Raw genomic sequence first — 56,415 nt, 5'->3', positions numbered from 1 at the left:
CGTCGACGAGCTGGTCTGGGACACCCCCGAGGGCATCGGCGTCAAGCCGCTGTACACCACGGCGGACCTGGCCGGCCTGGACTTCCTGGAGACCTACCCGGGCATCGCCCCGTACCTGCGCGGGCCGTACCCGACCATGTACGTCAACCAGCCGTGGACCGTCCGCCAGTACGCGGGCTTCTCCACCGCCGAGGAGTCCAACGCCTTCTACCGCCGCAACCTGGCGGCCGGTCAGAAGGGCCTCTCGGTCGCCTTCGACCTGCCGACCCACCGCGGCTACGACAGCGACCACCCGCGCGTCACCGGCGACGTCGGCATGGCGGGCGTGGCGATCGACTCGATCTACGACATGCGCCAACTCTTCGACGGCATCCCGCTGGACAAGATGTCGGTGTCGATGACCATGAACGGCGCCGTCCTGCCCGTCCTGGCCCTGTACATCGTGGCCGCCGAGGAGCAGGGGGTGGCACCCGAGAAGCTGGCGGGGACCATCCAGAACGACATCCTCAAGGAGTTCATGGTCCGCAACACCTACATCTACCCGCCGCAGCCGTCGATGCGGATCATCTCGGACATCTTCGCGTACACCTCGCAGAAGATGCCCCGGTACAACTCCATCTCCATCTCCGGCTACCACATCCAGGAGGCCGGGGCCACCGCCGACCTGGAGCTGGCCTACACCCTGGCCGACGGGGTGGAGTACCTGCGCGCGGGCCTGGACGTGGGCCTGGACGTGGACGCCTTCGCGCCGCGGCTGTCGTTCTTCTGGGCGATCGGCATGAACTTCTTCATGGAGGTCGCCAAGCTGCGCGCGGCCCGGCTGCTGTGGGCGAAGCTGGTCAAGCAGTTCGACCCGAAGAACGCCAAGTCGCTGTCGCTGCGCACCCATTCGCAGACCTCCGGCTGGTCGCTCACCGCCCAGGACGTGTTCAACAACGTGACCCGCACCTGCGTGGAGGCGATGGCCGCCACCCAGGGCCACACCCAGTCGCTGCACACCAACGCGCTCGACGAGGCGCTGGCCCTGCCCACCGACTTCTCCGCCCGGATCGCCCGCAACACCCAGCTGCTGCTCCAGCAGGAGTCCGGCACCTGCCGGGTCATCGACCCGTGGGGCGGCTCCGCCTACGTCGAGAAGCTCACCCACGACCTGGCGCGCCGTGCCTGGCAGCACATCCAGGAGGTCGAGGCGGCCGGCGGCATGGCCAAGGCCATCGACGCGGGCATCCCGAAGATGCGCGTCGAGGAGGCCGCCGCCCGCACCCAGGCCCGGATCGACTCCGGCCGCCAGCCGGTCATCGGCGTCAACAAGTACCGGGTGGACAGCGACGAGCAGATCGACGTGCTCAAGGTCGACAACTCCTCGGTGCGCGCCCGCCAGCTCGAGAAGCTGCGCCGGCTGCGCGAGGAACGCGACGAGGCGGTCTGCCAGGACGCGCTGAACGCGCTCACCCGGGCCGCCGAGGCCGGCCCGCAGCGCGGCGGCTCGCTCGACGGCAACCTGCTGCACCTGGCCGTCGACGCGGCCCGGGCGAAGGCCACCGTCGGCGAGATCTCGGACGCCCTGGAGAAGGTGTACGGCCGGCACAGCGGCCAGATCCGTACCATCTCCGGTGTGTACCGAGACGAAGCGGGCCCCTCGGCCTCCCTCCAGCGCACCCGCGACCTGGTCGAGCGGTTCGAGCGGGCCGAAGGCCGGCGCCCGCGGATCCTGGTCGCCAAGATGGGCCAGGACGGCCACGACCGCGGCCAGAAGGTGATCGCCACCGCCTTCGCCGACCTCGGCTTCACCGTGGACGTCGGCCCGCTCTTCCAGACCCCCGACGAGGTCGCCCGCCAGGCCGTCGAGGCGGACGTGCACATCGTCGGCGTCTCCTCGCTCGCCGCCGGGCACCTCACCCTGGTCCCCGCGCTGCGCACCGCGCTCGCCGAGGCCGGCCGGGAGGACATCACCATCGTGGTCGGCGGGGTGATCCCCCCGCAGGACTTCGACGCGCTGTACGAGGCGGGAGCGGCGGCGGTCTTCCCGCCTGGCACCGTCATCCCGGACGCCGCCTACGACCTGCTCACCTCGCTGGCGGCCGATCTCGGCCACGAGCTGTGAGATTTTGATCGTATGCCTCCGCGGACGATCGACCTCGACAGCTATGTGACGGGTGTCCTCGACGGCTCGCGCGCCTGGATCGCGCGCGCCGTCACCCTCGTCGAGTCCACCCGGCCCGACCACCGCGCGCTCGCGCAGCAGTTGCTCCAACGGCTGCTGCCGCACGCGGGCGGCGCGGTCCGGGTGGGCATCACCGGCGTGCCAGGTGTCGGCAAGTCGACCTTCATCGACTCCTTCGGCACCATGCTCACGGGGCTCGGCCACCGGGTCGCGGTGCTCGCCGTCGACCCCACGTCCAGCCGCACCGGCGGCTCCATCCTCGGCGACAAGACCCGGATGGAACGCCTCGCCGTCGACCCGCACGCCTTCGTCCGCCCCTCGCCCACCTCCGGGACGCTGGGCGGCGTCGCCAAGGCCACCCGGGAGTCCATGGTGGTGATGGAGGCCGCCGGCTACGACGTGGTCCTGATCGAGACAGTGGGAGTCGGCCAGTCCGAGACCGCCGTCGCCGGGATGGTCGACACCTTCCTGCTGCTCAGCCTGGCCCGCACCGGCGACCAGTTGCAGGGCATCAAGAAGGGCGTCCTGGAGCTGGCCGACGTCATCGCCGTCAACAAGGCGGACGGGCCGCACGAGACGGATGCTCGCGCCGCGGCCCGCGAACTAGCGGGCGCCCTAAGGCTGTTGCAGGCGCCCGACGCGGCGTGGACGCCCCCGGTGCTGACCTGTAGCGGCCGGGACGGCGCCGGACTCGACGTGCTGTGGGAACGGTTGCAGCAACACCGCAAGGTCCTCGACGCCACCGGCGCGCTGGCCGCGAAGCGGCGGGACCAGCAGGTCGAATGGACCTGGACGATGGTCCACGACCAGCTCTACGCGCGGCTGCACGAACACCCCGAAGTGCGGCGGCTCTCGGTCGAGTTGGAGGCCCTGGTCCGCGCCGGCACCATGCCGGCGGGGCTCGCCGCGCAGCAGATCCTCGACAGCTTCTTCGGCTTGTTCGGCACGCCCTGACGGGAGGCGCTTCTCGGGTGGCCCCGGGGAGGAACAGGTGCGAGGGCCGTGCCGGTGTGCACGGCCCTCGCACCGGGTGTGGGGCGCCCCGCTCCCGCCCTCGTCGTCCGGATCTGCACGCGGTGGTGAGCTGTGCCGTGTGCTCTGTCACCTGTACGCGATGCTGAGCTGCATTGTTCGGTGAGGAATCGAACCCCTGCGTTGCTCTTCACGCGCCAGGGGCCGGATGAACCGCCGGCCCGCGGTGTGTGCACGCCTCCGTGGCGACTACCTGCTTCCCACACCCAGCTTGTGGGGTCAGCCCTCGATCAGGTCGATCTCCCAGTTGGTGCGCTGGATCAGGGTGTCCACCTCGCGGATCTCCTTCGCCAGGGCGTCCGCCTGGGCATGGAGCTCGGCGACCGGCAGGGCGGAGAGGATCCTGAGTTCGGACCGCAACTGCCGTACGGCTCCCCGCTGGTCGCGCCCGGAGGCGGCGTCGGCGGCCGCGGTGATCACCGAGTGGCGCAGCCGCAGGACGTCCCGGCGGGCGAGGGCGTCGGTCAGCGTGCCGCCGCCCTCGATGAGCGCGGTGGAGTTGGTCCGGTTGATCTGACGGATCAGCCGCTCCAGCTCGTCCAGCACCTCTCCGGCCTGGGCCAGGACCTCCGCCGCGCTCTCGGCCGGTTCCTCGCCCTCCTGGTAGCGGGCACTGCCGACGACGCGCGCCCGCAACTGCTCCACCTGCCGCACCGCAGCCGCGCGCTGCGCGAGCGCTTCAGCCAGTTTCACCGCGTCATCACCTCTACGTCCTGCTGATCGTCCGGCAAGTATGCACGTCGGCGCCTGACGGCACGGTTCGAGGGGTGGGGTCGGTCGGTCCGGCCGGTCGGTCGGTCGGTCGGACCGACCCGGCGGGCGCCGGGCGGGTTCACGCCCCTCGACAGCGTTCGGCCGCTGCCCGTACGTCCGCCAGCGCCCTCGCGCGGTCGACCGGCGGCGGCGAGAAGCGCCCGGGCGCCGCCAGTACGTGCTCCTCCCAGCGGTCCTGCCAGAACTCCACCGTCCAACCGGGCCATCGCTGCGGCATCTCGTACGCCTCCGCCGCCGCCCCGAGCACCCACCAGCCCACCCGCCGGCGCAGCGGATCGACGTGGATGCCGGCATCGGCCGACGCCCGGCAGACCCCGCGCTCGGGGCCACCCGCCAGCCGGTCGAGCAGCGCAGCCCCCTCCCGGACCGGATGGTCGTTGACGTTCGCCAACACGTAGCAGCGCTCCGTCCCGACCGTCACCACCGCGACCATCGGCTCGGGGTCAGCGAGTTCCTCGTCGCCCGGTTCGAGCAGCGGCCCCACCGCAATCCCGTACCCACGGGCACGGACGTGTTCGGGGTCCAGCTCCAGGTACGTCCGCAGCTCGGCCGGGCCGTCGTACATCCACCGGACGTCCCACCCCGCCCACGCCTCCTGCAACAGTTCCAGCGTGGCTGCCCGGTGGCGCATCTCGGCGCTCGGCCCTTCCCAGGCGAACAGCATCAACACCTTCCGCCCGAGGTCGATCAGTGCCGCACCCTGGCAGTGCACATCGTCCAGCCACCAGTCGACCGCTCTCAGGTGCCGGACCATCGAGAGAACCTCCGCCGGCCCGGCCAGGAGGTCGAGGTCGATTCCTACCGCCCCGAACCGCGACAGGTACAGCTCGAACTCACCGCTCTCGCGGACGACGACGAAGTTCGCACGATCACCCATCCGCCCAGAATGACCACCCCCGGCACGGGCCGCCACCACATTTGTGTGGACTGACCACCACCGAACCGAACCCTCCGAGCCATCCGGGCACAACTGCCAGCACAGGGCCAGACGTTGGCGTCTCGGCAGCAGCCGAGACACCAACGCACAAGCCAATTCATCACTGCCAGTCAACAACCCGTCACAGTCATGAGGTCATTGATCATGCGGCGCCCGCAAATAAATATGCAAGGAACGCATCGGATTGCATCATGTGACCTGGCAGGCCTCGTAGCGTTGGGGTGGGCTGTTGAACTGGAACTCGGCAGCGATCCGGGATGCCTCCCGGATGAGGAACTACGGCAAGATCATCGAGCTGACTCGAATGTACCGGCGCATGACGCAGGTGCAGCTGGGCGAGGCATGTGGACTCTCACAATCAGCGATCTCGCGACTGGAGAAGCGAGGCATCGCCCCCTATGCCATGGACGTGCTGCTGCGACTGTCGCAGCACCTGGGAATTCCAGCAGCTCTGCTCGGCCTCGCCGAAACTACGGTTCAGACGCGAATCGGAACTGAGAGCGTGGAAAGACGTCAATTCCTGGGAGCAGCCGCAGCAATCGCGGCATCCCCCGTACTTACAGCCGCCGCGGGACCCACAGACGAGGTCGAGCAGCAAGCTGTCGCACTCCGAGTCGCCACTACCTCCTACCGTCGACTGGACGGATCTACACCCTCACGAGAGCTTGCCGATGTCGCCCACTCCCATCTGCGATTGATCCAAGGGTTGATTGGCGCGGCACGGACCGATGCTCATCGAATCAGGCTCGCCGCCGCCGCGAGTGAGGCGGCGAGCCTGGCCGCTTGGCTGGCGTGGGACATGGGCGACTACGGGTCCGCGCGGTCGTTCTACGGGGCTGCAATCAAAGCCGCGCGGTCAGGAGCACACCCGCTGCTTGCCGCGTACCAAACCGGAAGCCTCGCACAGTTCGAAGCTCACACCGGCAACGCAGTCCAGGCGCTCAGTCTCACCCAGCGGGCCCGCAGCTTCCTGGAGCCTGCGTTTCCCACAGTCGCCGACGCATGGCTTTCATCGGTTGAGGCCCTCGGGCATGCAGCCGCAGGCGACCAGCGCAGTGCCGATCACGCCTTGACACGTAGCCGAGCTGCGCTTCAGGCAGACATCCGGGAAGAACCACCCCCGTGGCCCTGGGTGTTCACCTTCGACGAGTCCAAGGTGGCCGCTGCCAGAGTGACCTGCGGCGCGAAACTCGGACTCTCCAGGTGGGCATCAGAAACGGCGATCCCGGTCCCGGCGACCAGTCATGCGAAGCAACGCGCTCTGCTGTTGCTGGACATTGCAGCAGGCCATCTGGCCGCAGGACGGATCGAGGCGGCATTCGCCCTCGCCACGCAAGCTCTGGAGATCGGTCTCCAGTACCGTTCAGGTCGAATCGTCGAGAGAGCCCGCGCACTTCGACGGTCGTTCAGCACTTCCTCGCCGTCCAGGGCCGTGAGGGAGTTCGACGAACGCCTGCACGGTGTCTATCTCTAGGGAGGGATCGCAGTGCGAATCGGAGTCACCGGGCACCGGGGGCTGGCGGCCGGGGTGGAGGAGCAGGTTCGACGGCTGCTCGAAGACGCTCTCGCGGGAGAGGACCCGACTGGGCTCACGATCGTGTCCTGCATCGCGGACGGGCCGGACGCGTGGATCGCGGAGATCGCGCTCGAACGGGGGGCGCGGCTGGAGGTCGTCATTCCCGCGGATCAGTACCGGGACGGTCTACCAGATTGGCATCACCCCGTCTACGACCGGCTGTTGAGCAGTGCCAACGCCGTTCACCGAACAGGCCGGGTGGAGTCCGACGAAGCCGCGCACATGGCGGGGAGCGAGGTCCTGGTGGCCCAGGTCGACAGGCTCCTCGCCGTCTGGGACGGCCTGCCGGCCCGCGGCTACGGCGGGACGGCGGACGTGGTCGCCTACGCCCGCCAGCGCGGCGTGCCGGTTGAGGTGCTGTGGCCTCAGGGAGCGCGCCGGTGAATGCGGAATGAGGCCTGCCAGTCAGGCAGGTCGCGCCGCCGCGACCGCGTCGGTGTACAGCTCGGTGGTCAAGTCGACTTCGCTGATGCCGAGTTCGGCCAGCACCGCACGCACCAGGGCGAGGGCCGGCGCGAGGTCGGCCTCCGTGGCGGCCGTCGTCTCGACCTCGATGAACGTGGCGTCGTCCAACGCGGGAACGCGAACGAGCGTGGCGAGCAGGTGCCTTCCGTCGCGCTGGAAGCCGTAGTTGCGGCACCGCTTCTCGAACGCGATGCGAGGGGTGAAGCCCAGGCCCCGCATGATCTCGTGCGCGGCATCGGCGTCCTCGACCTTCGTCTCGGACTCCGGCTTCGACCCGGACGCCTCGTCCACCCGGGCCCCCTTGTACGTGAGCACCGTGCGCGTGTCGTCCGGGCCGTGCACGGTACGGATCCGCAACTCGCGATCGGCGCCCATCAGGCTGCCGTCCGGCGCGTCGTAGTACGTGTCGCGGTAGACCTCGGCGCGGCCGGCACCGTGCCGGGCCTCCAGTTGCTTGAGCACGCCTTCCGGGTCGCGCACGACCGCCTTGAGCTCCGCTTCGATCGCCATCCTCGCCCCTCCGTCAGATCACGCGCTCGGCGCCGTCCACCATCACATCGAACTTCCGCTTTGAGACCGACACCTGCGAGGTGCCGCCTTCAAGACGCGATCCACGACCCGCGTCAGCTCGACTTCTCGCCGAGGGCAGCACGGAGCCAGTCGAGGGAGTCGGTTGCCAGGACGGCGTCGGCGAGTGCGTTGGCGGTCTTCGTGGTGAGACGGCCACGGCTGTTGTCGATCCAGCGCTGAGCGTTCGCATAGCCCTGCGCCTTGTACTCGACGCCCTGGATCAGGCACTCCAGCTTGTCGGCATCCCGCGCACAGACCGCCTCCGGAGAGTCCTTCGCTTCGTACTCCGCGACGAGATCCCGGATGGTGGAGGCGAGGATCTCCGGCATGCCGCCGACCTGGTCGGCCGTCACCGCCGCCGGATCGGCGCCGGGCGCGTACTTCTTGCCCAGATGGTTGACGTCCCCGGTGCGCGTCTCCTGGGAGTCGTGCCAGACCGCGAGGAAGGCGGTCTGCGCCGGGTCCGCGCCTTCCAGCTTGGCGATGATCGAAGCGATCAACGCGGTTCGCCAGGAGTGTTCGGCGACCGATTCGGGATCGCGGACGCCGGCCATCCACCAGCCCGTGCGCTTGGTCTGCTTGAGCGTCCCGGCTTCGAACAGGAACCTGGCCACCGGCGTCAGGTCGTCTGTCACTGTCTGGCTCCTCTCACGCCTCGACAAGGCGGATCGCGTAGCGGATGCTGTCGAGCTCGCGTCGCCCTCGCCGCGACAGCTCCCGACCATCCAACAGCACCGGGAGCCGTTCGCGCAGGGCGCGGGCCGCAGTTCCGGAGCGCAGCAGATCCGGCCGGATCTGGAGCAGTGACCACACACTGTGGATGTTCAACTCGGCGTACCCGCACTGCGGGCCGAGCCCCTGAACGAGGTGCGCGAGGAGCTTGTCGCCGGGCCACGGGCCCGGCGACCGGGCAGCGATGAAGTCGTCGGAGAGTTCGAGGTACGGGGCCTCGCCGATCCAGTACGCCCAGTAGTTGAGGTTCGCCAGCGCGCCCGCCTCATCGGCGAGGGCCGTTTCGATGAAGTGGCTGATCCGATCGCGGTCACCGTAGCGGGCGGAGACCATGGCAACGGAACGGGAGTTGAGCCAGTGGCTCAGCCAGTCGCTCGGCTGCTCGGAGCGCTGCTGGTGCGCGAGCCACTCCCGCGTGTCGCCCTGCTCATCGTATCCGGCCAGGTACAGCGCTTGGCGGCGGGCGAGGAACTGGTCCGTTCCACGCGCTTCCTCGGCCGCGCGCCGCAGGTGGGCGTAGAACCGGGTGCGGTCGGGGGCGAGAAGTTCCGGTCCGGTCGGCGCTGGGCCCTTTCGTGGACGCGGCGGGGTCGGGAGGTCGCGAACGGCCTTCGGCGCTGCACCGCTGAGCGGCCACATGAGAATCTCCACGAGGTCGCGCCGGATCACCATCGCCCCGAGGGGGCTCCCGACAGCCGACGACTTCTCCTCAACGATGCCGGCGAGCAGAATGTCCGCCTCGAAGGATCGCTCCAGTGTTTGGAGGAGTGCGGGCGCTGTGCCCATCTGCATCAGCCGATGGCGGTAGGTGAGCATCTGCCCGACAGGTACGGCAGTGAGTGGGCGCCGACCACTCTCCCACCCGGCGATCGTGTCGCTTGACACGGCCAGCCGCTCGGCGAACTCGTCCTGGGTGGCACCGTGCTGTTCTCGGATCACCCGAAAGACGTACCCGGAGATGATGCCCACGCGCGGGCGCCGAGGCCTTCCCTGACCGACAGTCAGGGAAGGCTGTTGGCTTGACTGCATGAGAGCCCCCACCTCGGGAGTCCGTGCCGACGTACGTGTACTCGTGGTCACTTCAGGTTCTGACTCCGGGACCCTACCGTCGTAGGCGTCCCCGACCGAGAGCGGTCGGAGACCCGTCGGTGGGTCTCGCTCCCTGCGACGGCGGTCCCGCTCTCATCAAGGAGCGTACCGGCCCGGGGGCACGCCAGTTGGTAACTGTCACGTCCGTACACCTGGGCAAGCGCTCCACGCGACAACCATCGTGAAGAAAACAGGCAGGAGGCACCCATGGGATGGGGAACCGGCAAGGACGGAAGCTCCGGTGGCGGCAGCGGGGGCAACGACGGCGGGCAGGGCAAGCACGCGAACAAGGACCGGAAGGACTTCGGGAAGGACAAGTCGACCCCGGACACCTCGTCCGGGTCGTCTGCCGGCAAGCACCGCAAGGACGGCGACGGGAAGTGAAGAGCCAGCAGAACGACCTGGAGCAGGCCGCCACGAACGGCCTGCTCCGGGCCGTATCCCGCTCTCTCGGCCACGATGTGTCCGATGAGTGGCGAAGGGCCGCACAGGCGACCCCGCGCCATCGTTTCCTCCCGGACCGGATCTGGCTTGCCGACGGTGACGGCTACCAGCTCTGCGACCGTGACCGTGAGCCCGACCGCTGGTTCGCCGCCGCCAGTTCGGACATTCCCGTAGTGACACAGGTCAACGACGGAGACGAGCCGACGGATGTAGGCGATGCGTGGCCTTCGTCCTCGGCCTCCGAGCCGTCGGTCGTCTTCCAGATGCTCGAACTCCTGGACATCGCACCGGGAATGCGGGTTCTTGAGATCGGCGCGGGCACCGGGTACAACGCAGCCATGCTCTCCCACCGCCTCGGTGGGGCGAACGTGACGACGATCGAGATCGACGCCGCCGTGGCCCACCGCGCCCGGACCAACCTCGACGCCACCGGCTACGCACCTACCGTCGTCTGCGGCGACGGAAGTCTCGGCTGGAACGTCGCATCGCCGTTCGACCGGATCATGGCCACCTGCTCCGTGAAGCGCGTTCCGGGCGAATGGATCAGCCAGACCAGGCCCGGCGGGCAAATCCTCACCCCTTGGTACGACGAGTGGAGCTGCGGCGGGCTCCTCCGCCTGACCGTCACCGGCGACGGTACCGCCACCGGGCGGTACACCGCCGACAGTGCCTTCATGCTGATGCGCACCCAGCGCCGCGACCTCCGCCTCTTCCGGGACGTCGTCATGGACGAGCACGTGCCGGACGAGTCCACGACCACGCTCGACCCCTGGGCCGTCGCCGACTCGGAGTTCGAGACCCAGTTCGCCCTCGGGCACCGCCTCGGCGACCTCTGGTACGCCTGGCACCACGACCCCGATCTCGATGACGTCGAGACCCGCCTCTGGGTGGCCACGACCGACGGCGGCTCCTGGGCCGCCGTCGACTGGGACGGCACCGAGAACGCCGAGCGGTACACGGTGTGGCAGCACGGCCCGCGCCGCCTGTGGGACGAAGTCGAGGCCGCCCACCGCTGGTGGCTGGACAATGGCCGCCCCGGGCCGAGCCGCCTCGGCCTCACCATCGGCCCCGGAGGCCATCAGGCCTGGCTGGACGACCCGACGAATACGTGGCCCCTGCCGTAGCGGAGTGGATTGCCCGTCTCATTCGGCACGGCCCCGGACCGCCGGTCCGGGGCTGCTTGCCTGGAACCGATCGGATGTTCCAGGTGGTCAACAAGCCGACAACTGGTCACGCAAGGAGCGGAATTGTCGGTACCGTGGATCGGCTGTCGAGCTGAGCCGGAGGGACGTGGTGGATCGCCGGGGATTCGTGTCCGCCTCCAGCGCGTACGCGCTTGCGGCGTTGGGCCTGTCCGACCTTGATGCCGTCCTGCGGCGGGTACAGGGAAAGACTGGCAGCACAGTGAAGGTCGGCCGGGGCGAGGTCGCAGCGATCCGCCAGATGACGAAGTCGCTGGGCGACGCGGCCGCCGAACTCGGTGGCGGCCATGCCCGCCATCTGGCCGTCCGCTACCTCCACGACGACGTCGCCCCCTGGCTGGACGGGACTTGGAGTGAAGCCGTCGGCCGGGAGCTGTTCGCGGCGACCTCCCAACTCGTCCACCTGGCCGGGTGGATGGCCCAGGACGAGGGGAACCAGGACGCTGCCCAGCAGTACTACGCGCATTCCTTCCGGCTCGCTTCCGAGGCCGGCGACGCCGAGTTGGCCGCCACCGCCCTGCGCGGTCTGGCCGTCCAGGCCATCGACCTGGGGTTCAGGCCCACCGCCGTACGGATAGCGGAAGAGTGCGTCGACCAGGCCAAACACCTCGATGACTCCCGAGCCCTGGCCTACTACCAGGCCACCCTCGCCAACGCCGCAGCCCTCGACGGCGACCGGCGCACCGCGACCAGCTCGCTCGCCGCGTCCCAGAGCGCGATCGAACGGGCCACCGGCACGCCCGGCGAGTCGTGGGCCTCGCACTACAGCATCGGCCGGTGGGCTCACGAGTCCGGCATGATCCTCGCCCGACTCGGCGACTACACCAGCGCGCAGGAACACCTCCACCACGCGCTCGACATCCACGGCCTCGACCGTCGCCGCACCCGTGCGATCGTCCTCGCCGACCTCGGCACCGTCCGTCTCCGGCAGGACGACGTCGACGGTGCCCTCGCGTCCTGGAACGACTTCCTCGACTGCGCGGACGGCATCCGCTCGGTCAAGGTGCAGGACGCCGTCCGCGACCTCCGGGCCCGCCTCTACCGCCTCCGCGACGTGGCCGGTGCCGGGGAACTCGACGAACGAGCCGCGACGTTAGGGTGAATCGTGGCAGACGACCAACCGGGCCCGTCCAACAGTCGGGAGCAGTGGCGACGGGTTCGAATGATCTTGAATGATCACCGCTTCGCGCTAACCAGCCGGCTCCTGACTGAAGTCCCTCCCGAACGGCTGGTCCCGGGGACTCCGCTGCTGGCTCGGCGGCACTGGATTCCGGAGCAGCCGGTGCCGCTGGAGCGCGTCCGGCTGCGGTGGGTGCCGGACGCGCCGGAGGCCGACCTGGACGGCGGTGAGCCGGAGCTCGACCGCATCCGCCCGCGCCGGAGGAGCGGAACGGCCTACCGCCGCTACGCCGACGCGGTGCGGGAGCTTGCCAGGCCCAGGCTGTTCGAGGATCGAAGCTGCTACCGCCTGCTGGATGTCGGGACGTCTGCGGGCGGTCCGACGCTGACCTTCGGCCGCGGCCGGTACTTCGACGTGATCGACATCTGTGAGGCCGTCGCGCACGAGTACGCGGCGGCGGTCCTGGCGGGCGGGGCCGCCACGCCCTTCCGCGCTGCCATCGGCGATCCGACCGACCTCGCGCGCCGGCCGGTCATGGCGGCCATCAGTACGCTGACCATCCGGCACGATCGCAGGACCGGCGAAGCGGAGTTCGTGCTGCACTGGCGTGATCCCGAGAAGGTCGCCAGCGGCGGGGGTCTCTTCCAGGTGATGCCGGTCGGGATGTTCCAGGCCTCGCACGACGCGCCGTGGAACGAGGGGAACGACTTCGACCTCTGGCGGGCGATCCTGCGGGAGCTGAGCGAGGAACTGCTCGGTGACGCCGAGGACTACGGGAGCGACAGGGCGCCGATCGACTACGCCGCCTGGCCACTCAACTGGTCGCTCACCGCAGCACGTGAGGACGGCCGCCTGCGGGTGTTCTGGCTGGGCCTCGGGATGGATCCGCTGACCTTCGTCACCGACATGCTCACCGTGGCCGTGTTCGACGCCGAGCTGTTCGACGAGACGTTCCGGCGCATCGTCTCGACCAACGACGAGGGCCACCGCGTCGGGCTGGACGACGCGACGGGGCGCTCGACCGGCATCCCGTTCACAGCCGAGCAGGTGGATCGCCTCACCGGTGCGGAGCCGATGCAGCCCGCCGGCGCGGCGCTCCTGCGGCTCGCCTGGCGGCACCGGAAGGCGCTGTTGCAGCTCTCCTGACCCGAGGAAGGCCCCGGACCGCCCGACCGGTCCGGGGCCGTTCACCTAGTGCGGGTCAGGCGGTCTTGGCGGCCGCGAAGCGGGACGAGACGTCCTGCCAGTTGACGACGTCCCAGAGCTTCTCGACGTAGTCGGGGCGGACGTTGCGGTACTGCAGGTAGTAGGCGTGCTCCCAGGCGTCGAAGGCGAGCAGCGGGGTGGTGCCCTGGCCGACGTTGCCGTGGTGGTCGTAGACCTGCTCGACGATCAGGCGCTTGGCCAGCGGCTCCCAGGAGAGGATGCCCCAGCCGGAGCCCTGCACGCCGGTGGTGGCGGTGGTGAGCTGCTTGCGGAAGGCCTCGAAGCTGCCGAAGTGCTCGGTGATGGCGTCGGCCAGCTCGCCCTCGGGGCGGTCGCCGCCCTCCGGGGAGAGGTTCTGCCAGAACAGCGAGTGCAGCACGTGGCCGGACAGGTGGAAGGCGAAGGTCTTCTGCAGGCCGACCAGGCCGCCGAACTGCTCCTTGTCGCGCGCCTCGGCCAGCTGGTCCAGGGTGTCGTTCGCACCCTTGACGTAGGCGGCGTGGTGCTTGGAGTGGTGCAGTTCGAGGATCTCGGGGGACATCGCCCGCTCAAGCGCGGAGTAGTCGTACGGCAGGTCGGGAAGCGAGTAGGTGCCCATGCTGGGACACAGCCCCTTTCGATGAACAGTGATGATCGTGCCGGGACAACACTATTGCGTATGAGTTGCAGGAACGAAGCATGGGCTCCTGCTTATTCCTCACGTCTCGTCGGGCACAATGGTCGCGAGTGCATGTAATGAGTGATGAGGGTGAGTGACTGTGACGGGGTCACCGGTGGTGCTGGGGATCGAGTCCTCCTGCGACGAGACCGGCGCGGGTCTGGTCCGGGACGGCGTACTGCTCGGGCAGGCGGTGGCGTCGTCGATGGACGAGCACGCCCGCTTCGGCGGGGTGGTGCCGGAGATCGCCGCCCGGGCGCACGTCCACGCGATGGCGCCGGTGGTCGGCGAGGCGCTGGCGCGGGCCGGGCTGACGCTCGATGACGTCGGCGCCGTCGCGGTGACGACCGGTCCGGGGCTGGCCGGGGCGCTCCAGGTCGGGGTGGCCGCGGCCAAGGGCTACGCGTTCTCGCTCGGCGTCCCGCTGTACGGGGTGCACCACCTGGCCGGGCACGTCGCCGCCGCGACGCTGGACGGCGGGCCGCTGCCGAACCCCTGCGTGGTGCTGATCGTCTCGGGCGGGCACACCTCGCTGCTGCTGGTGCGCGACCTCGCCCGCGATCCGATCGTCCACCTCGGCGACACCCTGGACGACGCGGCCGGCGAGTGCTTCGACAAGGTCGCCCGGATCCTCGGCCTCCCCTACCCCGGCGGGCCGGCGATCGACCGGGCCGCCCGGGACGGCGACCCGACGGCCGTCCGCCTGCCGCGGCCGCTGACCGGACCGCGGGACGACCCGTACGCGTTCTCGTTCTCCGGACTCAAGACGGCCGCCGCCCGCTGGGTGGAGGCGCAGCGCTCGGGCGGCTCGGACCCGTACGTCCCGGACGCGGCGGCCGGGTTGCAGGAGGCGATCGCCGACGTGCTGACCCGCAAGGCGGTGCGGGCCTGCACCGATCACGGGATCGGCACCCTGGTGGTGGTCGGCGGGGTCGCGGCCAACTCCCGGGTGCGGTCGCTGGCCGAGGAGCGCTGTGCGGCGGCCGGGATCGCGCTGCGGGTGCCGCCGCTGAGGCTCTGCACGGACAACGGGGCGATGGTGGCGGCGATCGGCGACCTGCTGGTCCGCTCCGGCGCCGAGCCGGCTCCGGCGGAGCTGTCGGTGGATCCGTCGGCGCCGCTGGAGTTCGCGGCGTTGACGCCGTTGGCGCGGACTGCCGCCGCCTGAGGGTTTCACCGCTTTTGCTCCGGATCGCACCCCCGTCGCCGGCCTGACGGCGTGTTGATCCGGCAACGGTTCGATCTCGCCCGACGCGAATCCGTTCCCAAGCCTTCCCCCGGCCGCAATCGCTGTGCCATTTTACATGTCACACATCAGGAACCCGTGTGCCCCCAACCACACGGCAACCCTCAACGGCCCCGGAGGCCCCCACAGATGCGTCCCTTCCGGATAACCACGGCCCAGGCGCGGAAACTGCCCGCGCTCGGCGCCGCGTTCTTCCTCGCTCTCGGCCTGTTCGCCCCGCAGGCACACGCCGCGACGGCCGACTCCACCACCACCCTCAAGGCCCAGGCCCAGGCCGGCAAGGCGGCGGCGCCGCGCTCCGTCCCGGTGCCCAAGTCCCCCGACACTCCGAAGGACGCCCGCCCGCTGGCCGCGGACCAGCAGGCCAAGGCGACCGCCCCGGCGGCGGGCAGCGCCACCGGTGCGCACGCCGCCAAGGCCGCCAAGCAGCTCTCCGCCGCCCCCGCCGCCGCCTGCAACGTGTCCGCCTTCACCGGCAACACCGGTGCCGCGCTCGTCCAGCAGGTCAAGGCCGCCGACCTCGGCTGCATCAACACCCTGTACAACCTGACCGGCAACGACGCCAAGGGCGCGTTCAACGAGGCGCAGATGGCCACCGTCGCCAACGCCCTGCGCGACGTGTCCGCCGCCTACCCCGGCGACGACTCCACCTCGGCCGGCCAGCTGGTGGTCTACCTCCGCGCCGGCTACTACGTGCAGTGGAACCACTCGGACGTGGTCGGCCCGTACGGCACCACCCTCCAGACCGCCATCCGCGGCGCCCTGGACGGCTTCTTCGCCGCCCCGCACAGCAAGGACGTCACCGAGGCGAACGGCGCGACCCTCGCCGAGGCCGTCACCCTGATCGACAGCGCCCAGGAGAACGCCCGCTACACCGGCGTCGTCAAGGGCCTGCTCAACGACTACACCGGCTCTTGGACCGGCTCGATGGCCGACGCCGTCGGCAACACCAAGACCGTCATCGAGCGCGGCTTCGACCTCCCGGCCTTCACCGCCGCCCTCCAGGCCGACCCCTCGTTCGCCACCGCCATGGCGTCCTTCGTCACCCGCAACAGCTCCCAGCTGAACGGCTCCGACCTGGTCACCTCGATCGGCATCCAGATCGGCAACCTGGTCGCCAACGACGCCACCAAGGCCCAGGGACGGCCGATCGTCAAGGACCTGATCAACCGCTACCCGCTGGTCGGCGCCACCGGTCCGCTCACCATGAACCTGGTCTGGTTCGCGGAGAAGAAGGACACCGGCAACTGCAGCTACTACGGCACCTGCGACCTGCCCGCCCGGCTCGTCCCGCTCGTGCTCACCGTCGACCACACCTGCAACGCCAACCTGCGCATCCGCGCCCAGGACATGACCGCGCAGCAGCTCGCCGACACCTGCACCAGCCTGATCAACGAGGACCAGTTCTTCCACCAGGTGGTCAAGGACAAGGGCCCGGTCGCCAACGACAACAACACCAGTCTTGAGGTCGTCGTCTTCGACGACTACTACGAGTACAGCCTCTACGCCTGGGAGATGTACGGCATCGCCGTCGACAACGGCGGCATGTACGAGGAGGGCGACCCGGCCAAGGCCGGCAACCAGGCCCGCTTCATCGCGCACGAGGCCTCCTGGCTGCGCCCCGCCTTCCAGATCTGGAACCTCAACCACGAGTACACCCACTACCTCGACGGCCGCTACGACTTCTACGGCGACTTCGACGCCGGCATGACCACCCCGACCGTCTGGTGGGTCGAGGGCCTCGCCGAGTACGTCTCGTACAGCTACCGGGGCGTCCACTACGACGACGCCGTCGCGCAGGCCGCCAAGGGCACCTACGCGCTGAGCACCCTCTTCGACAACACCTACGACAACTCCGACTCCACCAAGGTCTACAACTGGGGCTACCTGGCGGTGCGCTACATGCTCCAGTCGCACCCGCAGGACGTCGACGCACTCCTCGCCAAGTACCGCGTCGGCGACTGGAACGGCGCCCGCGCCCTCCTCAAGACCACCATCGGCACCTCGTACGACGCCGACTTCGCCACCTGGCTCAAGGCCTGCGGCGCCGACAACTGCGGCAGCCTGCCCACCAACCAGGCCCCGCTCTGCACCGCCGGTGACACCCGGCAGTACGACAAGAACTGCCGCCGCGACGGCGTCGCCGCCACCACCGGCAACTACAGCTACAGCTTCCTCAACCTGCCCGCCGGCGTGAAGCAGCTGACCATCACCACCAGCGGCGGCACCGGCAACGCCGACCTCTACTACAACGGGGGTGCGTGGGCCACCACCGGGTCGAACCTGGCCAAGTCCACCAACGCCGGCAACGGCGAGACCCTCACCATCACCAACCCGCCGTCCGGCTGGGTGTACTTCAGCCTCTACGCCCAGCAGGGCTTCGGCGGCGTGACCGTCACCACCACGTACAACTGACCTGCGCATACCGAACGTTGAGGAGGGCCCCGCGTGCGGCGGGGCCCTCCTCGCGCGTTCGGACGCCGCGTACTCAGCCCTCCGCCGACCAGGTCACCACGGGCGGGCGGACGGCGGCGCACAACGGGTGGCCCTTGGCGTCCGTCAGGCGCAGCCGGGCCACCAGGACGCCGCGCTCCACCGCCGCCTCGGCGACCTCCCGGTCGACCGCCGCCAGCAGCAGCTTGGCCCGGCGGAACAGCGCCCAGCCGTCGCCGTTCCCGGTCACCCAGTTCAGGTAGACGAACCGGGCGCCGGGACCGCCCTGCACGTACCGGCCGGTGAGGTCCACTCCTCCGGGTGTCGGCCTCCCCTCGCACTCCAGCGACCAGTGGGCGCGCGGCGCGTCACCGGGGAACAGGTCGAGCAACTCGGCCGGGCGACCCCGGCGTTGGACGGCGACGTGCAGGTCCCGGTAGCCCGGGAAGCCCGGCGCGGCGGCACACTCACGCCCCGGCAGGTCGGTGGCCTCAATCCTCAGTTCCATACCGATATGGTCCCCCACCGCGCGCCCCGGGAAGTTATAACGATCGGCCATCTAATGCGACGCACACTCGACCAGGGGCACAGGGAATACTTTGTCAAAAGACCGTCAGGGACCTAGCTTTCGCTTGGGGTCCGGAGTTAGATGAAAGCCAGTTCGACTTCCAGGCCGGAATGTCGGATTTCCGCCAAGCCGCGGGCGCTTGTTCCGTTGTGCCCGCAATCTCGGAAAGGGAGAATACCCATGAAGATGATCAAGGCGATCGTGAAGAAGTTCAAGCGTGACGAGGACCTCGCCAACCACGCGTGGGTCCTGCACGTCATCTGACGCACCGTCGGCGGCGGGGGCCCCGGGCATACCGTGGCCCCCGCCGGCGCGGCGGAGTGCCCCACCCGCTCCCTGTCCGGAGTTCTCCACCGGCTGCGGAGAACTCATTTCATCGCCATTTCATTGGAGGCGGGATTCTCGTGGAAGAAATGGCGCCGACAGCCGGGCGCAGCCATTCCATCGTTTACGCCCCGAAGATCCAGGACCTGCTGACCAGGGAAGAAAAGGTATTCCGGATCGACGCCCGCACGGTCGGCGTCTCCGACTGCGAGCTGATGGCCGAAATCGTCGCGGCGCGCCCCGTGCGGTCGGCGGAGCGCTCGGTCTACAAGCCCGCCGCTGGAGCGGACATCCACCACGACAACGCGACCCGGACGATCCGCGCGCTGGGCCAGGACGTCATGGCGGGCATCAGGACCCCGCCGCCCCCGGCACGCGGGATGTCCGGCGCCTGGCCCTACGCGGCCACCTCCTACCTGCGCCGATGGCTCTTCGCGTCCGACCCCCTGCCGGTCTCCCTCCTGTCGAGACGCGGCGTCACCCGCTCCGACAGGCTCTCCCGGATCGTCGACCGCGCCGTCACCGTCTGGCCGGGATCCGCTGCCGAGGGCAGGAGCACCGCGCTGGCCGGGCAGATCCGCGACGCTTCCGGCGCCCGGGAGCGGAGGCAGGCCATCGCGCTGTACCGGCGATCGACGGCCACCCTCTGCGACGGGGTCGCCGCGCTGGCCGGCAACGCCCTGTGGCTCATGGGGCCGGACCGGGAGCGGGAGGACGCCCGCGCCGACCTCACCGAGGTCCTGTGGGAGACCCTGCGGCTGCTCCCGCCCGCGTGGATGCTGTTCCGCAACGACGGCCGCGCCTACACCGGACTGCACCCCGAGATCCGCCCCGAGGACCGCGTCGCGCTCTTCCCGCTCCTGATGCACCGCGACCCGGAGCACTGGTCCGACCCGCTGGAGTTCCGGCCCGAACGGTGGGCCGGGGTGGCGGACCCGGAGAAGACGCCCGGGTTCATGCCGTTCGGCTTCGACGGAGCCCGCTGCTGGGCCAAGCACCTGGTCGTACCCCTGGCCGAACGCCTGCTGAACGTCGCCTTCGACCACCGGCTCGCCATTCGCGGCCCGCGGCAGGAGACGCACGTCCCCCTGCGTTCCCTGCTCTCCGTGCGGTTCGACGCCGCGGCCAGGGCCTGACCGACGAGCCCCGAACACCCTGACACCACGGGACACACCATGGAATCGCCCACGCTGGCCGACTGGGTCGGCGACGTCCGGAGCTTCACCGGCCACCAGTGGCAGCGCAAGCCCGCGGTCTTCACGCCGGAGGAACTCGCCCCGCCGTTCGACCTGGACGCGTTGGACGCCGCCTTCGACACGGGGCTGCTGCGCACCCCCTACCTGGAGATGGTCCGCTCCACCAAGGTGACCGTCCCGCCCGAGGCCTACACCACGTCACGCGTGGTCAACGGCACCACGTACCACGGCTTCGCCGACCGCACGAAGGTCCTCGCGCTCCTGGGCGCCGGGGCGACGCTGCTGCTGCGCTGCGTCGACCAGTGGCACCGCCCGACGGGCGAGCTGGTGGCGCGGCTGTCCGAAGAACTCGACCGGCGCGTCGAGGCGTTCTTCTTCGTCACGCCCGCCGGCGGCCAGGGTCTCGCGGTGCACCGTGACGACGCCGACGTGTTCGTCCTCCAGGCGGCCGGACGCAAGACCTGGTACGTCCACGACGCGCCGACCGTGGCGCACTGGTCGCCGGGAGAGCTCCCCGACGACGAGCACTCCCCGCGGCTCCTGCACGGCGTCCTCGAACCCGGCAGCGTGCTCTACGTCCCGCGCGGCTTCGCGCACCGCGCGGTCGGCGCCGCCGGCCTCTCCGCCCACCTCTCCCTCACGATCCGCGACATCTCCGTGCCGGACCTGCGGGCCGCTCTGGAGCAGCGGTTGACGGACGGGCTGGACCTCCCGGCGCGCCCGCTGGGCGAGGCCGCGATCGACGGCTCCTGCGCCGCGCTGCTCGACCACGTCCGGGCGAGGCTCGACATGATCGAACCGGAGGACCTTCGGCTCACCGCCCGGGCCGCGCAGGCACGGGCGGCCCGGGCGGCGGCGGAGAACGCGGAGCGCGCGGAGACGTTCGCCGAGGCGGCCCGGGCCTGGGAAGGCGGCGGGACCGCCGCCGGGCGGGCCGGGCTGGCGTCCGTCAGCCGCACCTGGCGCCGGCTGCGCGACGCGGCACGCACCACGCACTGACGCGCTGCCCCACTGACGCACCGGCGCACCGGCGCAGGGCCGGCAACGAGACCCCGCGCGTCCGGCGGGCGCCGCCCGTCCTCCGTACCGCCGTGCCGACGGCGGTACGGAGGACGGTCAGCACCGGCCCTCGACGGCCGAGGACGTCAGGGCGTGTCTGACAATTCGCGGCGGATCAGCGCGCGGCGGTGGGCGCCCGGCCGGGCGTGCCGGCGAAGCGTCCTCGTACTGGGTCGTACTCGGGCGTTTCGGCGGTGCGTCCGGGCGGGATGCCCGGCGTCGCGCGCCCGGCGGGAATTGTCAGACACGCCCTAAACCCGCTGCGCCGGGACCGTCCGGTCCCGCTGGAGGTCCAGCAGCTCACGGAACAGCCCGTCCGGGCGCGCCGCCAGCTCCGCCCAGGTGCCGGTCTGCACGATCCGGCCCCGGTCCATCACGATCACCCGGTCCGCCACCGCCGCGTTGGCGATGTTGTGCGTCACCAGCAGCGTGATCCGCCCCGGGGCGAGGGCGCGCAGCTGTAGGTTCCGCGTTTCGGTGTCCAACGGCATCGCAGTGACCTGCAGGGCTTCTGTGTTCCGCGCTCGTGTCCTCCGAACGCGTTCCGCAGAACTGTGTCCAATCCGCGCCGGTCGGGCCTTATGACGTTGCTGGCCGTGACTGGGGCGGGGGTGACGTCAACCCCGTATTCCGCACATGGCCAACGTCAGTGCTGCCCGGAGGGTTCGGCCCATGGCGGGGTTCATCGGTTCTCCCACCGTGCGATGACGTCGCGGCATGCCTTTGCGTGGCTTTCGGCGACAAGCAGGACGAGGTTGCCGTCGTGGTCGCTGTACTGGACCAGCACGTTGACCCCTGCGTCACCCAGGAGTCTCGCCAGGGCACCGAGTTGCCCGGGCATCTCCTGGTTCAGCCGGGTCATGACGACGTCGCGAACGGCCGCAGGGCCGAGCTCTGCTTCGGTGGCAGCCCGGAGCGCGAGCGGGCCATCGTCGACGAGGTAGTGCGCGATGGCGTGGCCGTTGTGGGTGAACACGCCGCCGCCTTCCAAACTCACTCCGGCACGGCCGAGAGCTTGTCCGAGGACGGCCAGTGCGCCGGGCCGGTCGGGCAAATGGACCTCGAGGTCCTGCAGGTGGGCGCTCACGCGGTCACCGCGGTGGTGGTCACCTCGACGGGAACGGACAGCGAGTTGGCGATGTAGCACTCATGGTGGGCCTGCTCACTCAGCTCCTGGACCTTGGCCTCGTCCGTCCCGGCGGCGACCTTGACCGTGACGACCAGGCGGATCGTGGCGAGGCGGGCGGACTCGGCCGTCAGGTCGAGGTGACTGACGGCCTGGTCGTCGTAGGCCAGCACGTCGATGCCGGCGCGGGCGGCGGCGCCGAGGAAGGACAGCATCTGGCAGGAGGAGGCGGCCATGACCACGAGTTGCTCGGGGTTGAGCCGTTCGGGGCTGCCCCGGAAGGCCGGGTCCGCGCTCAAGGCCACTTCGGCGGCGGCGGGCGGGGCAACAGCGACGTGGTCGCGGGAGTAGGAACGGATCCCGGCGGCGGTGGAGCCGTTCCAGTGCAGGTGGGCGACGTAGGGGTGCGAGTTCATGCCCCGACGGTAGGCCGCGGACGCTTCGGCGCTCACCGCAGCGTCGTCGTCGAAAGATTGAACGCGCTGACCAGCGCTTCCACGCGGCTTGTCCAATTGGTCATCCGCTGGACATGGCGGTCCGGAATTGGACACCGAAACGCGGAACCTACAGCAGCGCGTGCAGGATGCGGTGCTCGGCGCGCGGGTCGGGGGTTATCTATAGCTGTCAAGTGTTGGTCCGAGTCAGATGACACGGGTGTCTCCAGGCACGTAAGGCACGATCCCTGCCTTCGAACGAGTCTGTTGGCCCCACGGGAACGCTCCGATCCACGAAGGCGATGTCACGGGGCGCCCGAACAGTATCCGCACCGAGCGACCCGCGGCCCGGCATGTATGTGCCGGGCCGCGGGTCTGGGAAGTCTTGGCTTCGACCGGGTGGTTCCCCGGCGATCAGCAAGGCAATGGTCGCGCGTCCATATCGCTGTCCGGAGCCACCGGATGGTCCGGAGTCAGGGAGTAAATGCGTGGTATCGGCGAGGGCAGCAGCCAGAGCAGGGACAGCGCTCCCCCGACGGCCCCGATGAGGAGGGTCGCCCGGAGGCCGATGAGGGTGGCTAGGAGGCCGCCGATGACGGCGCCCACAGGGCGTAAGCCGTAATTGATCGTGCTGTAGGCACCGGCGACTCGACTGCGCATGCCATCGGGGATCACGTCCGCTTGAAGGGAGTTGAGGTTGACGTCGAAGAGCATGACGCCGACTCCGGAGAGGAACTCGGCCACGGCCAAGGCTCCAGCGCGAGCCCAGAGAGGGCCGCCCGCAGCAGCGGCGATGGCGATCGGTGCCGGGAACAGCACGGCGCCCACGACGATGCTGCGGCCCACGCCGAGTCTTCGCGAGATCTTCGGGGCGATCACCGCGCCAAGGAGCGAGCCGGTGGCGCCGATCCCGAACGCCATACCGATGACTCCCGCGGTCAGTCCGAGGTTTCGGCTGGCAAACAGCACGAGCAGCCCACTGCCCGCGACAAAAGTGAAGAAGTTGACGGTCGCCGCGCACCCGAGGCTCGCCCGCAGCACCGGGTGACGGACGACGAACACCAGTCCCTCCCTGGCACGCCGCAGCAGCGAGGATGCCGCTTGGTCATGGGCGGCTGGGGGTTCGTCGATCGAAACTCGACCGACCAGAACAGCAGACGCCAGGAACGTCAGGGCGTCGACGACGACGGCGACGGGAGCGGTCAATGCCTGGATCAGAGCACCACCGATCGCCGGTCCGGCGACGTACGACGCGGAACGGCTGGCACTGAGCTTGCTGTTCGCGTCGATGTAGGACGAACGAGGCACCAAGTGGGCGAAGAACGGCGGATAGGCAGTGTTGAACAGCACCCCAGCCGCGCCCGTCAGCAAGGCCACGACATACAACTGGCCGAGTGTCACTGCCCCCAGGAGATAGGCAGCCGGGAGAGAGAGCAGCACTGCCGCCCGCACCAGGTCCGCGAGAACCATCAGGCGCCGCTTGTGGACGCGGTGGTCGACCCAGGCACCGAGGACGATCGCGAGCAGGTTCGGGGTCCAGATGAGCGCGGTCAGCAACGCCACCTGAGTGGCCGAAGCGTGCAGCGCCCCCACTGCGATCAGTGGCAGGGCCAGTTCGGTGATCCGGTCACCGAACTGCGAGATCGACTGGCCGGCCCAGAAACGACGGAACCGCCGATCACGCCACAGCGATACGGGTAAGGACTGGTCTGCCGCGTTCATGGCGTCCCGCCGGTCTGATCCTCGGCACCCTCCGGCAGGGCGTAACGCAGCAGCCTGACGCCACGGGCGTCGTCCGGCCGCGCGGCCTCGTCGCGCATCACGTAGGGGGCGAGAATCCGCTCGATCGCGTCCTCGATGGCGGCGAGTTCGTCGGTGGAGACGACGACACGGGTGTTGGCCAGACCTGCAAGCCGTCGCCACACCGGTTCGAGCTTGGGTTCGACCTCGACAGCCCACCGGTTCGGCAGGTCGCCCGAGCGCAGGAACATCTCCCGGGACAGGACCCGCGCAGCCGACCAGCCCTCCTCATCGTCCGGATCCTCCGGCGCCTCGAACCGGAAGCCCCGAGCCACCGCCTCCCACCGTCTCTGGCGACGGTCCGGGCCGGGCTCGGCGTCGCGGACCAGCCCGAAGCTCGCCAGATGCCGCAGATGCCAGCTGGTCACTGACGGGGTTGCTCCCACATCGGGCGCGAGTTGCGTCGCCGTCGCCGGCCCGTGCCGCTGCAGGCGTTCGAGGATCGCCAGCCGCACCGGGTGCGCCAGCGCCCGCATCGCCTGCGGATCAGTGATCTCGATATCGCCCAGACGATTACCAGAATCCATAACGTGAGAGTTTCCTCTCACGTATTGTGAGAGTCAAGTCTCACGTCTCGCACACCTGATGCGCGTCCCAGCGGAGCAGGTGCAGTCAAGTGCTGGCGGCAGGCTGATCGGCCAGGTCAGGACGCTGGTCATGCGGCAGGTTCCGGATCAGACAGCTGCTACGAGTTCTCGATTCGGATCATGCGCCGGAGGCTCGCTCGGGCGGCGACGAGGTCGTCGTTGGTCTCGGCGAGTCTCCGTTCAAGTTCCCGATTCTCGTGTTGGAGCTGGGCGAGCTGGCTGTACAGCTCTTGATTCTGCGCGGTCAGTTCACCGATCCGGTCCGTAAGGTCGGTCGCCTGCAGTTGGTCGAGTTGTCGGCCGAGTTGACGCTGCAGGGCATCCTTGAGGTCGCCGACTTGGCCGCGGAGTCGTTTGTTGTCGGCGCGTAGAACTTCCAGGTCGGTGCGCGTATTCATGGCACCGCTCGCAGCTCGGGGTTCGTCGCCTCTGGTTGCGGTGCGGGCCTGTTGAGTGCGGGCGGCTTCGATGTGCTCGCGGACGCCGGGGGCGTAGACGAGCCAGTTCGAGACGCCCGCGGCCTTGGCGACCGCGGTGAAGGTGACCGGCTCGCCGCGGGTGGGGAGGTCATCGATGATGTGCAGGACCCGAGCGCGTTTGTCGCGGCTGTCCTTGCAGCGGGCCTCGCGAAGCAACCGGCCGGGGGTTCGTGGACTGGTCACGAGGCCCCCTGGCCGCGGTTGATGACGGTGAGCGGGAGCAGGGTGTGGCCGTCGGCGGCGCGGGCTTTGCGTAGGATCCGTGCGGCTTCCTCGATCTCGGTCTGCTGGTCGGTGGGGAGTTCCGCGAGCTGCTTGTGCATCTTCTCGGCGACTTCGGTGTAGGCGCCGATCTGGTCGGCGAGGTTGCGGGTGACGAAGTCGGCTGCGTCCAGCGCGCTGGCGGTCTCGCGGTCGGTGCGCAGCTGGTGGAGGTGTTCTTCGATGGCGGGCAGGTAGGAGGGGTCGGGGCGGTAGAAGCCGCAGCCGGCGCATTGGAAGCGCAGCGGGCAGCTCTTCCCACCGGCTTTGATGTTGGTCGGCTCGGTGCAGTTGCCGTAGGGCACGGCGACGGAGCGTGCTTGGTAGGCGGTGGTCGAGGCCATGGGCGCGGGTTTCCCGGATCGGTCGACGACCTGCAGGCGCATGGTGGCCACGGCGGCGCGTTTGCGCTCCAGGGAGACCTTTAATGGTGACGTCGGTTATTGGAACTGTCCGAATGCCTCGCCCTGGACGCTCATATGCTGTGTGAGAAGGGGAGCGAGTTCGGTCAGTGTCCTGATGCGTGGGACCGATGTGACGGAGGCGGCGTCGTGCCGGTCGAGCCAGATCCCGTGCAGCCCGGCGGCGATGGCCGCTTCTGCGTCCGTCTGGAGTCGGTCTCCGACGTAGACCACCTGTGAAGGTTGGAGCTGAAGCTTGCCGCATGCGGTCCGGAAGATCTTCGCGTCGGGTTTGGCGGCGCCTGCCTCGCTGGAGATGGTGGCATGCTGCAGCAGGCTGGTGAGACCGACGTGTTTCAGCTTGCGGCGTTGCTGGTCAGCGTCTCCGTTAGTGATCACGCCGAGCCGAAGTTGCTGGCGCGCGGCTGTGAGGGCGTCCAGGGCTGGGGTCACGTCGCGGTAGGTCCGCCAAGCGGCCTCGTAGTGCGTGAGGTACTGGGCGAACCAGGCATTCGCCTGCTCGTCTGACCACGGGCCGAGGCCGACTCGTCGGCAAGACGTGTGATGCGCAGGCAGCGTTGCTCGCGGAAGGTCAGTTCGCCAGCCAGATAACGGTCCATCGCCCATGCTTCCAGCTCTCGCCAGCGGCGGACGACTCGATCTCGTTCGAGAGAGGGCGAATCGATGGGGCCGAGAAAGCTTGTGGTGACCGCTTCTTCGGCAGCGGCATCGTGGTCGATAAGTGTTCCGTCCAGATCGAACAGCACAGCTTCGATGGGGAGAGAGGGCACGTTGCTCATGTCCTTTGTGAGGTGGTGCGGCGGCCGACTTCCGTGGCGTAGGTGGTCCAGTCGCCTGCGGAGAGGCGTTGCCAGGCGACGGCGACATCGGTGTGGATTCCGAGGGTGCGGGCAAGGACCGCGGCGGGGATCTCGGTGGCGAGCTGGAAGAGCGTGGTGCTGCGGGCCTAATTAGGTCGGATCCCGAGCTGGTTGAGAAAGTGTTGGGTAATCGGGTGATCACTCGTTCTTGAGGTCGTCGGCGAGGCGGCGGGCGGCTTCGGTCTCGATGGGGCCGCGCGGTTCGACCTCCTCGCCGGCGAGGCGGGCGGCCATGAGCCGGATCATGGCAACCTTGATCATCGCTTCGGCATGCGCGGTCTTGCGCTCGTAGTCCCGTGCCAACCGTCTGCACCGTCCCAGCCAGGAGAATGTCCGCTCGACCACCCACCTGCGGGGCAGCACCTGGAAGCCTTTCACATCAGCATTGCGCGGCACCGCGACGATCTCCAGGTTCTCGTGCTCCGCCGCCCAGCCGACCAGGCCCGCATCGACGATGTTGACGTAACCGCCGTCGACCCAGACGAGCCCGACCTGCGGGAACAGCTCACGGATGCCGGAGAGGACGAGCTTCGCGCCCGCCCGGTCCTGCACCGAGGCCGAGTGCACCACCGCCCGCAAGACCAGCCCGCAGGTGTCCACGAGCAGGTGGCGCTTGCGGCCCCGCACGCGCTTGCCCGCGTCGTAGCCGATCGCCTCGCCGCCCTGATGGCTGCGGGCCGACTGCGAGTCCAGCACCGCCGCCGAGGGCTGCGGGTCCCGGCCGTCCGCCACCCGGACCCGCTCACGCAGCACGTCGTGGATCCGATTCCACGTGCCGTCGGCCGTCCAGGCGCGAAACCACCGGTAGGCCACGTCCCACGGCGCCAGATCGTGCGGCACCAGCCGCCACGAACACCCGCTGACCAGCACGTACAACACGGTGTCCACGACCAGCCTGCGCGGGAACTTCAGAGGACGGCCACCCCGACGCGGATCCCGCTCCGGCAGCAACGGCTCGATGACCAGCCACTGAGCATCCGTCAACGACGATTCATAGGACGGCTTGCACGAACAGACACACATGGCGGTGATCGTCGCGGATGCCTCGCCCGCGACGATCACCACCAGTGCATCACGCCACGAAGTTGATCAATTACCCAACACTTTCTGAGGTTGTGTCAGCTGTGTAGTACTGATCGGCCGTCCGGGCTGGCCGCCGGGGAAGAGCCATGGAGATGGGGCCAGGGCTCCGATGGTCGCGTGCCCCTTGCGGTTCGCGGCGACAGTGCGGGCCAGTGCGGCGACGGGCTCGGGCAGGTGGATGGGTGCATCGCCGAGGTGGAGACGTACTTTCTGGGCGCCGACCTCGACGTCTTCGGTGGTCAACCGGTGGATCGCCGAGGGCGCTTGGGCGTAGAGGAGGAGAAGCAGTCCAGCGAGGCGGTCTTCGGCCTTGAGGGTGTCGTCATGCAGGAGCCGGCGTGCCACGTTCCAGCGATGTTCGTCGTCGAGTGGTTGAGTTGGGCCGTTCCAGCGGAGGGCGGGGACGTGGACGGTGGTGAGCTTGTTGGTGCGGGCCCAGCGGATGAAGTGCCCGGCCGTCTGGCGGTAGGTGGCGGAGTCGTCCGTGAGCCAATGGTCAAGGTCGGCCTGTCGGCAGGTCTCCAGGCTGAGGTCGTGGGCTGTCAGCCAATTCAGGAAGGCGACGGCCGCGTGGGTACGTTGACGTGCGGATATGAACTGTTGTGGGGTGAGGGGGCGGCCGTTGTTGCGCTGGCGACGCCGCCGGACCAGGTGCCAAATCGCATACCGGTGCAGGACTTTGCGTTTTTCGGGGTCCTGCTGGGATGCGAGGAGGCCCTTGAGGAAGCGTTCGAGGCGGACCGTGTATTCGTCGCGCTCCGGCAGGGCACTGACGCCGATGAGGACTTGGCGGAGGTGGGCGAGGGGCGGGCTGCCGGGCAGTTCGTCGAGGGCCTCGTGGGTGAGGGCTCGTCGGCCGGCCGCGAGGTCGGACAGGACCGGGGCTCGAAGGTGTCGCGGCGGAGCATCCTGGTCTCGTCGGCGGCGAACGCCCGTATGAGTTCCCGGAGTTCGCCCTTGTGGGCGGCGAGCAGCCGGTAGGCCTCGGTGAAGCCGGCTTCGAGCTCGCCGACGTGGTCGGCCAGGCGCAGCGGCCGCCCGGGCGGGACGGGCCGGCTGCCGGGCGCCGCGACGGGCATCCGGTGGTACTCCAGGCGGAGCCGGTCGGTGCCCTGGTCGACCAGGACGGGGGCGGGGCGCGGCGGGAGGCTGCCCGGATCCCAGCCGAGGGCGGAGAGGTCGGTGCCGCCGTTGCCCTCGTCCCACATGCGCTCGGGCAGCAGGCCGGAGCGCAGCACCGAGTGTCGGGCCTGGTGGCGGGCGAGCCGTTCGGACTCGGAGAGGTCCTTGGCGGGTTCGGGCAGGTCGGGGTGGAACAGCGCTTCCAGGTCGATCAGGACCGGCTGGTCGCGGACGGCGATCAGGTTCTGGGCGTGGCAGTCGACCGCGTCGAGGGTGTGGAGCAGCGCGGCGAGGGTGCCGGCGCGGTGGTAGAAGTCGCTCAACTCGACGTCGTCACGGGCTGGTTCGGCGGCGACGTGGGCGACCCAGCCGTAGCCGTCGCGGGCCAGGTGGGCGAGGTCGTGCAGCGGCAGCCGGAGCATGGGGTTGAGCCAGCGCAGGAGGTGCTGGAAGTGCGTCTCGGCGCCGAGCGGGCGCGGCTTGTAGACGATCCGGGTGCCGTGTTCGAAGCGCAGGGCGCTGACGGTGGCGCCGCCCCGGTGCGGGTCGCCGAGGCCGGTGGCGAGTTCGGTGAGGCGGCCGAGCGGGCGGCCGTCGGCGAAGGTGCGGGCGAGGGCGGGGAGGTCGGCGGCGAGGCGGCGGTACAGGGTGAGGCAGGTGGCGTTCCACTGTTCGGCGGCGGTGGCCAGCCGGTACGCCAGCACCGGGTATTCGGCGAGGAGTCGGACGGCACGGCCGGGTTCGGTGAGCCGGTCGAGGAAGTTCCGGTAGCGCTGTTCGGGGGTGTCTCCGGTCAACTCGCCGGAGAGGCGGGCGACGTGGAGTTCGGTGATGACGGTGCGGACGGCCGTGGTGTGCGCGGTCGCGGTGAGTGCGGGCAGGACGAGGGCGGCGAGGTGGTCGGGGGTGCCGAGGGTGGCGGGACCGGGGGAAGCCGTGCCCGGGGTGGCGGGGCCGAGTTCGGCGAGGCCGGTGCGCAGGCGGTCGCGGGCGTCGGCGAGCAGCGGGGCGACGAGCCGGGCGAAGGCGTGCTCCTCGGGGAGGTCGAGGGTGTGCCCGGCCTCGAAGGCGGTGGCGAGGCGTTCGGCCCAGCCGGGGGTGCCGAGGCGGTCCGCGAGGTCGGCCGGGTGTTCGGCGAGCAGGGCGCGCAGCCCGTCCGGGTCGAGACGGTCGGCGGCGAGGCGGCGCTCGAACCAGTCGTCCCGGTCGAAGGGCGGCTGGGCGCGCCAGCGGTCGAGGATCCGCCCGGCACGGTCGGCCCGTTCAGTCCGTTCGGCGCACTGGGCGTCCGGGTCGGGCAGCGGACCGCGGGAGGCGAGCGGGACGGCTCGGGCGGCGGCCCGACGGATTTCGGACGCGTCAACCACGGGCGGCCTCTCCATGCTCGGTTCGTGCACGACGGTTGCGGTGCTGTGCGCTCGACGGTCGCGGTACCGGGCGTACGCGCCCCGGCGGTGCGGCCGGGGCGCGCGCGCTCACCGGCCGTATCACGCGTCCGCGACGCGGGCCCCGGCGGTGCGACCGGGGTCCGCGCCGCGGACGGCGGACTCAGAAGCTGCAGACGTGGGCGCAGCTGCTCCAACCGCCACAGGTGCTGGCCTGCACCGCGGCGGTCACGTAGACCTCGTCCGACAGGTCGCCGGCCGGGTGGACCTGGTGGCCCTGGCCGAGGGTGAGCCGGAAGTCCTCGTCCTTGAGCGCGCGGACCTGCTCTGCCGTGGGCTGCATGGTGCCTCCTTCAGACATTCGGGTCTGGCACGGTCGTGCCGGGTCGGGATCCTGGCACCGCCCCACCCGCCGCACCAGGGGTGTGCCGCGCACCGGGCACAATTTCGGCCAGGGTCGAAATAGGGACGAGGCCTCCCCGCCCGTCCTGCTTCCGCAGGCCGCGCCCGCTCCCCCGGCCGCCCGTCGAACCTCCCGTCGCCCTACACCTGTCCGGAATCCGGGCAGTGACGGGGGCCTGAACCAGGCCCCACGTTTGAACGGCCGGGCCCCGGACAGTCCGCGCCGCCCGTCGCTCCTGTGGCCGGGCCGGGCACCCAAGGTCACGATGGAATCCGGCAACCCCCGCCCCCGGCCCGATCGGAGCGCGATGAGCGAGCAGCACAACGTCGTCCTGCTGACCTTCCCGGACGCCGCCGCGTGGCGGACGGCCTTCGACGAGGCTCAGCACCTGCCGGGCCTGCGGCAGCTGGCGGCGCTGGAGCGCAGCGCCGACGGCCTGTTGGAGATCCAGGACACCTTCACCCGGGGCGCGGGCGTGACCACCGTCAGCTCCGGCGTCCTCGGCGGCCTGGTGGGCCTGGTCGGCGGGCCGATCGGCGTCCTGCTCGGCTTCGCGGCCGGTGCGGCGCTCGGCAACGCCGCCGAGGAGGGCCGGGCGACGGAGGGCGGCGCCGGGCTGATCATGCTCTCGCCGCGCGTCCCGGACGGCGGCGCGCTGCTCGTCCTGGAGCTCCGGGAGTCCTCCCCCGACCGGGCCGACGACCTGGCCTCCCGGCACGGGGCCACGGTCGAGCGGATCGACGCGCAGGCCTTCGCCGAGCAGGTCCGGGCCGCCGAACACAAGGCGGAGCAGGACCCGGCCGCGCGGAACGCGGCGGAGCAGGACACGGCGGAGGAGCCCAAGGCGGAGGGTCACCCGCCCGGCGAGGGCGCCTGACCCGCCGCGCGGCCCCTCACTCGGCCCGCAGCGCCTCGACCGTCCGCGCCCGGGCCGCCCGGACGGCGGGCAGCAGCGCCCCGAGCACCGCGATCAGCACGCCGCCGAACCCGAGCAGCGCCAGCACCGGCGTGCCGAACACGTCGAGGGCCGAGGCGGGCAAGCGGAGCAGGTGGTGGCCACCAGGGCGGCCAGCCCGATCGCGACGGACTGCGTGCGGCGCCGGCGGACACCCGCGCGCACCACCCTGCCCAGCGCGGTCGTGCCGCCACCGCCGAGTCCGAGGCGATCCGGCCGTCCCGCATCCGGACCGTGCGGGTGGCGCAGCCCTCGGCGAGGGCCGCCCGCGCGCCCTCGTAGTGGCGGCTCACACCGCTCAGCTCGATCACCGGTTCGCTGCTCGTTCCCCGCTCCTCGTACGTTCCCGCCTGGTGGACGGCACGAAGGTACGGACGGGCGGCGCGCACCCGCGTCCGTCGCCCGGGGCGGCTCCGGCTCTCCGAGGCGACCGTCAGGACGCACGTGGCCCGGATCCTCGGCAAGCTGAACCTGCGGGACCGGGCCCAGGCGGTGGTCGCCGCCTACGAGACCGGGCTGGTCAGCGTCGGCACGGCGGCGCAACCCCGGTAGCGGTCCGCCATCGGCCCGGAGGCGTACACCTCCGGGCCGATGGCGGATCCTCACCGCCCTCCGGACGGCTGACGCCAACTCCCGTCGGCCGCCCGGGAACCCGGGATCACGGGATCGGGCGGGCGCGGGATCAGGCGACGTCGAACCGGTCCAGGTTCATCACCTTGACCCACGCCGCGACGAAGTCCGCCACGAACTTCTCCTTCGCGTCGTCGCTCGCGTAGACCTCGGCGACGGCGCGCAGTTCGGAGTTGGAGCCGAAGACCAGGTCGGCCCGGGTGCCGGTCCACTTGAGCGCGCCGGTGGCCGCGTCCCGGCCCTCGAAGGTGTGCCCGTCCTCCGAGGTGGCCTTCCACTCCGTGCCCAGGTCCAGCAGGTTGACGAAGAAGTCGTTCGTCAGGGCCTCGGGGGTCTCGGTGAGGACGCCGTGCGGGGACTGCTGGTAGTTGGCGCCCAGCACCCGCAGGCCGCCGACCAGGACGGTCAGTTCGGGCGCGCTCAGGGTCAGCAGGTTCGCCTTGTCGAGCAGCAGGTACTCGGCGCCCAGCTGGCTGCCCTTGCCCACGTAGTTGCGGAAGCCGTCCGAGGTCGGCTCCATCGCCGCGAAGGAGTCGACGTCGGTGAGTTCCTGCGTCGCGTCCACCCGGCCCGGTGTGAACGGCACCACCACGTCGCGGCCGGCCGCCCGGGCGGCCTTCTCCACGCCGACGCCGCCGGCCAGCACCACCACGTCCGCCAGCGAGACCTGCTTGGCGCCGGACCGGGCGTTGAACTCCTGCTGCACGCCCTCCAGGGTGCGCAGCACCGAGGCCAGCCGGTCCGGCTCGTTGACCTCCCAGCCGATCTGCGGCTGGAGCCGGATCCGGCCGCCGTTGGCGCCGCCGCGCTTGTCGCTGCCGCGGAAGGAGGAGGCCGCCGCCCACGCCGTGGACACCAGCTCGGACACCGACAGCCCGGAGGCGGCGATCCGCTCCCGCAGGGCGGCGACGTCCGCGGCGTCGATCTGCTGGTAGTCGACCGCGGGCAGCGGGTCCTGCCACACCAGTTGATCGGCCGGGACCTCCGCGCCGACGTAGCGGGCGACCGGGCCCATGTCGCGGTGGGTCAGCTTGAACCAGGCGCGGGCGAAGGCGTCCGCGAGCTCCTCGGGGTGCTCCAGGAAGCGCCGGGAGATCGGCTCGTAGACCGGGTCCAGGCGCAGCGAGAGGTCGGTGGTCAGCATCGTCGGGGCGTGCCGCTTGGACGGGTCGTGGGCGTCCGGGACGGTGCCCGCTCCGGCGCCGCCCTTCGGCTTCCACTGGAAGGCGCCGGCCGGGCTCTTGGTCAGCTCCCACTCGTAGCCGAACAGCGTCTCGAAGAAGCTGTTGTCCCAGGTCACCGGGGTGGCCGTCCAGGCGCCCTCCAGGCCGCTGGTGATCGCGTCCCCGCCCTTGCCGGTGCGGAAGGTGCTCTTCCAGCCGAGGCCCTGCTGCTCGATCGGGGCGTCCTCGGGGTCGGGGCCGACGTTGTCCGCCGGGCCCGCGCCGTGGGTCTTGCCGAAGGTGTGGCCGCCGGCGATCAGCGCGACGGTCTCCTCGTCGTTCATCGCCATCCGGTAGAAGGTCTCGCGGATGTCGCGGGCGGCGGCGAGCGGGTCCGGGGTGCCGTTGGGGCCCTCGGGGTTGACGTAGATCAGGCCCATCTGGACGGCGGCGAGCGGGCGCTCCAGCCGGCGGTCACCGGTGTAGCGCTCGTCGCCGAGCCAGGTGGTCTCCGGGCCCCAGTAGACGTCCTCGTCCGGCTCCCACTCGTCCACGCGACCGCCGCCGAAGCCGAAGGTCTCGAAGCCCATCGACTCCAGGGCGACGTTCCCGGCCAGGATCATCAGGTCGGCCCAGGAGAGGTTGCGGCCGTACTTCTTCTTCACCGGCCACAGCAGGCGGCGGGCCTTGTCCAGGCTGGCGTTGTCGGGCCAGCTGTTCAGCGGGGCGAAGCGCTGCTGCCCGGCGCCGGCGCCGCCGCGGCCGTCGCTGATCCGGTAGGTGCCCGCGCTGTGCCACGCCATCCGGATGATGAAGGGGCCGTAGTGCCCGTAGTCGGCCGGCCACCACGCGTGCGAGGTGGTGAGGGCCGTCTCGATGTCCCGCTTCACGGTCGGAAGGTCGAGGGATCCGAACGCCGCGGCGTAGTCGAAGTCCGCGCCGAGCGGGTTCGCCACGGCCGGATTCTTCGCGAGGATCTTCAGATTGAGCCGCTCCGGCCACCACTGGCGGTTTCCGCCGCCCTGGGTGGGGTGCGGCGCGCGCCCGTGGGCCACCGGGCAGCCACCCGTGCCCTCCGCCTGCGGCTCGGGTTCGGTAACGATGGGATCGTGGTTCTCAGACATGGAAATCCTTCCCTACAAGGCGGATCACGGTGTCTTGACTGCTACTTCCTGCTACCCAGGCTATCGCCGGAGCCGATCCTACGATGGACTCGATCCACGTCAAGATTGACACCAAACCCATATCCGATCGGGAACCGGAGAGAAGCCGCAATCACTTGGTAAAATCCGGTCCTCCCATTGACCTGAATAGGTGAACCGATATGAGTGACCTGCTGGAGCGACTGCGCGGACGCGGCTGGCGCCTCACCTCCCAGCGGCGTGTCGTGGCGGAGGTCCTGGACGGCGAGCACGTTCACCTCACCGCCGACGAGGTCCACGCCCGAGCCGCCGAACGCCTGCCCGAGATCTCCCGGGCCACCGTCTACAACACCCTCGGCGAACTGGTCACCCTCGGCGAGGTCATCGAGGTCTCCACCGACGGCCGGGCCAAGCGCTACGACCCCAACGCCCACCACCCGCACCAGCACCTCGTCTGCACCCACTGCGGCACCATCCGCGACGTCCACCCCACCGACGACCCCCTCACCGCCCTGCCCACCGACCAGCGCTTCGGCTTCACCGTCACCGACGCCGCCGTCACCTACCGCGGCCTCTGCCCGGCCTGCGCGGGCTGACCACGGGCTGACCACGGGCCCGGACTCACATCCCCGCCCGGACCGAGGACCGGGATTCCCTGCGAAGATCGAGGGATGGAACTGACGATGGTTGACGTCACACCGGGGAGCGCCGCCATGGCGGCCGATGTCGGGCCGCTGATACGGCAGTTGAGGCCGGCCCTGACCGCCGAGGGGTTCGCCGCCTTCGCCGCCGAGGCGCACGCGCAGGGGCTGGCCTTCACCGCCGCGTACGACGGTCGCGGGCGGTGCGTCGGGGTGGCGACCCACCGGGTCCTGGCCACCAGCCGCGGCCGGCTGCTGTTCGTCGACGACCTGGTGACCGACCGCGCGGTGCGGTCGGCGGGGGTCGGCGGGCGGCTGATGGCGGAGCTGGAGGAGCGGGCCCGGCGGGCGGGGTGCGCCCGGATCGAGCTCGACTCGGGGGTGACCAACCACGGCGCGCACCGCTTTTATCACGCGGCCCGGATGTCGATCGTCGCCCTGCACTTCGCCCGCGAGATCCGGGCCGGTTCGTAGCGGTTCGAGGGGACGGCCGGTTCGTAGCGGTTCGAGGGGACGGCCGGTTCGCGGCCCGCGGTGCCGGCCGGTTCGTGGTACGCGATGCCGGTCGGTTCGCGGCCGTTCGCCGCGGCACCGGGGCGGAGTTGACACGGAATCACGGAGTTGACGGACCCGCCGGCCCGCCCTTGACCCCCGCCGGGGCCGGGCTGGGACGATCCCCGGCATGGGCGAAACCATCAACGAGAAGCAGCCGATATTCTCCGCCGACGCCGACATTCGAATTTCCGCGACACCGATCGAGGTCTACGCGGTGATCAGCGACCTGCCGCGCAGCGGCGAATGGAGCCCGGAATGCCTGGGCGGTGAATGGACGGTCGGCGAGCCGGCCGCCGTCGGGTCCGTGTTCCGCGGCGACAACCTCCGCGGCGACGACATCGTCGCCTGGGCGCCGGTGGTCCGCGGCCGGTGGACGACCCAGTCCGAGGTGGTCACCGCGGAGCCGGGCCGGACCTTCCGATGGGCGATACACAACTCGGACGGCCAGAAGCAGGAGAGCATCTGGGGCTTCGACATCGAAGCCGCCGAGGGCGGCGGCAGCCTGCTGACCCACCACTTCCGCATGGACTCGGCCACCCAGGGCATCAAGGGCATCACCGCGGAGATGGACGCGGCCGAGAAGCAGCGCTTCTTCACGGAGTGGGGCGACAAGATCTCCGGCGATCTGGCCGCCACCCTGCAGCGCATCAAGGCCGTCATCGAAGAGGCGTGACGCCGGACGGTATCCGGCCTTTCCGCGATTCGCCCGGAATTCCCGGGCTCGTACCCGGGCACGCGGCCATTCGGACGCCCGGGCACGCCAATTCACCTCGGACGGTGCCCCTTTCACCGCGGGTGGTGTCCATTCCATTCACGTCAGGCGCCGACGGCGCACAGCCGCGGCCCGGGAGGCGTACAGGTGCTTCTTCAACGTATCGGAAACCGGGGAATTCAGCTCGGGATGCTCTTCGAACGCGCCGCGGCCAGACACGGCGCGAACGTCCTCATTCTCGACCACGACCTCGACGCGGCACCGGAGTTGGGCCGCAGGGCGACTGTCGCCGAGGTGTCGGACCTGGTGGACGACCTGGCGTCCCGGCTCTGGGCGGCGGGCGTGCGGCCGAGCCGGCGGGTGGTGGTGTACAAGGCCGACGGCTTCGACATCACGCTGCTCGCGTGCGCGGCGGCGCGGATCGGGGCGGTCCCGGTCCTGCTGTCGCCGGCTCTGGACGGCGCGACCGTCGCCGAGCTGGTCCGCCGTACCGACCGGCCGTTCCTGGTGACCGACCAGGAGAAGCTGGAGAACGTGCTGCCCGAGACGGTCTTCGACCTCGCCGACCGGGTGGTGCTGACCTCCGGCTCGTACCGGGACGCCGTCGAACTGCGGGCGCTGGCCGGGGTGGAGAGGGTCAGACCCGTCATCATGCCGGCCGACCACCCGACACTGATCACCCACACCTCGGGCACCACCGGGACGCCCAAGCTGGCCGTGCACACCGGGTTCAGCCTGCAGTCCCGCTACCGCCCGCAGGCCTCCGTCATCGCCCCGCTGATCCCGGGCCGGGAGACCATCGCCATCCACGTCTCCTTCGTCCACTCCCGGCTGATCACCGCGCTGGCGATCTCGCTCTACCGCGGCTTCCCGCTGGTCGTGCTGCGCGAGTCGGACCCGAAGCACGTCGGCGACCTGTTCGCGCGGCTGAAGCCGGGCATCCTGGAGGCGCACCCCAACTCCTTCATGGAGTGGGAGGAGTTGGCGCAGGACCCGCGCGGCCCGCTGTCCAACGTCAAGCTGTTCAGCAGCACCTTCGACGCGATCCACCCGCGGACCGTGCACCGGTTGCTGCGCGCCACCCGGCGCCGCTCGCCGCTCTTCGGCCAGTTGTACGGGCAGAGCGAGGTCGGCCCGGCCATCGTCCGCGGCTTCACCCGGCGCCGCACCCTGGACGACGACGGCCGCTGCGTCGGCATGCCGTTCCCCGGGATGACCGACGTCCGGGTCGTCAGCCGGAACGGCAACCCGCCGTCCGCACGGAACCCGGGCTTCATCGAGGTGCGCAGCGACGGGCGCATCGTCACCTATCTCGGCGAGCAGGACCGCTACGACGCCCAGGTGTCGGCGGACGGCTGGTGGCGGATGGGCGACGTCGGCTACCGCACCAAGTGGGGCTGCGTGCACCTGCTGGACCGCGAGGTCGACCTGATCGAGGGCTTCGGCAGCACCCTCGCGGCCGAGGACACCCTGTTCGGCCAGCTGCCCGGCCTCGCCGAGGTCATCATCATCCCCGGCCCGGACGGCCGGGCCGTGCCGGTGGTGTGCACCAAGGACGACGAACCACTGGACCTGGCGGCCTGGCGGCGCGCCACGGCGTCGCTGCCGCCGATGGCCGAGCCGGTCCACCGGCGGCTGGACGAGCTGCCGAGGACCGCCACCACCAAGATCAAGCGCCTGGAGCTCGCCCGCCTGCTGCTCGCCGACGCCCCGCAGGGCACCCGGGCGGACGTGGAAGACGTGGAGGACGTGAAGCCATGAGTGAGCGAAGCCATCTCGTCATCGAGAGGTGCGCGCGGGCGAATGCCCCTGCCGAGCGAAGCGAGGCGGGCGCATGAGCGGAGTGGGCGGCAAGGCGGCACTGGAGGTCTGCGTCATCGGGGCCGGCCCGCGCGGCCTGTCCGTTCTGGAGCGGCTCTGCGCCAACGAGCGCGCGGCGCCCTCGCACGGCTCCATCACGGTGCACATGGTCGACCCGGCCGCGCCCGGCGCCGGCGCCGTCTGGCGCCAGGACCAGTCACGGCACCTGCTGATGAACACCGTCGCCTCGCAGATCACCGTGTACACCGACGACAGCTCCCGGATCGACGGCCCGATCGAGCCCGGTCCGAGCCTGTGGGAGTGGGCGGTGGAGGTCGCCGAGGCCGGCGCCGCCTCCGGGCAGGACGAGGAGTGCGTGGCCGAGGCCCGCGCCCTGCAAGCCGACAGCTACCCCACCCGGGCGTTCTACGGGCGCTACCTGAACGCGAGCTTCCGCCGGGTGGTGGGCGGCGCGCCCGCGCACGTCACCGTCCAGGTGCACCGCTCGCGGGCGGTGGCGATGGCGGACACCCACGGTGTCCCCGGCGGCCCGCAGGGCATCCGCCTGGAGAACGGCAGCCGGCTCAACCACCTGGACGCCATCGTGCTCGCCCAGGGCCACGTCGCGGCCCGGCCGACCCCGCACGAGGAGCGGACGGCGAGCCTGTCCCGGATCCACCACCTCACCTACATCACCCCGGCCAACCCGGCGGACCTCGACCTGAGCGGCATCCTGCCGGGCCAGCACGTACTGTTGCGCGGCCTCGGGCTGAACTTCTTCGACCACATGGCCCTGTTCACGGTCGGCCGGGGCGGCGCCTTCGTCCGCGCGGACGGACGGCTGGTGTACCGGCCGTCGGGCCGGGAGCCGAAACTGTTCGCCAGTTCGCGCCGCGGCATCCCGTACCACGCCCGCGGCGAGAACGAGAAGGGCGCGTACGGCCGTTACTTCCCCCGGTTGCTGACCGCCGAGTACATCGCCGGGCTGCGCGAGCAGTCCGCGGCCGGCGAGCCGGTGCAGTTCCGCACCGACCTGTGGCCGCTGATCGCGCGCGAGGTGGAGAGCGTCTACTACGGCACGCTGCTCGACGCGAAGGGCCGCGGCGCCGAGCGCGAGCCCTTCGTCCAGCGGTACCTGACGGTCGCCCACGGCGGCGGCTTCGCGGCCCTGCTCGACGAGTACGGCATCCCCGAGCCGGAGCGGTGGGACTGGGAGCGACTCTTCCGCCCCTACGGGGACCGGGAGTTCAGCGGTCCGGAGGACTTCCGCAACTGGCTGCTCGGGTACCTGGCCGAGGACGTCGAGGCGGCCCGCGCCGGCAACCTCAGCGGCCCGCTCAAGGCCGCCCTGGACATCCTGCGCGACCTGCGCAACGAGATCCGCCTCGCGGTGGACCACGGCGGGCTGGAGGGGAACTCGCACCGGGACGACCTGGAGGGCTGGTACACCCCGCTCAACGCCTTCCTGTCGATCGGCCCGCCGGTCTCCCGGATCGAGGAGCTGATCGCCCTGATCGAGGCCGGGGTGGTCGAACTCACCGGCCCGGGCACCGAGATCCGGATCGACACCGAGGCGGCCGCCTACGTGCTCACCTCCCGGGCGGTGCCCCAGCCGCCGGTGCGCGCCACCGTCCTGATCGAGGCCCGGCTGCCCGAACCCGACCTGCGCCGCACCACCGACCCGCTGCTGCAGCACCTGCTGAGCACCGAGCAGGCCACCGCGTACCGGATCCCGGGCACGGGCGGCACCGACTACGAGACCGGCGGCCTGGCCGTCACCAAACGGCCGTACCGGCTGCTGGACACCCGGGGCCGCGCGCACCCGCGGCGCTACGCCTACGGGGTGCCGACCGAGTCGGTGCACTGGGTGACGGCGGCCGGAATCCGGCCCGGCGTGGACTCGGTGACCCTCGGCGACTCGGACGCGATCGCCCGCTCGCTGCTCGCCCTGCCGCCCACCACCCAGCTGCCCTTCGGCGTCCGGCCGGACGCGGCCGTCACCGACCTGACCGGAGTGCTGATATGACCGACCCTGACGAGCCGGCCGCGCCGGACGAACCCGGCGGCCCGCACGACCCGCACGACCCGCACGACCCGCACGACGCAGCCGACATCCTGACCGACGCCGGGCTGCTGTCGCCGGTCCGCGCCGGGACACCGGTCGAGGCCGCCGTCTGCGACCGGGCCTGGCTACAGGCCATGCTGGACGCCGAGGCGGCGCTGGCCCGGGCCCAGGCCGGGCTGGGCACCCTGCCGAAGACCGCCGCCGACACCATCACCCGCCTGGCCCGCGCCGAGCTGCTGGACCTGCGGGCCCTCGCGGTCGAGTCCCGGGAGACCGCCAACCCGGTGGTCGGGCTGGTCCGGGCGCTGACCGGGGTGGTGGCGGCCGAGGACCGGGCCGCCGCCGAGTACGTCCACCGCGGCTCCACCAGCCAGGACGTCCTGGACACCGGCGCGATGCTGGTGACCGCCCAGGCCCTGCGGATCATCCGCGCCGACCTCGCCCGCACCGCGCGGGCCCTGGCCGTCCTCGCCGAACGGCACCGGGACACCGTCCTCCCCGGCCGCACGCTCTCCCTGCAAGCCGTACCGACCACCTTCGGCCTCAAGGCAGCCGGCTGGCGCCAGCTCGTCCTGGACTCCGAGCAGCGGCTCGGACGGGTCGCCGAGCACGGTCTGCCGGTCTCCCTCGGCGGCGCCGCCGGCACCCTCGCCGGGTACCTGGAATACGCCCGGATCGACGGCGCGGCCGCGGGCGGGGCGAACGGGGCGGCGCCGGACCCGGGCGACTACCTGGACCGACTGCTCACCGCCTTCGCCGCCGAGACCGGGCTGGCCCGCCCGGTGCTGCCCTGGCACGCGCTGCGCACCCCGATCGCCGACCTCGCGGGCGCGCTGGCCTTCACCGCCGGCGCCCTCGGCAAGATCGCGATCGACGTGCAGTCGCTGACCAGGACGGAGGTCGGCGAGGTGGCCGAGCCCACCGCGGCCGGGCGCGGCAGCTCCTCCGCGATGCCGCACAAGCGCAACCCGGTGCTGGCCACCCTGATCCGCAGTGCCGCGCTGCAGGTGCCGGTGATCGCCGCCGGGCTCACCCAGTGCCTGCTGGCCGAGGACGAGCGCTCGGGGGGCGCCTGGCACGCCGAGTGGCAGCTGCTGCGCGAGGCGCTGCGGCTGACCGGGGGCGCCGCGCACACCGCGGTGGAGCTCGCCGAGGGGCTGGAGGTCAAGCCCGAACGGATGCGCACCAACCTGGAACTGACGGGTAGTCAGATCGTCTCGGAGCGGATCGTCGCCGCCCTGGCGCCCCGGCTCGGCAAGGCGGCGGCCAAGCAGCTGCTCACCGAGGCCTCCGGCGCGGCCGACCGCGACGGTCGGCCGCTGGAGCAGGTGCTCGTCGAACTGCCCGCTCTCGACGGCGTGTTCGGCAGGGCCGAGCTCTCTCGGCTGTGCGATCCGACCACGTACACCGGAGCGGCCGGCCCCCTCGTCGACCGGGCCCTGCGCGAGCCGTGAGGCCGGCCCGGCGTCCGGCGCCCCGACGCCGGACGCCCGAGCGATCCGCGACCAACCGAAGGGGAAGAGGAGCATGTTCCTGCAACGCGTCGGCAATCGAGGCATCCGGCTGGGCACGGTCTGGGACCGCGCGGCCGCCCGTCACCCGGCGAGCCCGGTCTACCTCGACCACGACCTCGACATCGCCCCGGAGCTGGGCCGGCGGGTCACCCTGACCGAACTCGCCGACCTGGTCGACGACTTCGCCGCCCGGCTGTGGGCTTCCCAGGTCCGCCCCGGCTCCCACGTGGTGATCCACAAGTCGGACAGCTTCGACATCTCCCTGCTCGCCTACAGTGTCGCCCGGGTCGGCGGGGTACCGGTGCTGCTGTCCCCGAAGCTGGACGGCGCCACCGTCGCCCGCCTGCTGGGGCGACTGTCCCGGCCGACGCTGCTCACCGACGCGGCGAAGCTGGAGCAGGCACTCCCGTCCGAGGTGTTCGACCTGACCGAGCGGGTGCTGGTGGCCACCGGGGAGTTCCCGGGCGCGACCGCGCTGGCCGGGCTGGCCGGGGTCGAGCGGGTGGCGCCGGTGACCATGCCGCAGGACCGGCCGGCCCTGATCACCCACACCTCGGGCACCACCGGCCTGCCCAAGCTCGCCGTCCAGACCGGCATCACGATCCAGGCCCGCTGCCGCCCGCAGTCGGTGCTGCTCGCCCCGGTCGGGCGGCACGAGCCGATCGCCGTGCACGTCTCCTTCGTCCACTCGCGGATGATCAGCGGGGCCGCGCTGTTCGCGCTGCGCGGCCATCCCATGATCATCCTGCGGGACGACGAGCCGGAGCACGTCGCGAAGCTGTTCGCCCGGATCCCCCCGGGGGTGATCGAGTCCCACCCCAACACCCTGCTGAGCTGGGAGGTCCTGGCGGACCACCCGGCGAAGCCGCTGGCCAAGGTCCGCTGCTTCAGCAACACCTTCGACGCCATCCACCCGCGCACGGTCGACACCCTGCTGGGCGCGTCCGAGCGCAGCCTGCCGTTCTTCGCCCAGACGTACGGGCAGAGCGAGACCGGCGCCATCGCCGCCCGCACCTACACCCGGCACCGCCGCAGCGGCGCCGACGGCCGCTGCGTCGGACGGACCTTCCCCGGGATGACCGAGGTCCGGGTGGTCAGCCGGGACGGCCGGCCGGTGGCCAAGGACTCCCCCGGCCACATCGAGGTGCGCAGTGGCGGGCAGATCGTCACCTACTTCGGCGAGCGGGAGCGCTTCGAGGGCCAGTTCTCGCGGGACGGCTGGTGGCGGATGGGCGACCTCGGCTACCGCACCCGGTGGGGCTGCCTGCATCTGCTGGACCGCGAGGTCGACGAGATCCCGGGGATCAACAGCACCCTGGACCTGGAGGACAAGCTGTTCACCCGGCTGCCCGAGCTGCTGGAGGTGATCATCGTGCCCGGCGGGGACAGGGCCCCGGTGCCCGTGGTCTGCACCCGGGACGACCAGCCGCTCGACCTCGCCCGCTGGAACCGCGCGGTGGCCGGCCTGCCCACGCTGGCCCCGCCGGTGCAGCGTCGGCTGGACGAACTGCCGCACACCGCCACGACCAAGGTGAAGCGGCTGGAGCTGGCCAGGGAGCTGGCCGCAGCCGAGGAGGCCTGAGCCGAGGAAGGCGTCGGCCCCGGCGGTGTCGTGAGACCCGCCGGGGCCGACGCGTGTCAGGAGGAGCCGATGTCCGGCAGGCTGCGCAGGACGGACCGCAGGTCCCCGGGCCCGAGCCGGACACCGAAGTCCTCCGCGAGGACGGCGGCGTACCGCTCGTCGGTGAGGTCCGCGGCCTCCGTCGTGCCGTCGGCGCGGCCGACGACCAGCCGCCGGCCGTCGAGGGAGAGCCGGCGCTGCGACGTGATCTTGGACAGGTAGGCCCGGCCGGTGAACGGGGAGCGCTCGTGGGTGGAGGTGTAGTGGTTCATCACCACGCAGTCGACCTGGTGCAGCGGCAGGCCCGTCTCGAACCGGTAGAGCGGCAACCACCCGTCGGGGCGAAGGAGTTCGAGCACCCAGCAGTCCGGCTCCGAGCCGACCCGGCGGAGCCGGTGAGTCCAGCCGTCGGGCTCGGCCAGGGCGCCGTCGGTCAGCGGCAGCGGCTCCAGCGGCCCCTTGTCGCCGAAGCCGACGTCGGCGAGGAAACGCGTCCGGCCGACCGTCACCAGCAGCACCAGGTGGGTGCGTGGCAGCGGTCGGCCGGCGTTCAGCAGGGCTCGGGCGGCGAGCCTGGTGACCTGGAAGCCCAGGCGTTCCAGCACCGCGGCGAAGAGCAGGTTCTGTTCGAAGCAGTAGCCGCCGCGGCCGCCGGCGACCAGCTTGGCCTGGACGCGGTCCAGGTCGAGCGGGACGCCGCGGCCGAGCGGGATGTCGAGGTTCTCGAACGGGAGGGCCAGCAGGTGGGCGCGGTGCAGCCGGCGCAGCGTCCCGGGTTCGGGGGGCAGCGGACCGGAAACACCGGTGCGGGCCAGGTAGGCCCCGACGTCGAGCAGTTCCGCTCCCCATTCGCCGGTGGCGCGGTCATCGCCCATCCTGTCGGCCCCTCTCCCGTGCGGTCTCCCGGAGACTACCCGGCAAGGATCGCTCCGGCACGGAGGACCTCGGCGATCAGGCCGCCGACGATCCGGGGGCCGTCCTGGGTGAGCACCGACTCGGCGTGGAACTGCATGGACGCGAAGTGCGGGCCGCGCAGGGCGTGTACCTCACCGGTCTCCCGGTCGCGGACGGCCTCGATGGTGCCGACGCCGTCCACGTCGACCGTGTCGTGCGGGCTGACGGCGGCGAAGGTGTTGTAGAAGCCCACCCGCTCGCGAGCGCCGAACAGGTCGATCTCGCGTTGGACGCCCTGGTTGGGGACGTCCCGGCGGCGCAGCGGCAGGCCGAGCAGGGTGGACAGCACCTGGTGACTGAGGCAGACCGCGACGAACGGGCGCCGCCGGGCGAGCAACTCGGCCACGGTGGCGCGCAGACTGGCGATCTTGGGGTGGTCGGCCTGCCGCGGGTCGCCCGGCCCCGGGCCCATCACGACCAGGTCGAAGCCGTCGAAGGCGTAGTGCTCGTCGAACCGACGGATCGTCACCTCAAGCCCGAGTGACTGGAGTTGGTGGCCGATCATGGCGGTGAAGGTGTCCTCGGCGTCGATCACGAGCACCCGGCGCCCGGCGAATTCGGCGAGTCGCCGGCCGCGGTCCGCGTCCTCGGCCAGCCAGAAGTCCGAGATGACGGTGTTGCGCCGCTCCAGCGCGGCCCGTACCCGGGGGTGACCGGCGAAGGTGCGCGGGCCTCCGGCTTCCAGCGCGGCCAGCAGCCCGGCCGCCTTGGCCCTGGTCTCGGCGACCTCGGAGGCCGGGTCGGAGTGGCGCACCAGGGTGGCGCCGGCCCCGATCCGGATCCGGCCGGCGGTGTCGATGTCGGCGGTGCGGATCAGGATCGCGGAGTCCATCGTGCGCCCGCCGCGCTCGTCCCGGCCGATCAGCGCGGCCACGCCGCTGTAGTAGCCGCGCCCGGCGGGCTCGTGACGGCGGATGACCCGGGCGGCGCTCTCCAGCGGGCTGCCGGTGACGGTCGGGGCGAACATCGTCTCGCGGAGGATCTCGCGCGGGTCGCGGTCGGTTCGGCCCTCGATGAGGTACTCGGTGTGCGCGAGCCGGGCCATCTCCTTGAGGTACGGGCCGACCACCCGGCCGCCGCCCTCGCAGATCCGGGCCATCATCTTGAGCTCCTCGTCGACCACCATGTAGAGCTCGTCGGCCTCCTTGCGGTCGGCGAGGAAGTCCATCACGCCGGCCAGGGTGGGGCCGGAGGGCGGGTAGCGGTAGGTGCCGCTGATCGGGTTCATCACGGCGACGCCGTCGGCCAGGCTGATGTGCCGCTCGGGGCTGGCGCCGACGAAGGTCCGCTCCCCGGTGTGCACGACGAAGATCCAGTAGGCGCCCGCCTCGCGCTCGGTCAGCCGGCGGAAGAAGGCCAGCGCGGCGTGCAGGGTGTAGTCGCTGATCTCGGCCAGGAAGGTGCGGCGGACGACGAAGTTGGCGCCGACGCCCTGCCCGATCTCCTCGGCGACCACCCGGCGGACGATGTCGGCGTACTCCTCGTCGCCGAGGTCGAAGCGGGCGCCGGTCAGCTCGGTGGGCCGGTCCGGGATCAGCGCCAGCGCTTCGCCGAGGTCGACGGTGGCGTGCTCGGTCACCGTCATGGCGAGCAGCGGGGCACCGTCGTCCCGGGCCTCGAAGCCGCGCTCGGCGATCTGCCGGTACGGGACCAGGACCAGGACCTCCGGGCCCGGGCGGCCGGGCTCGGGGCCCAGCGGGACACCGTCCAGCGTGTCCGCGGTGGCGACCTCGCCGAACAGGACGTCCAGCGTGCCCGGGCCGGTGGTCTCGGGCCGGTGCAGGAGGGCGAAGGCGGGCGGCCGTTCCGCGAGCACCCGGCGCAGCAGCTCCTCGGTCGTCCGGCCCGTCGTCCGCCCGCTCGCCCGGCCCGTCGTCCGCTCGCTCGCCCGGTCCGTCGTCCGGTCGGTCATGCGAAGGTCTCCTTGGCGGTGATCAGCATCGCGCAGCGCGCGGCGGCGTACTCCAGGGCGAGCCGGTGGTGGGCGGCGGAGAAGTCCGCGACGGCGTCGGCGACCAGGAACGGCCGGATGTCGTTGGTGAAGGCGTCGACGGCCGTCATCAGTACGCCCACGTGGGCGTACACGCCGCACAGGATCAGCTGGTCGCGGCCCTCCTCGCGCATCCGCTGGAGCAGGTCGGAGCGGAAGAAGGCGCTGTAGCGCCACTTGGTGAGCAGCCAGTCGCCGGGGGCCGGGGCGAGCGACTCGACGACCTCGCGGTCGACCGGGTCCATCCGCATCCCGGGGCCCCAGAAGTCCAGCAACAGCCCGCGCTGTTCGGTGGTCATGCCGCCCGGCTGGGCGGTGTAGGCGACCGGCACGCCGAGCTCGGCGGCCTGGCGGCGCAGCAGGGCGGCGTTGTGCAGCAGCTCCCGGCCGGGTGCCTCGTCCGCCGGGAAGGGGCGCAGGAAGTAGCGCTGCATGTCGTGCACGAGCAGCACCGCGCGGTCCGGGCGGACGGTCCACGACACGGTGTTGTCGGGCAGCTCGCCCGCGGTCGGCATCGGATAGGGCTCGATGGTCGGAATGCCTGCCATGCGGTGGACTCTCCTGGGGGAATGGTGAGTTGGGCGAGCCGGTCAGGCGCCGAGGCCGGCGCCGCCGTCGACGGTGAGGTCGTGCAGGGTGATGTGGCCGGCCGCGTCGGAGAGCAGGAAGAGCACGGCGGCGGCGATGTCGGCAGGGCTGGCCAGCTTGTTGAGCGGGATGCCGACCCGGAAAGCGTCCGCGCGACCGTGCAGGGTGCCCTGCGGGCCGGACTCGTCGTGCCACATCGAGGTGAGCATCGGGGTGTCGGTGGATCCGGGGGCGACGAGGTTGCAGCGGATGCCGTACCTGGCGACCTCCAGGCCGAGGCTCTTGGTGAACATCGTCGCGGCGGCCTTGGAAGCGGCGTAGGCGGCCATCTCGGTGCGCGGGGTGCGGGCGGCGTTGGAGGCGACGGTGACGATGGCGCCGCGCCCGCGCGGGATCATCCGGTCGACCACCGCGCGGGACACGTGGAAGACGCCGTTGACGTTGACCGCGAAGGTGGCCGTCCAGTCCTCGACGGAGAAGTCCCGGACCTCGCCGAGGCGCAGCACCCCGGCGGCGTTCACCAGCTGGTCCACCGGCCCGAGTTCGCGCTCCACCCGGTCGACGAGCAGGTCGACGGCGCGGTGGTCGCTGACGTCCACCGGGTAGGCCTCGGCCCGCAGGCCCTCCTCGGCGAGGGCGGCCACGGTCTTGCGCAGGCCCTCCTCGTCGCGGTCCGCCGCGGCCACCGCGGTGCCCTGTTCGGCCAGGGCGCGGACCACGGCCGCGCCGATGCCGCCTGCTGCCCCGGTGACCAGGGCGATCGTGTTCGTCACTGCCGGACCTCCCTCGGGGCCGACGCGTGGCCGGCCCGTTGCTCTCTCGGTTGCTCTCGGTCGCTCTCGGTGTGGTGGTGCGTGGCGCCGTTCCCGGCGCGGCGGGTCGGCCCTCCCAGGCGGAGACCACGGTGATGGCCTGGCCGGGGTTGAGCCGGGGATCGCAGAAGCTGGTGTACTTGTCGCCGACGTGCGCCGGCTCGGCGGCGCGCACGGAAGGGCGTCATGGCGAGGCTGTGGATGGCACGGGTCAGGGAGGGGCGGCCGGCCCGCGGGCCGGGTCCCGGTCCGGCAGCGGTCCGCCGGCCGCCGAACGGCTGAGGCTCTTCCAGATCTTGTGGCGTGCCACCAGGTGTCGCCAACGCCCGCCCCCGCACTTCGTCAGGTGGCGGATACTCCATCAGGTGGCGGCACACTCCGTCAGATGTCGCCCCGGCGCGACGGAGAACGGTGACGGCGGACCCTCGACGGGGTCCGTCCCGAGGTGGCGGACCGGCGAGATCCGGCCATGGAACGGCTCGGGCGCGCGCCCCGTCCGGACGCCGTACAGCACGGCCGGACTCCGGTGGCCCGCGCATCCCCCGGGGGTGGGCGGACCACCGTGCGCCGGCACCTCGTGGCATGTGCCGAAGTCGGCGTGGCAGATCGGGCCGCCGGGCCCGGACGTCAGAAGCCGGTACCAGGTGCCGTCTCGCCGCCGGACCGGCCGCGCGCCACGGTCACCTCGATCAACATGTGCGCGACCTCCTCCTCGCCCTCCGGGAAGACGCCGCTGCGCACCACCCGCAGGGTGCGCCCGCACTCCTCGGCGATCCGGCGGAGCGCCGTCAGGTCGCCGCGCTCGCTGAAGTGCAGCAGCACCGAGCCGCCCGGAGCCAGCCGGCCCGGAGCCTCGACGAGGAAGCGGCGGTGGGCGGCGTAGCCCGGGTCGACGTAGCCGCGCTCGTGCATCGTCCGGTAGCGGTAGTCCTCCGGCGCGAGCACGTAGTTGGAGTGCCAAAAGACGGTGTCGAAGCGCTCCTCGGGCGCCAGCGCGGCGAACAGGTCGCTGTGCACGCTGTGGACGCGGTCGGCGACGCCGTGCCGGTGGGCGTTCAGCTCGGTGTTGCGGACGGCGGCCTCGTTGATGTCGCCGGCCACCACCCGCGCATGCCCGGCCAGTGCTGCGGCCACCGCGATGACGCCGGTGCCGCAGCCGATCTCCAGCAGCGAGCCGGAGCGCCCGGCGGCCCGCGGGTCGTCCAGACCGAGCAGGCGCATGGAGATCTCGCTGGTGGGCGAGTAGACCGGGGCGAAAATCCCTGGCAGCAGGTCCCATTCACGGCCGCAGAGCCGGAAGGTCGCGGGCCGGTGCGGGTGCTCCAGCGCGGCCCTGCTCCGTTCCAGCGAACGGCGGTAGTCCTGTAGCGCCTTCATGCCGTCCGCCCGTGCCCCCCACCGCGCCAGCTGGGCGTTGCCGCCCGGACCACCTCCCCGGTGGCCACCACGTCATCCTCCTCAACCGGCGCGGTCGGCGGGAAGGTGACCCGGCAACACATCGGGGCCACTCGGCGGTGCCCCTTCCACCGTCCAAACCGTGGAATCATCCGAGCCCCACCCAAAGTGACATGATAAACACTTTGCATTACCTGGCATGTGCCAGGCAAAAAGGCTGATGTGCACGGGTGGGGGTAGGGCATGGCCCAACAGGGGGTCCGTAAGCGGCCTGACGCGCTGACGGTACTGACCTTGCTGGTGGCGGAGGCACCACCGGCGCGCATCGAGTCACTGCTTGCCGAGGCCGCCCGCGGCGGCGCCCGCGAGGCCGAGACGGCCGCACTGGAGCGGGCCGTCCGGCTCGGACTGGACATCTGCGCCCAGCGCCGCGGGCGCCAGCAACGCGAGGCGGGCCTGTCCGCGCTGCTCGACACCGCCCGGGACCTCCTCGTCCCCGACACCCTCGACGGGGTGCTCAAGGTCGTCACCCGGCGCTCGCGCCTGCTCCTCGGCTCGGACATGGCGTACGTCAGCTTCCCCGGACCGGAGGACGGCCTGTCCTACATCCGGGCGTCGGACGGCCACACCTCCACGCTCAACGTCGGCCTCCAGCTGACCGGCGGCTCCGGACTCGGCCACGCCGCCGTCGCCAACCTCGCGCCGGTCTGGACCCCGGACTACCTCGACGACGACCGGATCCAGCACAGCACCGACATCGACGAGGTGGTCCGGGCCGAGGCGCTGCGCGCGATCATGGCCGTCCCGCTGAGCTACGGCCCGCACCCCTTCGGCGCGCTCTACGTCGCCGACCGCAATGTGCGGCACTACACCCCGGAGGAGATCTCCACCACGAACCTGCTCGGCGAGCTCGCCGGCCTGGCCGTCCAGCGCGCCCTCGTCCTCGACGACGCCAAGGCCACCGCGCAGACCCTGCGCGAGGAGCACGGACGCACCACCGAGTCGCTGCGGGAGCTCAGCGAGCACCGGCGCATCCATCACGAGCTGATCGAACGGGCGCTGACCGACTGCGAACTCCACGGTCTCGCCGAAGCCGTGAGCCGGAACCTCGGTGGCGCGCTGCGGATCCACGCGGCGGACGGCACCGTCCTGACCACCACCGGCCGGATGCCCGAGACCGGACCCGCCGCCGCGGAGGTGCACGCCGCCAAACGCCCGGTCCACACCGCGGACGGCCTCTGGGCGGCCCCGGTCACCGCCGGAGGCGAGGTACTCGGCACCCTGGTGTTCCGCCCCGAGGACCTCCCCGCGACCGGCATCGACGAACTGCTGCACCTGGCCGCCCAGGCGGTGGCGGTGCAGCTGCTGCGCACCGGCGACACCACCGTCGTGCAGGGCCGCGCCCACGGCGAGCTGATGGAGGACCTGCTCACCAGCGCCCAGCGCCCGCCGCAGCAGTTGGAGGAGCGCGCCCGCCGGCTCGGCATCAACCTGGCCACGCCGCACGTGGTGGTGGTCGTCCGCCCCGAGGCCCGAGCGGTCGGCCGGGCCTGCGCCCTGGCCACGGGCCTGGCCCAGCGACTGAACGGGCTGCGGGTCGGGCACGGCGGCAACGCCGTGCTGCTGCTGCCCGGCACCGACGCCGGCACGACGGCCCGGGCCGTCCTGAACGAACTCGCCCCGCTGCTCAGCGAACCGGTCACGGTGGCGGCGGCCGGGCCGGTCGCGGACGCCGCCTCGGTCTACCACTGCCACCAGGAGGCGCTGCGCTGCCTGGAGGCGATGATCGCCCTCGACGCCACCGGCCGCTCGGCCTCCCCCCGGGAGCTGGGCTTCCTCGGTGTCCTGCTCGCCGACAACCGGGACGTCCGTTCCTTCGTCGACTCGGTCATCGGTCCGGTGCTCGAGTACGACCGGCAGCGGTTCACCGACCTCGGCCGCACCCTGGACGCCTACTTCGAGACCGGAGCCAGCCCCACCCGGGCCGCCCAGAAGCTGCACGTCCACCCGAACACCGTCGCCCGCCGCCTGGAACGCGTCGCGGAACTGCTCGGCCCCGACTGGCAGGACCCCGGCCAAGCGCTCGAAGTCCAGCTCGCCCTACGGCTCTCGCGCGTCCGCGACCTCCTCGTCAAGGACGGCCCGTCGGCGGGAGTCGACCAAGGGACCTAGTGACTGTCGGGGCGCGGGCGTGATCCGGAAGAGTGCCCCTAGCTCACGCGGCGGAGCGAGCGGCCGCCGGTGTGGGAGAGGGCCACGACCGCGTGTGCGGCCGAGGCGAGGGTGACATGGCGGTGCCAGCCGTTGAAGGAACGGCCGGTGTAGTCGCGGATGCCGGTGCGGTCCGCGATCTCGTCGAAGTCCCGCTCGACCCGGCCGATCCGCAGGCTCAGCCGGAACAGCTGGGCCGGCGTGGCGTCCGGGACGTCGGCCAGCCACAGCTCCTGCGGCCAGCGCCGGCCGGAGCTGCCCGCGCCGAGCAGCAGCAGGTCACGGTCCGGGCCGTCCGGCCTGCGGCTCACTACCGGGGAGCGGGCCGCCCCGGTCACCGTCCGCACCCGGACGGCACCGACCAGCGCGGTACGCAGCCCGGCGTCCTGGCCGTGGTCGGTCCAGGTCACCATCCGCCTGCGGTCCCGGCACGCCCCGATGATCCGGTGGGCCGGCATCGCCTCCGCGCCGTGCCCGGCCCCCTCGGCCGGGCGGAGCGGCAGCGTGCTGTTGATCCGCACGAGGAACGGCACCCCCGCCGCGCGCAGCCGCCGCAGCGCCTTCATCCCGTCCAGCTCCCGGACGTCCATCACCACCGGCAGCGTGGGCAGCCGCCAGTCCGAGGTCAGCTCCAGCACCGCCTCGACCGAGCAGTCGCCCAGCGTCCGGGTGTCCACACTCGCCGGGATGGACGCCTGGCTGCGCCGCGGCACGTCGTCCAGCCACGCCCGGGACAGGTGCAGCCGCCAGTTCACCGGCATGCTCACCTCCTCGGACGCCGCCCAGACGCCCACCGCCTGCTGCGCGTTGAGCACCTGGCCGAGCGAGGAGATGAACCGGCGATCCACGCCCACCGAGTGCTCCCCGGCCTTCGGGATGACCGTCTGCTGCACCACCCAGGCCTGCGGCGGCGCGACGGACGTCACGTAGTGCGCCAGCGCGGCGCGCACCGGGTCCCACTCCCAGGTGGAGCTGCTGATGAAGTGGTGCAGGTTCTGCTCCGTGGCCTGCCCGCCGATCAGCCGCGCGATGTTGCGCACCGACTTGCGGCCCTCCGCGCCCAGCAGTCCGCGCAGGTACTCCACACCCTTGCGGCGCTGGTCCGCCCGGGGCAGCGACGCGAACAGCGCCGGGCACAGCTCCGAGAGGACGATGTCGTGGGAACTGCCGACGCCCGGCGTGCGCCCGGGTGTTCGCGTGTCCCTGATGTGCAGGGCGAAGTCGCTCATCGAGATCCCCAACCTCTACATGGCAGACGCATCTTCAGATGGGTCGACGGTATGCAGAGGGCTCAGGCCGGGCCCAGGTGCACCGGGCACACGGCTGCACGCGCGGCCTATGGCCGGACCACCGGACAGAGCGCGCGAGCAGGCGCGATCGCCCCCGGAGCCGCCCGGTGGGGTGTGCCGGGGCCATCAGGGGCGGGCCGACCGCGCGCGAGTTGACGAACAAACGGCTTCCGTGCGGCACCCCGGCGTTGACCGGTGGAAGACTCTCCGAGCATGCGAGCAGCCTTCATCGAGGCCCTCGGGCCGCCCGAGAACATCCGCTACGGCGAACTTCCCTCCCTCCGTCCTGGGCCGACCGACATCCTGGTCGACGTCACGGCCACCACCGTCAACCCGGTGGACACCTTCGTCCGCTCCGGCCTCTTCCGCACCCCGGTCGCGTTCCCGTTCGTGATCGGCCGCGACCTGGTCGGCACCGTCGCCGCGGCCGGGCCGGCCGCCCCCGGCTTCGCCGTCGGCGACCGGGTGTGGACCAACAGCCTCGGCCACGGCGGGCGCCAGGGCGCCGCCTCCGAGCAGGTCGTCGTCCCCGCCGACCGCCTCTACCACCTCCCTGAGGGCGTCCTCCCCGAGGAGGCCGTCGCCGTCGTCCATCCGGCCGCGACCGCCTACCTCGGCCTGTTCACGCACGGCCGCCTGCGGGCCGGTGAGACCGTCCTGGTGGCCGGCGCGGCCGGGAACGTCGGCTCCGCGCTGGTCACCCTCGCCGTCGACGCCGGGGCCCGGGTCGTCGCCACCGCCTCCGCCCGGGACCTGGAACAGTGCCTCGCCCTGGGTGCGGCCGAGGCCCTGGACTACCGCGATCCGGACCTCGCCGAACGGCTCGCCCAGGCCTGCCCCGGTGGCGTCGACCTCCACCTCGACACGTCCGGGGAGAACGACCTGGCCACCGCCGTCGACCTGCTCGCCCCGCGCGGACGGATCGTCCTGCTGGCCGGCGCCCGCTCGCGGCCGGTCCTCCCGGTCGGGCCGCTCTACATGAAGGACTGCTCGATCGCCGGCTTCGTGATCTCGCATGCGACCAGCACCGAACTGGCCGAGGCCGCCGTCGGCATCAACCGCCTGCTCGCGGCCGGACGGCTGCGCCCCCTGGTGGTCGAGACCCTTCCGCTGAGCGCCGCCGCCGAGGTCCACGGCCGAATGGAACGCGGCGAGCTGCACGGCAGACGGGTGGTCCTCAGGCCCGATTCGCGGGCCTGACCGGTCGGCTGCTCACCGTTGTACCGGAGGTCCGGCAGGGCCGCAACGCCCTCGTCGGGCCGCGACTTGACATATTCCGGACCTCCGGCGCGCCCGGCCTGCGTCGCAGAACCTGGACGTGTATTGTCCTGGTTATGCGAATGGGTGAAGGAGTCGAGTGGGGCCTGCACTGCTGCCTCACCCTGGCATGGCTCGACAGTGAGCAACCGGTTCCGACGGCACGGCTGGCGGCCTGGTTCGACCTGCCGCCGGCCTACCTGACCAAGCGCCTACAGGCACTGGTCCGGGCCGGCATCCTGAGCTCGACACCGGGCTCCAAGGGCGGCTTCCGGCTGGGCCGACGGCCGGAGAAGATCACCCTGATGGACGTGGTCGCCGCCATCGAGGGCCCCGACGACGTGTTCCGCTGCACCGAGATCCGCCAGCGCGCGGACGGCGGTGGCGCCATCGCACGGGAGTTCCGACAGCCGTGCGGGATCGCCACCGCGATGCGCAAGGCCGAACTGGCCTGGCGCCGCGAACTCGCCGGGCAGACGGTGGCCGACCTCATGGCCGCCGCACCGGGCGGGGCCGCCGACCGCACCCGACGCCACTACGCCCGCATGACCGGCTGACCGCACCGCCCGACGGTCCGACCGCCTCACCGCGCGGCGACACCACAGCACGCGCACCGACCCGCAAGGAGAATCTGGATGTCCAGTGTCTCGATTCCGGCCGACCGGAAAGCTCCGGCCGAACCCGGCTCACCACCCCAGGGCGGCCTGTCCTCCACCCTCGTCCTCGCCTTAGGGACGTTCGCCGTCGGCACGGACGCCTTCGTCGTGGCCGGCTTCCTCCCCTCCATGGCCCAGGACCTGCACGTCTCCCCGGCCACGGCCGGCCAGTCGATCACCGTCTTCGCCGCCGCCTACGCCGTCCTCTCCCCCGTCCTGGCCACCCTCCTCGCCCGGCTTCCCCGCCGAACCCTGCTGATCACCGCACTGTTCACGCTCGGCATCGCCAACCTCGGCTCGGCACTGGCCCCCAACATGGCCGTGCTGATCATCAGCCGCATCATCGCCGCCGCCGGCGCCGCCGCCTACACCCCCAACGCCGGAGCCGTCAGCGCCTCCCTCGTCCGCCCCGAACTGCGGGCCCGAGCCCTCGCCGTGGTCATCGGCGGCCTCACCATCGCCACCGCTCTCGGCGTGCCGCTCGGCAACGCCGCCAGCCACTGGCTGGGCTGGCGCACCGCCCTCGGCCTCGTCGCCGGACTCTGCCTGCTCGTCGCCGTGATACTGCGCCTGATCATGCCGTGGCTCCCCGGCAACGTCCGGGTGCCGCTACGCACCCGCCTCGCCGTCCTTCGCCGGCCGGCCGTCCTCGCCGTCCTGCCGCTCACCGTCCTCGGCATGGGCGCCAGCTACACCGCGTACGCCTACAGCGTGCCCATGCTGGAAGCCGTCAAGGTGCCCGAGAGTTCCATCCTGTGGATGCTCTTCCTGTACGGCCTCGGCGCCGTCATCGGCAACCTCGCCGCGGGCTACACCACCGACCGCTGGGGCTCCACCAAGGTCCTGATCGTCGGCTACACCGCCATGGTCGTCGCCCTCGGGTCCCTCGCCTGGCTCGCCGCCTCCGACTCCGACCTCAAGCCCGTCGTCGGCCTGCTGGTCCTCCTCTGGGGCGCCAGCAGTTGGTGCCAGACACCGCCGCAGCAGCACCGCCTGATCGAGGTCGCCCCCCAGGAGGCCCCGCTGGTGGTCTCCCTCAACTCCTCCTCCATCTACCTCGGAATCGGCCTCGGCACCATCGTCGGCGGCGCCACCCTCGGCGCCGGCGCCGCGACCGTGTACGGCCTCGGCGCGGCCATCGCCGCCATCGCCCTGGTCTTCCTGCTCTTCACCCACCACTCGCCCACGAACAAGGGCTGAGACGCGAGACACTCCTTGCGGGCCGGGCAACTCCCTTCCGGCCACCGCTTCCTGACGGCACGGCGTCGCACCGAGCGCTGAAACACCCCTCAGCACGCGACGACCGACGACCGGCGCGGAGACAGACCCTGCTGCCCCGGTTTCCCCGACACGTCCCTGGCCGCCCAACGGCGCCGCGCACCGCAGCGGCCCCGGCCACGGACACCACCCGGCACTCCCCGCCGGACCACCACGTCGACGAAACCGAGAGATTGTCAGATGACCCAGTTGAGCGAGTCCCCCGTGACCACCCACAGCACCGAGACCACCGAATCGACCCCCGCGCCGTTCACCCCCGACGCCCGGACCGGGCTCGTGGAGTCCGGGACGACCGGCGCCCAGGCATTGATCCGTTCACTCGAAGAGATCGGAGTGGACACCGTCTTCGGCATCCCGGGCGGGGCCATCCTTCCCGCGTACGACCCGCTGATGGACTCGGCCAAGGTGCGCCACATCCTGGTCCGGCACG

The 56,415-nt window shown here is 71.4% G+C and carries 52 protein-coding genes and 1 pseudogene (1 of these 53 only partly in view); 26 read left to right on the top strand and 27 right to left on the bottom strand.

Annotated elements, in window-relative coordinates; all coding sequences use genetic code 11:
• Nucleotides 1-2,104 carry the 3' portion of a methylmalonyl-CoA mutase gene (scpA, locus tag AB0O19_RS34160; RefSeq protein WP_363625121.1) on the top strand. It extends 101 nt beyond the left edge of the window, so the window shows 2,104 of its 2,205 coding nt (coding positions 102-2,205); its start codon lies off the left edge, out of view; its stop codon occupies nt 2,102-2,104.
• A gap of 12 nt (nt 2,105-2,116) precedes the next feature.
• Nucleotides 2,117-3,118 carry a methylmalonyl Co-A mutase-associated GTPase MeaB gene (gene meaB, locus AB0O19_RS34155; protein ID WP_363625120.1) on the top strand — a complete coding sequence of 334 codons (1,002 nt, stop codon included), beginning with the start codon at nt 2,117-2,119 and terminating at the stop codon, nt 3,116-3,118.
• Nucleotides 3,119-3,415: 297 nt separating this feature from the next.
• Here the strand turns inward: meaB and AB0O19_RS34150 are convergent, their stop codons facing one another.
• Nucleotides 3,416-3,889: a DIP1984 family protein gene (locus tag AB0O19_RS34150; protein ID WP_363625118.1), complete on the bottom strand. Its 474-nt coding sequence runs from the start codon at nt 3,887-3,889 to the stop codon at nt 3,416-3,418.
• A gap of 139 nt (nt 3,890-4,028) precedes the next feature.
• Complete coding sequence (locus tag AB0O19_RS34145; protein WP_363625117.1) at nt 4,029-4,847, bottom strand: hypothetical protein; 819 nt, start codon at nt 4,845-4,847, stop codon at nt 4,029-4,031.
• Between the two features lie 289 nt (nt 4,848-5,136).
• Here AB0O19_RS34145 and AB0O19_RS34140 point away from each other — a divergent pair, with 289 nt between their 5' ends.
• Nucleotides 5,137-6,381, top strand: a complete 1,245-nt coding sequence (locus AB0O19_RS34140; protein WP_363625115.1) for a helix-turn-helix transcriptional regulator — start codon at nt 5,137-5,139, stop codon at nt 6,379-6,381.
• A gap of 12 nt (nt 6,382-6,393) precedes the next feature.
• Complete coding sequence (locus AB0O19_RS34135; protein WP_363625113.1) at nt 6,394-6,867, top strand: hypothetical protein; 474 nt, start codon at nt 6,394-6,396, stop codon at nt 6,865-6,867.
• A gap of 21 nt (nt 6,868-6,888) precedes the next feature.
• Here AB0O19_RS34135 and cyaB read toward each other — a convergent pair whose 3' ends face one another.
• From cyaB to AB0O19_RS34120, 3 genes are all read right to left on the bottom strand, one after another.
• Nucleotides 6,889-7,458, bottom strand: a complete 570-nt coding sequence (cyaB, locus tag AB0O19_RS34130) for a class IV adenylate cyclase (RefSeq protein WP_363625111.1) — start codon at nt 7,456-7,458, stop codon at nt 6,889-6,891.
• A gap of 113 nt (nt 7,459-7,571) precedes the next feature.
• A complete protein-coding gene (locus AB0O19_RS34125; RefSeq protein WP_363625109.1) occupies nt 7,572-8,153 on the bottom strand; it encodes an HD domain-containing protein in 582 nt (193 codons plus the stop codon).
• A gap of 13 nt (nt 8,154-8,166) precedes the next feature.
• Nucleotides 8,167-9,279 (bottom strand): helix-turn-helix domain-containing protein, encoded by a 1,113-nt coding sequence (locus tag AB0O19_RS34120; protein WP_363625107.1) that lies wholly within the window; start codon nt 9,277-9,279, stop codon nt 8,167-8,169.
• A 267-nt stretch (nt 9,280-9,546) separates the two neighbouring features.
• Between AB0O19_RS34120 and AB0O19_RS34115 the strand changes: the two genes are divergently transcribed.
• The 4 genes from AB0O19_RS34115 (at nt 9,547) to AB0O19_RS34100 (ending at nt 13,251) form a co-directional block, all read left to right on the top strand.
• A complete protein-coding gene (locus AB0O19_RS34115; protein ID WP_363587065.1) occupies nt 9,547-9,723 on the top strand; it encodes a hypothetical protein in 177 nt (58 codons plus the stop codon).
• Nucleotides 9,720-10,907: a methyltransferase domain-containing protein gene (locus AB0O19_RS34110; RefSeq protein ID WP_363625105.1), complete on the top strand. Its 1,188-nt coding sequence runs from the start codon at nt 9,720-9,722 to the stop codon at nt 10,905-10,907. The genes AB0O19_RS34115 and AB0O19_RS34110 overlap by 4 nt, the downstream gene beginning before the upstream one ends.
• Nucleotides 10,908-11,226: 319 nt before the next feature.
• Nucleotides 11,227-12,087 carry a tetratricopeptide repeat protein gene (locus AB0O19_RS34105; protein WP_363625103.1) on the top strand — a complete coding sequence of 287 codons (861 nt, stop codon included), beginning with the start codon at nt 11,227-11,229 and terminating at the stop codon, nt 12,085-12,087.
• Between the two features lie 180 nt (nt 12,088-12,267).
• A complete protein-coding gene (locus AB0O19_RS34100; RefSeq protein WP_363625102.1) occupies nt 12,268-13,251 on the top strand; it encodes a transcriptional regulator in 984 nt (327 codons plus the stop codon).
• A 55-nt stretch (nt 13,252-13,306) separates the two neighbouring features.
• Here the strand turns inward: AB0O19_RS34100 and AB0O19_RS34095 are convergent, their stop codons facing one another.
• Entirely contained in the window at nt 13,307-13,909 is a 603-nt protein-coding gene (locus AB0O19_RS34095; protein WP_363587062.1) for a superoxide dismutase, read from the bottom strand.
• A 175-nt stretch (nt 13,910-14,084) separates the two neighbouring features.
• Here AB0O19_RS34095 and tsaD point away from each other — a divergent pair, with 175 nt between their 5' ends.
• On the top strand, nt 14,085-15,137 hold the full coding sequence (gene tsaD, locus AB0O19_RS34090; RefSeq protein WP_363625137.1) for a tRNA (adenosine(37)-N6)-threonylcarbamoyltransferase complex transferase subunit TsaD: 1,053 nt from the start codon (nt 14,085-14,087) through the stop codon (nt 15,135-15,137).
• A 207-nt stretch (nt 15,138-15,344) separates the two neighbouring features.
• Nucleotides 15,345-17,630, top strand: a complete 2,286-nt coding sequence (locus AB0O19_RS34085) for a M9 family metallopeptidase (protein ID WP_363625100.1) — start codon at nt 15,345-15,347, stop codon at nt 17,628-17,630.
• A 73-nt stretch (nt 17,631-17,703) separates the two neighbouring features.
• Here AB0O19_RS34085 and AB0O19_RS34080 read toward each other — a convergent pair whose 3' ends face one another.
• Nucleotides 17,704-18,156, bottom strand: coding sequence for a DUF5990 family protein (locus AB0O19_RS34080; RefSeq protein WP_363625098.1), 453 nt, complete (start codon nt 18,154-18,156; stop codon nt 17,704-17,706).
• A gap of 473 nt (nt 18,157-18,629) precedes the next feature.
• On the opposite strand from AB0O19_RS34080, the gene AB0O19_RS34075 reads away from it, so the two are divergent.
• Nucleotides 18,630-19,676: a cytochrome P450 gene (locus AB0O19_RS34075; RefSeq protein WP_363625096.1), complete on the top strand. Its 1,047-nt coding sequence runs from the start codon at nt 18,630-18,632 to the stop codon at nt 19,674-19,676.
• A gap of 39 nt (nt 19,677-19,715) precedes the next feature.
• Nucleotides 19,716-20,735 carry a cupin domain-containing protein gene (locus tag AB0O19_RS34070; RefSeq protein WP_363625094.1) on the top strand — a complete coding sequence of 340 codons (1,020 nt, stop codon included), beginning with the start codon at nt 19,716-19,718 and terminating at the stop codon, nt 20,733-20,735.
• A 311-nt stretch (nt 20,736-21,046) separates the two neighbouring features.
• Here the strand turns inward: AB0O19_RS34070 and AB0O19_RS34065 are convergent, their stop codons facing one another.
• The 12 genes from AB0O19_RS34065 to AB0O19_RS34010 all read right to left on the bottom strand — a co-directional run bounded on the left by AB0O19_RS34065 (nt 21,047) and on the right by AB0O19_RS34010 (nt 30,697).
• Nucleotides 21,047-21,286, bottom strand: coding sequence for a hypothetical protein (locus AB0O19_RS34065; RefSeq protein WP_363625092.1), 240 nt, complete (start codon nt 21,284-21,286; stop codon nt 21,047-21,049).
• A 191-nt stretch (nt 21,287-21,477) separates the two neighbouring features.
• Entirely contained in the window at nt 21,478-21,882 is a 405-nt protein-coding gene (locus AB0O19_RS34060; protein WP_363625090.1) for an amino acid-binding protein, read from the bottom strand.
• Nucleotides 21,879-22,337 carry an OsmC family protein gene (locus AB0O19_RS34055; protein ID WP_363625089.1) on the bottom strand — a complete coding sequence of 153 codons (459 nt, stop codon included), beginning with the start codon at nt 22,335-22,337 and terminating at the stop codon, nt 21,879-21,881. The genes AB0O19_RS34060 and AB0O19_RS34055 overlap by 4 nt, the downstream gene beginning before the upstream one ends.
• A gap of 432 nt (nt 22,338-22,769) precedes the next feature.
• Entirely contained in the window at nt 22,770-24,077 is a 1,308-nt protein-coding gene (locus tag AB0O19_RS34050; protein ID WP_363625087.1) for an MFS transporter, read from the bottom strand.
• The gene (locus AB0O19_RS34045; protein WP_363625085.1) at nt 24,074-24,682 is read right to left on the bottom strand and encodes a helix-turn-helix domain-containing protein; all 609 of its coding nucleotides are present in this window, start codon (nt 24,680-24,682) and stop codon (nt 24,074-24,076) included. Before AB0O19_RS34045 ends, AB0O19_RS34050 begins: the two co-directional genes overlap by 4 nt.
• Before the next feature lie 158 nt (nt 24,683-24,840).
• Nucleotides 24,841-25,404, bottom strand: a complete 564-nt coding sequence (locus tag AB0O19_RS34040; protein ID WP_363625084.1) for a DUF6262 family protein — start codon at nt 25,402-25,404, stop codon at nt 24,841-24,843.
• Nucleotides 25,401-25,826: a hypothetical protein gene (locus AB0O19_RS34035; RefSeq protein ID WP_363625082.1), complete on the bottom strand. Its 426-nt coding sequence runs from the start codon at nt 25,824-25,826 to the stop codon at nt 25,401-25,403. The genes AB0O19_RS34040 and AB0O19_RS34035 overlap by 4 nt, the downstream gene beginning before the upstream one ends.
• Before the next feature lie 96 nt (nt 25,827-25,922).
• A complete protein-coding gene (locus AB0O19_RS34030; protein WP_363625080.1) occupies nt 25,923-26,510 on the bottom strand; it encodes an HAD family hydrolase in 588 nt (195 codons plus the stop codon).
• A gap of 392 nt (nt 26,511-26,902) precedes the next feature.
• The gene (locus AB0O19_RS34025) at nt 26,903-27,787 is read right to left on the bottom strand and encodes an IS5 family transposase (RefSeq protein ID WP_363625136.1); all 885 of its coding nucleotides are present in this window, start codon (nt 27,785-27,787) and stop codon (nt 26,903-26,905) included.
• A 66-nt stretch (nt 27,788-27,853) separates the two neighbouring features.
• Nucleotides 27,854-28,192: a hypothetical protein gene (locus AB0O19_RS34020; protein ID WP_363625079.1), complete on the bottom strand. Its 339-nt coding sequence runs from the start codon at nt 28,190-28,192 to the stop codon at nt 27,854-27,856.
• 206 nt (nt 28,193-28,398) lie between these two features.
• Nucleotides 28,399-30,336, bottom strand: coding sequence for a type 2 lanthipeptide synthetase LanM (lanM, locus tag AB0O19_RS34015; protein ID WP_363625077.1), 1,938 nt, complete (start codon nt 30,334-30,336; stop codon nt 28,399-28,401).
• Nucleotides 30,337-30,517: 181 nt separating this feature from the next.
• Nucleotides 30,518-30,697 carry a hypothetical protein gene (locus tag AB0O19_RS34010; protein ID WP_063346527.1) on the bottom strand — a complete coding sequence of 60 codons (180 nt, stop codon included), beginning with the start codon at nt 30,695-30,697 and terminating at the stop codon, nt 30,518-30,520.
• 367 nt (nt 30,698-31,064) lie between these two features.
• Here AB0O19_RS34010 and AB0O19_RS34005 point away from each other — a divergent pair, with 367 nt between their 5' ends.
• Nucleotides 31,065-31,634, top strand: coding sequence for a hypothetical protein (locus AB0O19_RS34005; RefSeq protein WP_363625076.1), 570 nt, complete (start codon nt 31,065-31,067; stop codon nt 31,632-31,634).
• Between the two features lie 16 nt (nt 31,635-31,650).
• Here AB0O19_RS34005 and AB0O19_RS34000 read toward each other — a convergent pair whose 3' ends face one another.
• Nucleotides 31,651-31,797, bottom strand: coding sequence for a hypothetical protein (locus AB0O19_RS34000; protein ID WP_363625074.1), 147 nt, complete (start codon nt 31,795-31,797; stop codon nt 31,651-31,653).
• A 323-nt stretch (nt 31,798-32,120) separates the two neighbouring features.
• Here AB0O19_RS34000 and AB0O19_RS33995 point away from each other — a divergent pair.
• A pseudogene (locus tag AB0O19_RS33995) lies at nt 32,121-32,264 on the top strand (LuxR C-terminal-related transcriptional regulator); the annotation flags it as partial.
• A 130-nt stretch (nt 32,265-32,394) separates the two neighbouring features.
• Here the strand turns inward: AB0O19_RS33995 and katG are convergent.
• Entirely contained in the window at nt 32,395-34,629 is a 2,235-nt protein-coding gene (katG, locus tag AB0O19_RS33990) for a catalase/peroxidase HPI (RefSeq protein WP_363625072.1), read from the bottom strand.
• A gap of 200 nt (nt 34,630-34,829) precedes the next feature.
• Here katG and AB0O19_RS33985 point away from each other — a divergent pair, with 200 nt between their 5' ends.
• The 7 genes from AB0O19_RS33985 to AB0O19_RS33955 all read left to right on the top strand — a co-directional run bounded on the left by AB0O19_RS33985 (nt 34,830) and on the right by AB0O19_RS33955 (nt 43,516).
• Complete coding sequence (locus AB0O19_RS33985; protein WP_363587051.1) at nt 34,830-35,243, top strand: transcriptional repressor; 414 nt, start codon at nt 34,830-34,832, stop codon at nt 35,241-35,243.
• A gap of 117 nt (nt 35,244-35,360) precedes the next feature.
• Nucleotides 35,361-35,762 (top strand): GNAT family N-acetyltransferase, encoded by a 402-nt coding sequence (locus AB0O19_RS33980; RefSeq protein WP_363625070.1) that lies wholly within the window; start codon nt 35,361-35,363, stop codon nt 35,760-35,762.
• Nucleotides 35,763-35,970: 208 nt separating this feature from the next.
• Entirely contained in the window at nt 35,971-36,516 is a 546-nt protein-coding gene (locus tag AB0O19_RS33975; RefSeq protein WP_363625068.1) for an SRPBCC family protein, read from the top strand.
• A 228-nt stretch (nt 36,517-36,744) separates the two neighbouring features.
• Nucleotides 36,745-38,316: a class I adenylate-forming enzyme family protein gene (locus tag AB0O19_RS33970; RefSeq protein WP_363625066.1), complete on the top strand. Its 1,572-nt coding sequence runs from the start codon at nt 36,745-36,747 to the stop codon at nt 38,314-38,316.
• A gap of 73 nt (nt 38,317-38,389) precedes the next feature.
• A complete protein-coding gene (locus AB0O19_RS33965) occupies nt 38,390-40,381 on the top strand; it encodes an FAD/NAD(P)-binding protein (RefSeq protein ID WP_363625065.1) in 1,992 nt (663 codons plus the stop codon).
• Complete coding sequence (locus AB0O19_RS33960; protein ID WP_363625063.1) at nt 40,378-41,874, top strand: adenylosuccinate lyase family protein; 1,497 nt, start codon at nt 40,378-40,380, stop codon at nt 41,872-41,874. Before AB0O19_RS33965 ends, AB0O19_RS33960 begins: the two co-directional genes overlap by 4 nt.
• Before the next feature lie 73 nt (nt 41,875-41,947).
• Nucleotides 41,948-43,516 (top strand): class I adenylate-forming enzyme family protein, encoded by a 1,569-nt coding sequence (locus tag AB0O19_RS33955; protein ID WP_363625061.1) that lies wholly within the window; start codon nt 41,948-41,950, stop codon nt 43,514-43,516.
• Nucleotides 43,517-43,572: 56 nt separating this feature from the next.
• Here AB0O19_RS33955 and AB0O19_RS33950 read toward each other — a convergent pair whose 3' ends face one another.
• The 5 genes from AB0O19_RS33950 to AB0O19_RS33930 all read right to left on the bottom strand — a co-directional run bounded on the left by AB0O19_RS33950 (nt 43,573) and on the right by AB0O19_RS33930 (nt 49,276).
• Nucleotides 43,573-44,430: an arylamine N-acetyltransferase gene (locus AB0O19_RS33950; RefSeq protein WP_363625059.1), complete on the bottom strand. Its 858-nt coding sequence runs from the start codon at nt 44,428-44,430 to the stop codon at nt 43,573-43,575.
• Nucleotides 44,431-44,465: 35 nt separating this feature from the next.
• Nucleotides 44,466-46,421 (bottom strand): anthranilate synthase family protein, encoded by a 1,956-nt coding sequence (locus AB0O19_RS33945; protein WP_363625057.1) that lies wholly within the window; start codon nt 46,419-46,421, stop codon nt 44,466-44,468.
• Nucleotides 46,418-47,047, bottom strand: a complete 630-nt coding sequence (locus AB0O19_RS33940; protein WP_063346539.1) for an isochorismatase family protein — start codon at nt 47,045-47,047, stop codon at nt 46,418-46,420. Before AB0O19_RS33940 ends, AB0O19_RS33945 begins: the two co-directional genes overlap by 4 nt.
• 42 nt (nt 47,048-47,089) lie before the next feature.
• Nucleotides 47,090-47,860: a 2,3-dihydro-2,3-dihydroxybenzoate dehydrogenase gene (locus AB0O19_RS33935; RefSeq protein ID WP_363587042.1), complete on the bottom strand. Its 771-nt coding sequence runs from the start codon at nt 47,858-47,860 to the stop codon at nt 47,090-47,092.
• A 666-nt stretch (nt 47,861-48,526) separates the two neighbouring features.
• Entirely contained in the window at nt 48,527-49,276 is a 750-nt protein-coding gene (locus tag AB0O19_RS33930; RefSeq protein WP_363625055.1) for a 50S ribosomal protein L11 methyltransferase, read from the bottom strand.
• Nucleotides 49,277-49,537: 261 nt separating this feature from the next.
• Here AB0O19_RS33930 and AB0O19_RS33925 point away from each other — a divergent pair, with 261 nt between their 5' ends.
• Nucleotides 49,538-51,466 (top strand): helix-turn-helix domain-containing protein, encoded by a 1,929-nt coding sequence (locus tag AB0O19_RS33925; protein ID WP_363625053.1) that lies wholly within the window; start codon nt 49,538-49,540, stop codon nt 51,464-51,466.
• A 38-nt stretch (nt 51,467-51,504) separates the two neighbouring features.
• Here the strand turns inward: AB0O19_RS33925 and AB0O19_RS33920 are convergent, their stop codons facing one another.
• Nucleotides 51,505-52,734 carry a transposase gene (locus AB0O19_RS33920; protein WP_363625050.1) on the bottom strand — a complete coding sequence of 410 codons (1,230 nt, stop codon included), beginning with the start codon at nt 52,732-52,734 and terminating at the stop codon, nt 51,505-51,507.
• 273 nt (nt 52,735-53,007) lie between these two features.
• Here AB0O19_RS33920 and AB0O19_RS33915 point away from each other — a divergent pair, with 273 nt between their 5' ends.
• The 4 genes from AB0O19_RS33915 to AB0O19_RS33900 all read left to right on the top strand — a co-directional run.
• A complete protein-coding gene (locus AB0O19_RS33915) occupies nt 53,008-53,994 on the top strand; it encodes an NADPH:quinone reductase (RefSeq protein ID WP_363625048.1) in 987 nt (328 codons plus the stop codon).
• A 134-nt stretch (nt 53,995-54,128) separates the two neighbouring features.
• Nucleotides 54,129-54,608 (top strand): Rrf2 family transcriptional regulator, encoded by a 480-nt coding sequence (locus tag AB0O19_RS33910; RefSeq protein WP_363587036.1) that lies wholly within the window; start codon nt 54,129-54,131, stop codon nt 54,606-54,608.
• Nucleotides 54,609-54,686: 78 nt separating this feature from the next.
• Complete coding sequence (locus AB0O19_RS33905) at nt 54,687-55,907, top strand: MFS transporter (protein WP_363625046.1); 1,221 nt, start codon at nt 54,687-54,689, stop codon at nt 55,905-55,907.
• A 258-nt stretch (nt 55,908-56,165) separates the two neighbouring features.
• Nucleotides 56,166-56,415: thiamine pyrophosphate-binding protein (locus AB0O19_RS33900; RefSeq protein WP_363625044.1), on the top strand; the 250-nt coding region annotated here is incomplete at its 3' end.

The sequence above is a fragment of the Kitasatospora sp. NPDC091276 genome, from assembly GCF_040684355.1.
In the GTDB taxonomy this organism is placed as follows: domain Bacteria; phylum Actinomycetota; class Actinomycetes; order Streptomycetales; family Streptomycetaceae; genus Kitasatospora.
The sequence above is the reverse complement of the archived record's forward strand: the minus strand, read 5'-3'. Positions and strand labels throughout refer to the sequence as shown.

Coding starts and splice junctions, on each gene's coding strand:
- meaB (WP_363625120.1), top strand. CDS start 2,117: ATGCCTCCGCGGACGATCGACCTCGACAGCTATGTGACGGGTGTCCTC.
- AB0O19_RS34145 (WP_363625117.1), bottom strand. CDS start 4,847: ATGGGTGATCGTGCGAACTTCGTCGTCGTCCGCGAGAGCGGTGAGTTC.
- cyaB (WP_363625111.1), bottom strand. CDS start 7,458: ATGGCGATCGAAGCGGAGCTCAAGGCGGTCGTGCGCGACCCGGAAGGC.
- AB0O19_RS34120 (WP_363625107.1), bottom strand. CDS start 9,279: ATGCAGTCAAGCCAACAGCCTTCCCTGACTGTCGGTCAGGGAAGGCCT.
- AB0O19_RS34115 (WP_363587065.1), top strand. CDS start 9,547: ATGGGATGGGGAACCGGCAAGGACGGAAGCTCCGGTGGCGGCAGCGGG.
- AB0O19_RS34105 (WP_363625103.1), top strand. CDS start 11,227: ATGACGAAGTCGCTGGGCGACGCGGCCGCCGAACTCGGTGGCGGCCAT.
- AB0O19_RS34095 (WP_363587062.1), bottom strand. CDS start 13,909: ATGGGCACCTACTCGCTTCCCGACCTGCCGTACGACTACTCCGCGCTT.
- AB0O19_RS34085 (WP_363625100.1), top strand. CDS start 15,345: ATGCGTCCCTTCCGGATAACCACGGCCCAGGCGCGGAAACTGCCCGCG.
- AB0O19_RS34080 (WP_363625098.1), bottom strand. CDS start 18,156: ATGGAACTGAGGATTGAGGCCACCGACCTGCCGGGGCGTGAGTGTGCC.
- AB0O19_RS34075 (WP_363625096.1), top strand. CDS start 18,630: ATGGCGCCGACAGCCGGGCGCAGCCATTCCATCGTTTACGCCCCGAAG.
- AB0O19_RS34070 (WP_363625094.1), top strand. CDS start 19,716: ATGGAATCGCCCACGCTGGCCGACTGGGTCGGCGACGTCCGGAGCTTC.
- AB0O19_RS34065 (WP_363625092.1), bottom strand. CDS start 21,286: ATGCCGTTGGACACCGAAACGCGGAACCTACAGCTGCGCGCCCTCGCC.
- AB0O19_RS34055 (WP_363625089.1), bottom strand. CDS start 22,337: ATGAACTCGCACCCCTACGTCGCCCACCTGCACTGGAACGGCTCCACC.
- AB0O19_RS34050 (WP_363625087.1), bottom strand. CDS start 24,077: ATGAACGCGGCAGACCAGTCCTTACCCGTATCGCTGTGGCGTGATCGG.
- AB0O19_RS34045 (WP_363625085.1), bottom strand. CDS start 24,682: ATGGATTCTGGTAATCGTCTGGGCGATATCGAGATCACTGATCCGCAG.
- AB0O19_RS34035 (WP_363625082.1), bottom strand. CDS start 25,826: ATGGCCTCGACCACCGCCTACCAAGCACGCTCCGTCGCCGTGCCCTAC.
- AB0O19_RS34030 (WP_363625080.1), bottom strand. CDS start 26,510: ATGGGCGATGGACCGTTATCTGGCTGGCGAACTGACCTTCCGCGAGCA.
- AB0O19_RS34025 (WP_363625136.1), bottom strand. CDS start 27,787: ATGTGTGTCTGTTCGTGCAAGCCGTCCTATGAATCGTCGTTGACGGAT.
- AB0O19_RS34010 (WP_063346527.1), bottom strand. CDS start 30,697: ATGCAGCCCACGGCAGAGCAGGTCCGCGCGCTCAAGGACGAGGACTTC.
- AB0O19_RS34005 (WP_363625076.1), top strand. CDS start 31,065: ATGAGCGAGCAGCACAACGTCGTCCTGCTGACCTTCCCGGACGCCGCC.
- katG (WP_363625072.1), bottom strand. CDS start 34,629: ATGTCTGAGAACCACGATCCCATCGTTACCGAACCCGAGCCGCAGGCG.
- AB0O19_RS33985 (WP_363587051.1), top strand. CDS start 34,830: ATGAGTGACCTGCTGGAGCGACTGCGCGGACGCGGCTGGCGCCTCACC.
- AB0O19_RS33980 (WP_363625070.1), top strand. CDS start 35,361: ATGGCGGCCGATGTCGGGCCGCTGATACGGCAGTTGAGGCCGGCCCTG.
- AB0O19_RS33975 (WP_363625068.1), top strand. CDS start 35,971: ATGGGCGAAACCATCAACGAGAAGCAGCCGATATTCTCCGCCGACGCC.
- AB0O19_RS33970 (WP_363625066.1), top strand. CDS start 36,745: ATGCTCTTCGAACGCGCCGCGGCCAGACACGGCGCGAACGTCCTCATT.
- AB0O19_RS33965 (WP_363625065.1), top strand. CDS start 38,390: ATGAGCGGAGTGGGCGGCAAGGCGGCACTGGAGGTCTGCGTCATCGGG.
- AB0O19_RS33960 (WP_363625063.1), top strand. CDS start 40,378: ATGACCGACCCTGACGAGCCGGCCGCGCCGGACGAACCCGGCGGCCCG.
- AB0O19_RS33955 (WP_363625061.1), top strand. CDS start 41,948: ATGTTCCTGCAACGCGTCGGCAATCGAGGCATCCGGCTGGGCACGGTC.
- AB0O19_RS33950 (WP_363625059.1), bottom strand. CDS start 44,430: ATGGGCGATGACCGCGCCACCGGCGAATGGGGAGCGGAACTGCTCGAC.
- AB0O19_RS33945 (WP_363625057.1), bottom strand. CDS start 46,421: ATGACCGACCGGACGACGGACCGGGCGAGCGAGCGGACGACGGGCCGG.
- AB0O19_RS33940 (WP_063346539.1), bottom strand. CDS start 47,047: ATGGCAGGCATTCCGACCATCGAGCCCTATCCGATGCCGACCGCGGGC.
- AB0O19_RS33930 (WP_363625055.1), bottom strand. CDS start 49,276: ATGAAGGCGCTACAGGACTACCGCCGTTCGCTGGAACGGAGCAGGGCC.
- AB0O19_RS33925 (WP_363625053.1), top strand. CDS start 49,538: ATGGCCCAACAGGGGGTCCGTAAGCGGCCTGACGCGCTGACGGTACTG.
- AB0O19_RS33920 (WP_363625050.1), bottom strand. CDS start 52,734: ATGAGCGACTTCGCCCTGCACATCAGGGACACGCGAACACCCGGGCGC.
- AB0O19_RS33915 (WP_363625048.1), top strand. CDS start 53,008: ATGCGAGCAGCCTTCATCGAGGCCCTCGGGCCGCCCGAGAACATCCGC.
- AB0O19_RS33910 (WP_363587036.1), top strand. CDS start 54,129: ATGCGAATGGGTGAAGGAGTCGAGTGGGGCCTGCACTGCTGCCTCACC.
- AB0O19_RS33905 (WP_363625046.1), top strand. CDS start 54,687: ATGTCCAGTGTCTCGATTCCGGCCGACCGGAAAGCTCCGGCCGAACCC.